Genomic DNA, 57,671 nt, shown 5'->3' on the forward strand with positions numbered 1-57,671 from the left:
TTTTCATTTCTCGCTTTGCTTTCGCTTGACGAGGTTTGGTTCGGTTGCTGTCGTTTCATATTGGTCGCTATGGACCATTCACGACTGCGTTCGTTTTACATCTCTTTGCACTGTTTAGTTTTCAAGGACCTGTGCATCGTCGCTCATCAGCAACGTTTTATATTATACTGTTTAATAAAATCCATGTCAACACTTAATTTATTACTTTGTTATTAACAACAACTTTTTTATCATATCACTTACAGAATAAAAATACAATATATAAATTATGTAACTATTACCAATAAATCTTTAATAATATAGCATAACCATTATTCTTCTGTCAACCTAATACTAAATAAATGCGGGAAAGATTAATCTTCCCCGCTTAATACCTTAGCAACTGCAACTACTTGATCACCTTCACCCAGTTTCATTAACATCACTCCCTGGGTACTCCTTCCAAACAAAGATATATCACTAGCTTTAATTCTTATCATTATACCATCTGCACTAATCATTAATACTTCATCATCAGGTCTAACAACCTGCAACGATACAACAAGGCCGTTACGCTCAGTACATTTAATGTTTATTATGCCTTTTCCGCCCCGTGCTTGAGTTCTGTATTCATCAATTTTAGTTCGTTTACCGTATCCTTTACTAGTTACCACCAGTAATTCTGAATCTTCTCGTACTAAATCCATGGAAACAACTTTGTCTTTTTCATTTAAAGTAATCCCTTTTACCCCTCTAGTAGCTCTACCTGTAGAACGTATATCAGCTTCTGAAAATCTTATCGCTAAACCATTTTGAGTACCTATAATAACTTCAACTGTACCATCGGTGAGTAAAGCATTAACAAGTGCATCCCCTTCATCCAGATTAAGAGCTTTTATACCATCCCGCTTGGTATGTATATATTCACTCAACGGTGTTTTTTTAATAATCCCATGCCTTGTACCCATAAGCAAGTAGTATTCATTATCAAAATCTCTAATTGGTATGACTGTTGTAATATATTCATCCTGGTCTATATAAAGCAGGTTAACAATTGCAGTACCCCGAGCTTGTCGTCCTGCCTCAGGGATTTCGTATCCCTTTAATTTATATACCTTGCCTTTATTAGTGAAAAATAAAAAATAATGATGTGTAGTAGCTATAAATAAATGACGTAAAAAATCATCTTCTTTGGTACCCATAGCATTAATGCCCCGACCGCCCCTTCGCTGACTGTGGTAGGTATCTAGTGGCATTCTTTTTATATAACCTTGGTTGGTAATAGCAATTACTACATCCTCTTCGGAAATTAGGTCATCATCTTCAAAATCAGTGCTATCTTTAGAAATAACAGTCCGGCGTTGGTCTCCGTATTTATTTTTTATAGCTAATACTTCTTCTTTGATGATGGCTAAGACCATTCTCTCATCTGCTAAAATAGAACGATAATATTCTATCTTTTGAATCAACTCTTTGTACTCAGCCTCTAACTTCTCCCTTTCTAACCCTGTTAAACGATGTAAGCGCATATCCAAGATTGCCTGAGCTTGATTTTCCGATAGTGCAAACCTGGTTATTAATCCTTCCCGGGCTGCCTCAGCATTTTTGGAACCACGGATAATTTTAATTACCTCATCAATATTAGCCTGTGCTATGCGTAATCCCTCTACGATGTGCGCCCTTTCTTCTGCCTTTCGTAAATTAAACTTAGTACGGCGTATAATAATATCTTTCTGATATTCAAGATAATGAAATAATATATCCTTCAAGTTTAAAATCTTAGGTTCACCATTAACAAGGGCTAACATAATAATGCCAAAAGTATCTTGCATTTGTGTATGCTTATATAATTGGTTTAATATCACCTTATGATTAGCATCCCGGCGTAATTCAATGACAATACGCATTCCTTGTCGGTCGGATTCGTCTCTTAAGTCAGATATACCATCAATTTTTTTATCTTTTACTAGCTCAGCAATCTTTTCTATTAAACGGGCCTTATTAACTTGGTAGGGTAACTCCGAAACAATGATACTGGTTTTTCTACCATTTTCCTCTAAATCAACCTTAGCTCTAACTTTAACTGCGCCCCTACCGGTTTTATAGGCCGAGCGTATACCTTCCTTGCCCATTATAATAGCACCAGTAGGAAAATCAGGCCCATTAATATATTTCATTAAGTCAGAGATATCGATTTGTGGATTATCTATGAGCATTACTAAACCATCAATAACCTCAGTTAGATTATGGGGTGGAATATTAGTAGCCATACCTACAGCAATACCGGCTGAACCATTGACAAGTAAATTAGGAAATCGAGAAGGAAGAACAACCGGTTCTTTACCACTTTCATCATAATTAGGCATAAAATCAATTGTTTCTTTATCTATATCAGCCAACATTTCGGTGGTAATTTTATTTAAACGAGCTTCAGTGTAACGCATAGCAGCTGGTACGTCCCCATCTACTGATCCAAAGTTACCGTGCCCATCGATCAGTGGATAGCGGCAAGAAAAATCTTGAGCTAATCTTACTAGGGCGTCATAAATAGACGAGTCACCATGAGGGTGATATTTAGCCATTACTTCACCCACTATATATGCCGACTTGCGGTGTGGTTTATCAGGAGTAACACCAAGTGTATGCATTGCGTACAGAATTCTTCGGTGTACAGGTTTTAATCCATCTCTTACATCAGGTAAGGCCCTGCCAACAATAACGCTCATAGCGTAATCTAAATAAGAATGTTTCATTTCTTCATTAATATCAATAGGAATGATTTTTCCGGTCAAAGCAGGCAATATTATTCACCTCAAATAATATTTAGATTAAATATTATTATATAAATACTATAAATATAATAATTTTAGTAATAATTCTCTCTTTTTTTGTTATTTGTAAAAAGCGGGTATCAAGTCCCGCTTTTTATAAATAAACAATTTATATATCAAGATTTCTAACTGCCCTGGCGTTTTCTTGAATAAATTCCCGGCGTGGTTCAACTCTGTCACCCATTAGCATGGAGAAAATTTCATTTGCCTCAATAGCATCCTCCAATTGCACTTGCAATATTGTGCGAGTAGCAAAGTTCATGGTAGTATCCCAAAGTTGCTCTGGGTTCATCTCCCCCAAACCCTTATACCTTTGTAAAGTTATTTTATCGTGGCCAATTTTCTTAAGTAATTGCTCTAATTCTTGATCACTATAGACGTAAAATTCTTTTTTATCTTTACGTACCCGAAACAATGGTGGTTGGGCAATATAAGCGTATCCATTTTCAATTAACTGCCGCATATAACGGTAAAAAAATGTAAGTAGTAATGTACGAATATGTGCTCCGTCTACGTCAGCATCTGTCATGATTATAATTTTATGATAACGAGCTTTTTCAATATTGAAATCATCACCAATTCCTGTACCCAGTGCTGTAATTAAATTCCTTATTTCTTCGTTAGATAATATTTTATCCATCCTGGATTTCTCTACATTTAAAATTTTACCACGTAGAGGCAAAATAGCCTGGTAGCGCCTATCCCTTCCCTGCTTAGCTGAACCACCTGCAGAATCACCTTCCACAATAAACAACTCACTTAATGACGGATCACGTTCAGAACAATCAGCTAATTTTCCTGGTAAAGTAGAACTCTCTAACGCGGTTTTGCGCCTCGTCAATTCTCTTGCTTTACGAGCTGCATCCCTGGCCCTTGATGCGTTAATTGACTTTTCAAGAATTTTACGAGCAACAGAAGGGTTTTCTTCTAAGAATAGATTTAAATTCTCTGATACCATAGTATCAACTATACTACGTACTTCACTGTTACCTAGTTTGGTTTTTGTTTGTCCTTCAAACTGTGGTTCGGGTACCTTAACACTAAGTATAGATGTCAGACCTTCACGAATATCTTCGCCTATGAGATTTGTTACGCCATTTTTAAAAATGTTAAATTTTTTGCCATAATCGTTAATTACTCTGGTTAAGGCTGTTCTAAAACCTGTTTCATGTGTACCACCGTCTATAGTATGAATGTTATTTACATATGAAAATGAATTCTCCACATATCCATCGGTATATTGAAAGGCCAATTCAACTATAACCTGATCTTTAATATCTTTAAAGTATACAGGTTTATGCTGAACAGTTTTATTCTTATTTAAATACAGTACAAAATCAGTAATACCGCCATTATGCTGAAAAACACGTTGTTGTTCTGTACGTTCATCAGTATAAGTTATTTTAACCCCCCTTGTTAGGAAAGATAGTTCTCTTAAACGTTGAACTAAAGTGTCTTGACTAAATTCTAATTCCTCAAATATTTCCCGATCTGGTTTAAAGGTTATTTTAGTGCCTGTATTACTAGCTTTACCTATCGTCTTTAAACTTGTTACAGGAACCCCTTTTTCAAAGCGTTGAAAATAAATAAATCCATCCCTGCTAACCTCTACTTCTAGATACTCCGATAGGGCATTAACTACCGATAAACCTACACCATGTAGACCACCACTTACTTTATAGCCGCCACCGCCAAACTTTCCGCCAGCATGTAACACAGTTAAAACCACCTCAACAGCTGGTAAACCCATTTGAGGTTGGATATCTACGGGAATGCCTCGCCCATTGTCTACCACTGTTACTGAATTATCACGGTGGACAATGATGTCAATTTTATCGCAATAACCCGCCATGGCCTCATCAATACTATTGTCTACTACTTCATAGACCAGGTGATGCAAACCCCTGGCGCTGGTACTGCCAATGTACATGCTAGGTCTGCGACGAACGGCTTCTAACCCTTCCAGTACTTGGATTTCTTCTGCGCCATACTTGGCATTATTATCCAAAAAAATATCCTCCGTTTCTATTTCCTTATAATACTTTATAATGACCTTTTCTTAAGTGTAGGGCAAGAAATTGGTGAAAGATAAATTTTGTTATCAGTGATAACATAAGTTTTTTCTTTACCTGGTTCTGATATATTTACGATAAAATCTTCCTCTAATGCCATATCTAAAAATTCACGGGTAATAGCAGAAGATTGTGATCTAATATCTAGAATTGCAACTATATCCTTTTTAGGAACAATAACATCTCTACCAAGATGTAAAAACAATCATACAACCTCCCTTATTTTACCGTTATTAATTAAGTATACCCTATTTACATAATTGCTATTTTTACCCATCTGTGTTGTTGTTATGAATGATTGCACATGGTTACTTATTAATTTAAATAAGTATTGCTGTCGTTGGTCATCTAGTTCCATAAGCACATCATCTAATAATAAAATAGGATATTCACCATTCTCATTATAAAACAACGTTATTTGGGCAGTTTTTAAGGCTAAAACAATAGATCTTATTTGTCCTTGGGAAGCGTAATAACGGGCATCCTTATTATTCACTAAGAAAATAATATCGTCCCGGTGTGGACCAAATGTAGTTTGTTTTTTGTATAATTCTTCTTTTTGCCTTGTTTTCCCTTCAGACTTGAATTGTTGGATAATTTGTTCGATATTTGTATTACTCGTAATTTTTAATGTAGATAAATATTTCATTTCTAATTCTTCATTTCCACCAGTAATTAATGCGTATGTTTTTTGTACTAATGGTATATATTTTTGCAAAAGTTTAATTCTTCCTGATAATACCTTTGAACCATATTGATAAAACGATTCACTCCAAACATGAAATGAATCGTTATTTCTAATCCCATTACGTAATAAATAATTTCTTTGTTCAACTACTCTGCGATATTGCATAAGATCTCGTAAATATACAGGTTCAAGCATACCAATATCACGGTCTATAAAATCACGTTTTATCGAAGGAGGGCCTTTAATTATTTGTAGATCATCAGGCTTAAATAAAACTATACCAAACCGTCCAGGTAAGAATTTACGCTTTTCTTCAGAACCGTTTATTAATAGTTTTTTTTCATCATGATTTATGTGTAGAGATATATCCATATTAATATTATTTAGTTGATAAACTGCTTTAATAGAAGCATTCTTACTTTGCCAATTAATAACGTCACTAGCTTTTTTGCGAAATGAATAACCAAGTCCACTATAATATATTGCCTCCAACAAATTAGTTTTTCCTTGAGCATTTAATCCGGTAATTAAGTTAATACCTGGATGTGGTTCCCAATGCAGAGTTTTATAATTACGAAAGCTATTAATATTTAAATTCTTTAAGATCAATCATAAGTCCTCCGTTCGAGAAACAACCAGAAATGATCCAATGTTTTCTATATCTACCAGGTCACCGTTTTTTAATTTGCGAGACCTACGATTTTCAGATATTTTATTTACTCGCACCATATTATTTAAAATATAATACTTGCTTTGTCCCCCTGTTGTAGCAACACGGCACCATTTTAAAAACTGATCTAGTCTGATTTCGTTTTTAATTAATATTTTATTATCCATAAAAATATCATCCTTGAGATACGGCCGGAACAAGTATAGAAAAATATCTATCTTCATCAACAGGTTTAATCAGAGCTGGACTATCCTGGCCGCTTAATTTAATAATTACTTCGTCGCTATCAATTGATTTTAATACTTCTATAAAAATACGTACATTAAAACCAACATCCAAAGGTTCTCCTGTAAAGTATGCTTCAAGTTCTTCTCTTATTCGCCCGGTTTCAGTATAGAAATAAATCATTATTTTATTAGGTTTGAAAATTATATTAAAAACATTTCTCTTTGTATTCACTAATAAGGATGCTCTCTCTGCAGCATCTAATAATTGACTTACAGATGTTTTAACTTCACAAATATAATTTTTAGGAACAACTATTCTATAATCAGGATACTGACCGGCAATAAGACGTGACATTATACAAATATTATCAATTGTAAAAAATACTTTGTTTTCTGTTACATATAAAATTAGGTCATTATCTGTTAAATCCAAAATTTTAAAAAGCTCATTAAGAGTTTTACCAGGAATGATAATATTTATTGGTTGTATGGGTGGTGTTTCTAACTCTTCTACACATAAAGCCAACCTTCGTGTATCTGTGGCAACCATGGAAATTGTTCCGTCTTGGTTAACTTGAATGTTAACTCCAGTAAAAACAGGTCGGTGTTCTTCATTTGATACAGCATAAATAACATGTTTGAGCATATTTTTAAGTTTATCTTGTTTCATTATTAAAGTGGGTTTATCTGGTAATGAGGGGAACATTGGAAATTCATCGGCCGGATAACCGTTTAAAATGACCTCTGATTCGCCGTATGAAAATTTAGTAGTATTATTGGAAATATCGCATTTGATGTTGATATCAATATCAGGTAAGCGAGTAAATAGACTTGTAACATATTTAGCTGGTATAGCAGTTGTTCCACTAATGATAGTAGTTACAGGCATTGTACAACGAATACCGAATTCGAGATCAGTAGAAGATAAATATAACATATTATCTTCACTTTCAAAATGTAAACAAGTTAGTAACGGCATAGGACTTCTTTGTGAAACAGCTTTTTGAGTAATCTGAACAAGGGTATTTAATTTTTCTCTTGGTGCAATAAATTGCATATCAATCACCTTAATATAATAAAATAATAAGTAAAAGTTATAGTAGTCTTTGTGAATAAGTGGATAAGTGTTATAAAGCTAATAGTGGCATAATTTTATTTATTTAATAAGGTTGTTATTAAAGTTAATTCTGTTTAATGTTTTCAATTATATTGTTAATTGTTTGGGAAAGAGTGGAATCACTTGAAATTTCTGTAGCAATTTTTTCATGGGCGTGTAATACTGTTGTATGATCCTTTCCACCAAAATAATTACCTATTTTGGGTAATGATTCCGTGGTTAATTCACGACATAAGTACATAGCTATTTGACGTGGATATGCAATAGCCCTGGTTCTTTTTTTTGATTTCATGTCATCAAGCTTTATATTAAAGTAACCAGCAACTTTTTGTTGTATTAGTTCGATAGTTATTTTAGTCGGTTTTTTGTCCGGCAACAGGTCTTTTAGTATTTCAGCGGCCTTATCCCTATCTATTAATTCGTTGTTTAATGAGCTGTAAGCAGTTACCCTTATTAAAGCGCCTTCTAATTCACGTATGTTAGATTGAATACGGTCCGCAATAAAGCTTATTACTTCATCAGATACAGTAAGATTTTCCAATTGAGCTTTTTTTTGTAATATAGCAATTCTTGTTTCGTAATCAGGTGGTTGAATATCTGTTATTAGACCCCACTCGAAGCGGGAGCGCAGTCTATCCTCAAGAGTAGGTATATCTTTTGGCGGACGATCGCTGGATATAACAATTTGTTTATTTGCTTCATATAAAGTATTAAAGGTGTGAAAAAACTCTTCTTGTGTTGCTTCCTTACCAGCTAAAAATTGGATATCATCAATAAGTAGAATGTCAATGTTACGATAAATATTTTTAAATTCAACTGTCTTTTCTTCACGAATGGCTCTAATTAAATTATTAGTGAATTTCTCTGAAGTAACATACGCAACAATATAATTGCTATTGTTATTTTGTCTTGCATAGTGACCTATGGCGTGCATTAAATGTGTTTTACCTAAACCAACACCACCATAGATAAATAAGGGATTATAACCTTTTGCGGGTGATTCAGCGACTGCTAAGCACGCGGCATGAGCAAACCTGTTATTGTTTCCTACTACATAATTTTCAAAATTATATCTAGGATTTAGAATGGAATATTTCAGATTTAGTAACTCTTCAACTAGACCACTACTGTGCCCGTTAAATTGATGTATTTCATCTTCCATGATGAATTGAACTGTAGTTATAGAATTACTAATATCTGAGATAACTTCTTTAAATAAAAGAGCATAATTATTGTTAAGCCAATCTTTCGAAAATTGGTCTGGTACTCCAACATAAAAAGTGTTATTTTTTATTGAAATAGGTTGCATAGTATTTATCCATGTTGAGTAAGACTGGGGGGTCAATCTGTTTTTTAGCTGATTAATCGTTTTTTTCCAAATTGAATTCACATTATTAACAGTCAATGTCATGTCCCCCTAAAGCTATATAAATTTGTAATAATAATAATTTACACACAGACTTATCCACAGGTTGTGAATAAGTCTGTGTGTCGTAAGCTTATGAAAATGATATCAAAACTTCACAATCTATTCAATAATAATTAAAGTAAACTGTAAATAAGGTAATCTATTTAATTTATTTTTTTCACAATTTGCACAAGATGTTATTAACAAACTGTGTATTATATTATATACTGAAATGAGGTATCCTGCAAAAGCATTGCTTGACTGTGATTAAGGGTGTATTATATAATGATAACGTACATCTATTATTTTCCATATTTTTGGTAATAAACAAGAAATAAAGGGGGATACTCTATTTAATGAAGAGAACATATCAGCCAAAAAAAAGTAAGAGAAAAAAGATTCATGGCTTTTTAAAAAGAATGTCAACCAAAGCTGGTCAAAATGTTATCAAGAGAAGAAGGTTAAAAGGGAGAAGAAAACTTACCGCATAAGGTCGCTTGATAAAGTGGCCTTTTCCTAATGTATAAGGATTTAATGTATGCAAAAAAAATACTTAATTAAAAAAAATATTGATTATCGCAAGGTATATAATTCTGGAATATCTTTAACAAATCGTTATGTGGTAATTTTTGTATCTAAAAATAACCAAAGTAACAAAAGATTTGGTTTTTCAGTTAGTAAGAAGATTGGTAAGGCTGTTAAAAGAAATTATATACGTAGAAGATTAAAGGAAATTTGCCGATTAAATGAAAATTGGTTTCAAAATGGATATGATTATATATTTATTGCACGTAAAGGAATAGATGAAGTGAGTTATAATATTCTGGTTGGTAGTTTAGAAAAATTGGTATATCGAATAAGTAAGTTGATATCAGGGAAATTTAAAACATGAAGAAAATAATAATTTTTTCCATACGTCTGTACCAGAAGTATATTTCCCCACTTAAAGTTCCCAGTTGTAGGTTTTATCCTTCTTGTTCGGAATATGCTATACAAGCGATACTAAGGTATGGCGTATGGAAAGGAATTATGAAAGCTATAATTAGGATATTAAAGTGCCATCCTTTTCATCCTGGTGGATATGATCCGATTAAATGATTTGTAGTTTTAGGAGGAGATGGTTTGGGGGAATTATTTCAGTCTCTGGTTAATGCAATAACCTCATTAACACACTGGTTATATGGGCTTACAAGTAGTATAGGTGTACCAAGTTATGCTTTAGCTATAATAATATTAACTCTACTAATAAAATTAGTATTATTTCCATTAAACCAAAAACAAATGTTATCGATGAAACGCATGCAAGAAATACAACCGAAAATAAAAGAAATACAAGAAAAATATAAAAATAAAGATCCGCAAAAAATGCAGCAAAAGATTATGGAAATATATAAAGAACATAATGTTAATCCAATGGCCGGTTGTTTACCTATGTTGGTGCAAATGCCAATATTAATTGCTTTGTATCGTTCCTTGCTGCACATACAATTTATTAATACAGATCATGCAGGTTTTTTTTGGATAAACACCTTATCGGATAAGGATCCTTTATATATTTTGCCACTACTAGCAGGATTAACTACTTATATGCTGACGAAATTAACATCATCAACTACAGATCAAACACAACGAATGCTGCTTTACATGATGCCTGTATTTATCGCCTGGATAAGTTTTACATTACCATCAGGTCTAGTTTTATACTGGGTTACATTTAATATATTGGGTTTTGCACAACAATTTTTTGTAAACAGGCAAGTTGCGCAAGCAAGGGAGGGAGCTCCTTCGAAGTGAATTACGTCGAAAAAATTGGCAAAACTATAGATGAAGCTGTTGAAAATGGTTTGGTTGAATTAAATGTATCGAGAGATGATGTTCTAATAGAAGTTCTTGAAGAGCCAAATAAAGGTTTGTTTGGAATTATAGGGGTTAAGCCTGCACGGGTAAGGATAAAAGTAAAGAAAACTGTTGTTAGTCAGGCTCAAGAATTTTTAAGTAAAATAATGAATATCATGAATCTTGATGTAAAAATAGAATTAATTGAAAAAGAAGAAAAAGTACTTATCAACATAAACGGTCCTGATTTGGGTATATTAATAGGTAAACGTGGAGAAACCTTAGATGCAATACAATATTTAGCAAACTTATCTGCTAATAAAAATATGGAAAAAAGAAAAAGAATTTTTATCGACATTGAAGGATATCGTAAACGTCGTGAAGATACATTAAAAAAATTAGCTTATAGATTAGCAGATAAAGCGTGTCAGAGAGGGCGAAATGTTATATTAGAACCGATGAATTCAATGGAGAGAAGGATAATTCACACTGCTCTTCAGGGTAGAAATGATATATACACATTTAGCGAGGGTGAAGAACCTTATCGCAAAATAATTATTGCACCTAAAAAATAATAATGATAAAAAACCCAGCACGGACAATCCGGGCTGGGTTTTTTCAAACGGAGGTAGTTTAATGATTGGCGACACTATTGCAGCTATTTCAACACCACCGGGTGAAGGCGGAATAGGAATAGTCAGAATTAGTGGACCAGAAGCTATTGATATTACTAATAAAATATTTAAACCGGCCAAAAACAAAAGATGGTATAAGCAAAATTATAAGCTTAATTATGGCTATATTCATGATCCTGATAATAGTCAAATTATTGATGAAGTTTTAGTTGGTATAATGCGAGCACCTTTCTCTTATACCAAAGAAGATGTTATAGAGATTAATTGTCATGGTGGAATGTTACCATTGCGTAAAACATTGGAACTGGTTTTAAAAAAGGGCGCCCGCCTGGCAGAGCCTGGCGAATTTACAAAACGTGCTTTTTTGAATGGTAGACTGGATTTGATCCAAGCCGAATCTATTATTGATATTATCAGAGCTAATACTGAAGATTCCATGCGTCTGGCAATTGGGCAGTTATCAGGAGGATTATCAAAAAAAATTAATGAAATACAACAGCAATTATTATTGATTATCTCTATTATTGAAGCTAATATCGATTTCCCGGAAGATGATGTCGATCAATATAATTTAATTGAAATCAAGCAACGTGTTGAATTGTTAGAACAGGAAATAAATAATCTATTAGATTATGCTGAAACAGGTAGGATATATCGCGAAGGTTTACGTACTGTTATTATTGGTAAGCCAAATGTAGGTAAATCATCATTGTTAAATGTTTTATCCAAAGTAAACAGGGCTATTGTTACTAATATACCAGGAACTACCAGGGATTTAATAGAAGAAGTAATTAATATTGGAGGTGTACCGATAAAAATTATTGATACTGCTGGTATTCGTGAGACTGAAGATATTATTGAAAAGATAGGCGTTCAAAAAACAAAAGAAAGTATTCAGAATGCTGATTTAGTTATATTAGTATTTGATGCCCAGGTAGGTTTTGATTTTATTGATAACCAAATTGTTGAACTAGTAAAACACAAAAAAGGGATTAAAGTTATAAATAAAATTGATGTTATTAAAAATAAAAATGAATTTAATACAAAACAAAAAGTAAGAAATTTATTGCCTCATTGGCCATTGATTGATATATCTGCCCTTGAAGAAAAGGGCATTGATAAATTAAAGAATGAAATAGTATCTATTATAACGGGGGGTAAGGTTATTCCTCAGGATAATATTATGATTAGTAATATTAGACACAAAAACCAGTTAGTAAAGGCTGTTAATTATTTAAAGGATGTGCAAAATGGTATTCTTCAAGGTATAGCTATTGACGTATTAGCTATAGATATACGTGGTGCTTGGGAAGCCGTGGGTGAAATAACTGGTACAGCTGTTAATGAAAACATTATAGATAAAATTTTTTCGGAGTTTTGTATTGGAAAGTGAGGAGTAAAATGGAATATTTAGCCGGTTATTATGATGTGGTAGTTATTGGGGCCGGACATGCTGGATGCGAAGCTGCATTGGCAGCAGCCCGTTTGGGCATGAAAACACTAGTTCTTACTATAAATATGGATAATATTGCTATGATGCCGTGTAATCCGGCTATGGGCGGTCCGGCTAAGGGACAGTTGATTAGGGAAGTTGATGCTTTGGGTGGTGAAATAGGACTCAATACTGACCGTTCAGCAATTCAAATGCGTATGTTAAACACAGCAAAAGGACCGGCTGTACAAGCATTACGAGCGCAAGCTGATAAAAATTATTATCATTTAAATATGTTATATGTGCTGGAAAACCAGATAAATTTAGACGTAAAACAAGTAATGGTTGAAAAAATATTGGTCAAAGGTGGATGTGTTACTGGTGTTGTTGGTCAGTCAGGCGCAGTTTTTAAAGCTCGTTCAGTAATTATCGCAACAGGTACTTTTTTAAATGCTCGTATTATTATAGGTGATTTAGCTTATTCAGGTGGTCCTAATGGTAATTTTCCATCAATTAAGCTTTCTGATAGTTTAAAAGAATTAGGATTCAATTTAGGACGTTTTAAAACAGGAACCCCGGCCAGAGTAGATAGGCGTAGTATAAATTTTGATAAAATGAATATTCAACCTGGCGATGAAAGATTATTAAATTTTTCTTTTATATCTGATATTTATAGTAGGGAACAAGTTCCATGTTGGCTTACCTATAGTAATGAAGAAACACATAAGATTATTAAAGAAAACTTACATCGCTCCCCGCTGTACAGTGGTCTTATTGAAGGTGTGGGGCCGCGCTATTGCCCGTCTATAGAAACAAAGGTAGTCAGATTTTCAGATAAGGCAGCTCATCAAGTTTTCATTGAGCCTGAGGGAAAAAAAACAAATGAAATGTATGTCCAAGGTATGTCTACTAGTTTACCTGAAGATGTTCAACTGGCTATGTTAAGGACAATACCAGGTTTAGAGAAAGTGGAAATAATACGCACTGGGTATGCTATCGAGTATGATTATATTGTACCCAGCCAGTTAAAATTGAATTTAGAGACCAAAGATATTGACGGTCTGTTTACAGCTGGTCAAATTAATGGTACCTCCGGTTATGAGGAGGCAGCTGCACAGGGTATAATTGCTGGTATTAATGCTGCTAGATACGTAAAAAACGAGGAACCTTTTGTTGTTTCTAGAACTGAAGGTTATATTGGGGTATTGATCGATGACCTTGTTACTAAAGGAGTTACAGAACCTTATCGTTTATTAACATCTCGAGCTGAATATCGTTTAATGTTGCGTCAAGATAATGCAGATTTAAGGCTTACGGAAAAAGGGTATCAAATTGGTTTAGTTACGCCAGAACGCTATTCACGATTTATCTATAAAAAGAAAGCTGTAGAGGAGGAAATAAAAAGACTTAACCGCACATTTGTGGTGGCAGGTCCTGATGTACAAGCTATACTTGAAAAGAAAAAATCTTCATTATTTCAGGGTAGTATAAACTTAGCAAATTTATTAAAGAGACCGGAGATAGAGTACCGGGATATTGAAAATTTGACAAATGAATATTCACCTTTAGAAGATGAGATTAAAGAAGTAGTAGAAATACAAATAAAATATGAGGGTTATATAAAAAAACAAGCTGCACAAGTTAAGAAATTTGAAAAAATTGAACAAATGAAGCTACCATCTAATATTAATTATCTTAATATAAAAGGTTTGGCTACAGAAGCTGCACAGAAATTAGAGGAGATTAGGCCATTATCTATCGGACAAGCTTCTCGTATTTCAGGCGTTAATCCGGCTGATATTTCTGTTTTGTTAATTTATCTAGAACTAATAAGGCGTGAAGCTAATAGTAAGGATAATGCTAATGTGGGGATAGACAACCAATGAATGATTTATTTAGACATACAATTCAACATGATTGTGAAAAACTTGGTATAATCATAAACAATGATATTATTGATAAATTTGAATTATATTATCAAATGTTATATAAAAAAAATAAAGAGATTAACTTAACTACCATTACTACCCCGGAGGAAGCAGCTGAAAAACATTTCATTGATTCACTATCCTTGAATCATGAAATAAAATTATTATCTGCTAATAATATAGTAGATATAGGTAGTGGTGCTGGTTTTCCAGGCTTACCGTTAAAAATTTATAACAATGATCTTGATATGACTTTAGTTGATGCGGTTGGTAAAAAGGTCAAGTTCATGCAGCAGGTTATTCAAGAACTAAAATTGCAAAATGTAAATGCAATTAAGACCAGAATTGAGGATTTAGCCTCGATTTGCAGGGAAAAATATTTTGTAGCGGTCAGTAGGGCAGTTGCTGATTTAAGGGTTTTAGTTGAATATGCCTTACCAATAGTACGGGTCAGCGGTTATGTTATTGCTACCAAGGGTCCAAATATTAATGAGGAAATTATTTTAGCCGATCGGGCTATAAAAATACTTGGTGGAGAAGTAGTAAATATTCGACATTTAACTTTACCTATAAGTCAAGAAAACAGAGCAATAATAACCATAAAAAAAATTAAGCCAACTCCAGTTAAATACCCTAGAAAAGCTGGAATTCCAAAAAAAAGACCTTTATAGTAATAAAAAAACAGGAATATTGAATCCTGTTTTTTTATTACTATAAAGTGGGAAGGAAGTAAGGTAGTATATGAAGAATTAAATCAATTATCTTGTTATAAGAAGCATCTAAGGGGTGCATATTTTTGGGACAAATAATTGCTATTACTAATCAAAAAGGGGGAGTGGGTAAAACCACTACAGCTGTAAACCTTTCCGCATGGTTATCTATATTAGGATGTAAAGTAATGCTTGTTGATATAGATCCACAGGGTAATGCAACTAGCGGTATTGGTGTTGATAAGGATAGTCTTAAATATTCCATTTATGATTTACTTTTAGGTAATGCTGAAATTGAGGATATAAAAAAGAAAAATATATTAGAAAGACTTGATTTAATACCTTCTTCAATCGAATTAGCCGGTGCCGAGATAGAAATGGTAGGTATAAAAGACAGGGAGTTTTTATTAAAAAATATTTTAGATATAGAAATCAGCAAATACGATTACATTATAATTGATTGTCCGCCTTCACTTGGATTATTAACTATCAATGCTCTAGTAGCAGCTAATTCGATAATTGTACCGTTGCAATGTGAATATTATGCTTTAGAAGGTCTTGGCCAGTTAATGAATACTATTAAACTTGTGCAGCAAAGTATAAACAGGAATTTAATAATTAAAGGCGTTGTATTAACAATGTTTGATGGCAGAACCAATTTATCTATACAAGTTGTTGATGAGGTAAAGAAGTTTTTTAAAGATAAGGTGTATAGAAGTATTATCCCTCGTAATGTGAGATTAAGTGAGGCTCCAAGTCATGGAAAACCGGTTATGTTATATGACAAGCGTTCAAAGGGTTCAGAGCTTTACCGTGAGTTAGCATGTGAGGTGATGGGAGGTGAATAGAAAAGGTTTAGGTAGAGGGCTTTCGGCTTTAATACCTGTCGATGATGAAATAAATTGCGGCAGTGATGAAATGAAAGAAGTAGATATAAATAAAATCTATCCAAACCCAAGTCAACCCAGACAAAAATTTGATGAAACCAGTTTAAATGAACTTATTGAGTCCATAAGAACACACGGACTAATCCAACCGATTATTGTAAGACCAGGAAAAGATGAAGGTTATGAGATTATTGCTGGTGAAAGGCGTTGGTTGGCATGTAAGAAGTTAGGTTTAAATCAAGTGCCAGTAATAATTAAAACCTATAATGATTTAGAAGCATCTGCAGCTGCACTTATTGAAAATATTCAAAGAGAAGATTTAAATGCAGTCGATGAAGCCAATGCTTATCGAAAATTAATGGATAATTACGGGTTGACTCAAGAAGAATTGTCAATAAAAATTGGTAAAAGCCGATCCTTTATTGGTAATATGGTTAGAATACTGGCTTTACCAGATGCAATAAAAGATATGTTATTGGAGGGTATTATAACTGCTGGTCATGCGCGTGCATTATTACCAATTACTAATAGTGAAATACAATTGAAAATTGCATTAAAGATTATAAAACAGCATCTTAGTGTACGTAAAACTGAAGAAATTGTGAAGAGGTATATTGAAAAAGAAAAAGAGAATAAAACAGATAAAGTAACGTCAAATATGGAAATATTGGAATGGGAAAGACAACTTATAAAAGATTTTGGGAAAAGAGTAAAAATTAAAAGCAATTCAAATGGAAGTGGTCAGCTTATTATTAAGTATGATAATAGCAACGAATTGATTACATTAATAAATAAAATTAAAAAAAATTAAAATGTTTCACGTGAAACAAAGAGCCAGGAGTTATAAACAACTCCTGGCTCTTTGTTGTTCACATTCTTGAGCTACTTTAGCTAATCCCTTAACGATGATATCAGCCATTTTCATGACCAGATTAAGCCTGGTATTTTGCAATACCAAATACTCCATAAATCCTCCCACATTTACTATTCCGGTAATATAAATATGCCCAACAGAAGGTAAGGATTTGTTAACACCTGCTCCCGGTTGCAGAGAGCCATCTCCAATGGTGATTTGACCAACATGCTCTATACTGCCTAAACATGCATCTAAAGCAATAATAAAAGGATTAGTGTGTTTTTGCTGGATAAGGTTCAGATACTCTTGCAAATTTCCTGCATGCACAGGTTGTTCTAGATTTCCATATAACTCAAAAAAGTTATTATGTTGACAATATAATTTAGTACCTACCAATGGTCCAAGACAATCGCCTGTTGAACGATCAGTGCCAATACATATGATTACCACAGGTCTGTGTTGATAAACATTATATTGGGCAAATTTATCCATTACAGCAATAAATATTTTTTCTGCAGCCTGTGGGTCTTCAATACTTACCCTGCTCTTTAAAGGATTATTTAAGGCTTGATTTGCTATAGCCACAATATCACCCCTAATATAAAACAAACAACTAATATATTTATTTCCATGATGGTTGATATTTATTCTTTTTTTAGTAAAAAGATAATTAATTAATGCATAAACTCAACTTATAGGGGTGGGAGGTGATAGTCCTTTAATGAATAAACAAATTTCCACTATGAAAATAGCTGCTATGTATATGGGATCTATAATAGGTGCCGGTTTTGCGTCAGGCCAGGAAATAATGCAATTTATTACTGTTCATGAACGAGACGGAATTAAAGAAGTGTTTTTAATTACTTTTTTATTTTGTTATCTTGGGGCAGTAATCCTGTATTTATCTAATAAGTTTAAAACTGATAATTATTTAGTTATAATTAATTATCTTGTTGGTAAGAAAACTACTATCTTGCTTGATATAATAAGCTTATTAATGCTTGCAGGTGGATTAGGTGTCATGCTATCGGGTGGTGGAGCAGTATTTAATGAATATTTAAATATGCCTGCTTGGTATGGAATCTTGATTTTAGCCTTAATTAATTGCCTTGTTTTATTCTGTGGATTACAGGGAGTTGTTTGGGTAAATGCTATATTGGTTCCGTTAAAAATAACGGCTATATTATTAATATCGTTATTATTAATTAAGATGCAAAATTCATCCACAGGACTAAATATTGCTATCGAACCACCAGAAAATATATACAGGAACTGGGTAATATCCGGGTTTTTGTATGTTTCCTATAATATGATTGTGGTGGTTGCGGTATTATCTACTATCGGAAAAAACATCAACACGAAAAAAGCAATTAGCGGTGGATTATTAGGTGGAATAGGCCTTGGTATTACAGCTGGAGTTATGTATTGGGCCGAACTAACAATATATCCTGAAATTATAAACTTTAAAGTACCTATGTTATATATGGCCGGGTTAATAAGTGACGGTATGAAAAGTATTATGGGTATATTAATTTGGGTGGCTATTCTAACTACGACGGTAGCCAATGCACATGGCTTTGCAGCCCGGTTGTCAGAAGTAAACAGTAATATGTATAAACTAGTTGGTATTGGTGTAACCATGCTGTCTATACCCATAGCAAGGTTTGACTTTGATCAATTAGTTGGAATTATATATCCTCTTTTTGGTTATGCAGGCTTATTATTAATTATTATTTTAATATTTGGTCCACCTCTAAAATATTTACGGTTGATTATAATAAGAGTAAAAAATGTCTGGGGGGGAAAATATTGAACTGGTTGGACTGGGTATTTATTTTAATCATAATATTTTCTACCATTAGAGGACTTAGTACAGGTTTTATTGTTGGGGTATCTAGTTTTGCAGGGTTAGTTTTAGGTATTACATCTGCTATTATAGGTTACCGGTCATTGGCTGTTTATCTTGATAACCAATGGGGATGGGGGAATAGTATTTCCGAATTGATTTTAAATTATTTACCTCCAACCTCATTACAGGATTTAATAAATAAAATATCTATAGTTAATTTTCAGCTAAATAACCAAAATAAGCTAATGTCGGAAAGTTTAAATAACGTAGCAGACCAATTAGCAATTAATATTCTATATTTTATATCATTTTTCCTAATACTAATATTTGTATCTTTATTTGTGAAGGTTGCTTTGGGATTTTTCTCCGGCGCCGTGACTCATACCTTTCTTAGACCATTAGATTATTTGGGTGGGTTAATATTAGGATTAGTTCGTGGTTTGATTATTGTTTTAGTTGTAGCATTCTTTTTGGAGCCTATATCAGCAGCTAGTGTGATAGCTAGCCAAGAAAAAACTGGCTTTATTTATCTGGCTACAAACCGCTCTTTAATTATTCCATATGCTTTGGAGTTGCTGAACATGTTTAACCTACATTTACCTTAATAACCTTTTGGAATTACTTAAAGTAACTGGATATTTGAATTTAGATATAAATAATCAGGTCATAATAAAAACATTAATACGTCGGGAGGATATCTATGACTGAAAAAAGTAGGTTTGCTTACAGTAAAAAAATTGTATGGGATTATTTAAATAATCAGGAAAAGGAAGAAGTATTCCATATAGGTGAAGATTATAAGCGATATATAAAGATGGCCAAAACGGAAAGAGAAACAATAAAAATTACAAAAGAGTTTGCCGAAAATAATGGTTATGAACCAATAGAAAAAATAACCGGTCCGTTACAGCCTGGAACTCGTATATACCAAGAAGTTAAGGGAAAAGCAATAGTAATGGTTACTATAGGCAATAGTCCCCTTACAGAAGGGGTAAACATTATCGGTGCCCATGTGGATAGTCCTCGTTTAGACCTAAAGGTTAGTCCTTTATATGAAAATAATAATTTAGCTTTAATAAAAACTCATTATTACGGAGGAATTAAAAAATATCATTGGCTTTCGTTGCCACTGGCTTTACATGGGGTAATTATAAGAAGTGATGGAATAAAGATTAATATTTGTTTGGGAGAAGATGATAGTGATCCTGTTTTTACTATTACAGATTTATTACCTCATCTAGCGAAGGATCAGTTGGATAAAAAAGTATCGGATGCTTTTCCAGGTGAGAGCTTAAATGCTCTATGTGGCAGCTTACCTATTAAAGATAATCATATCACGGATAGGGTAAAGGAGTTTGTATTAGAGTTATTAAATAAGCATTACGGTATTATTGAGGAAGATTTGTTTAGCGCTGAATTAGAGTTAGTTCCTGCATTATCTCCTAGAGACGTTGGTTTGGATCGAGCTTTAGTAGGTGCTTACGGTCAGGATGACCGTGTTTGTGCGTATGGTTTATTAAAGGCTATGGTTGGGGTTGAACGTCCGGTTAATACTGCTGTAGCTGTTTTTGCTGATAAGGAGGAAATTGGGAGTGCTGGTAATACCGGAATGCAATCCAGTTTCTTTCTTGATTTTATGGCTGAACTGCTGGAAAAGAGTACCGGTAATTATAATGAATTGCTATTGCGCCGGTCTATGAGGTTATCGCGGGCGTTGTCTGCAGATGTTAACGCAGCGATTGATCCTAATTTTGAAGAAGTTATGGAGAAAAACAACGCTACTCGATTGGGTAGTGGTCTTACTATTACTAAATATACAGGTTCGGGTGGTAAAAAAAATGCAAATGATGCTCACGCTGAATATCTAGCCCGGGTGAGGAAAATATTAAATGATCACAATGTAATCTGGCAAACAGGTGAGTTAGGAAAAGTAGATCAGGGCGGCGGCGGCACAATAGCCTATATGTTAGCAAACCTAGGTATTGATGTAGTTGATTGCGGTGTCGCCTTATTAGGCATGCACTCGCCTTATGAAATTTGTCATAAAGCTGATATTTACATGATGTACAAGGGTTATCAGGCTTTTTTTAACTCCTAACAAATTTAATTTAGGCTAGGTGGTTGGCTATGTTGATTAAATATAATGTAGGAGATATAGTAAAAACTCGTAAACCACATCCTTGTGGTGGTGACGAGTGGGAAGTAATGCGTACGGGGGTTGATTTTCGTCTAAGATGCATTAAATGTGGTAGGGTACTGATGCTCCCAAGGCCAAAGTTTGAAAAAAGCGTTAAAAAAATTATTTTTTCAAAGGTAAGCCAAAATGGTAGTGATTAGTTATTAGCTTGCCCAATCTAAATATCTATGTTATAATACTAAAGCCAAAAATGGCAAAAAATTATATTCTATGGACCTACCCTGCTCTACTGCATAGATAAATTGTTGAAACAGTGATTTTGGCACAGACGCTGTTATAAATGATAATATCTATGTTTCAGTAGGGCCTTATGTCCACAGGGAGGAGGTGAAGATCGTGCGTCAGTATGAATTAGTATTTATTGTTAGGACGGATCTAGATGAAGAGACTACCGATGCTTTAATAACTAAAGTTAGGGGTATCGCGGAAATCAATGGCGCCGAGGTTACTAAGCTTGAGAAGTGGGGTAAGCGCAGGCTAGCCTATGAAATCAAGAATTCACGCGAAGGGTTTTACGTCATAATGAATTTCAAAGGTGAAGCAGCGGTAGCTGCTGAGTTGGACCGTATACTAAAGATAACCGAGAATATATTGCGGCATATGATCGTTCGTGAAGATGAAAAATAAATAGCCTTTATATAGAGATTTAAGCACATCAAGGCGGTGATTTTTTATGCTAAATAAAGTTATTTTAATTGGTAGACTGACCCAAAATCCTGAACTTCGTTATACACCCAGTGGAATGCAGGTTGCTACATTCACCTTAGCTTTGAATCGCATCTACAACAACCGGCAGGGAGAAAAGGTTGAGGATACTACTTTTATTGATATTGTTGTGTGGCAAAAGATTGCTGAGAGTTGTGCCAAGTATTTGAGCAAGGGGAGTTTGGTAGCAGTAGATGGGAGATTGCAATCTCGCTCTTATGACGATAAGCAGGGTATACGCCGTAAAGTAGTCGAAGTAGTGGCTAATGACGTGCGTTTTTTGAATTCTGCCAAGGATAGTCGTGGCTCGGTCGCCAGTGGTAATAAAATCGCCGAAGATGAGCATTTTGCAAGTGAAATTAGCTTTAACGAGGAGGATATTCCGTTTTAGGAGGGAATTATATGAGGCGTGAACGTGGGCGAAGGGGTAAAAAACGTATTTGCAGTTTTTGCGTCGATAAAATGGAAAATGTTGATTATAAAGATGTACCGCGTTTAAAAAAATATATTACTGAAAGAGGTAAAATTTTACCTCGTCGTATATCAGGTAATTGTGCTCGCCACCAGCGCATGCTGACTTTGGCTATTAAAAGAGCCAGGAATATAGCAATTTTACCATTTACAGCAGAATAAATTGGAGTATATATGGGGGACATTGATGTTCCCCTTTATTTATTTTTAAGGACTGGAATGTTGATCAATAAATAACAGCAGTGTACCCGGCACTACTATGAAGGAAAAACTATATATGTGCAGAACTCTTATTAAATTGTGTGAAAGTGCTTAAAAAATTAATAGGGGTGGGTTTTTGCATTTGATTGAGAAGTATTCAGGTGCAATGGAAGTGATATTGGCGGCCACCGTTATGGCATTATTGGGATTACTGGGTTTGTTTATTGGACCGTTTTATTTTTTTGCAATGCTTTTTTTACCTTTGCCCCTGGTTTATCTTATATTAAAGAGAGATTTATTATATGGCCTATATTCAGTGATATTGACTGCTCTTATATTATTAATTGCTTTTAATAATTTTAAGTCGGCTGGTTTATTGATTTTGCAGTTTGTTCCTCTTGGTTTATTAATTGGCTTAATGTTTAAAAATAAGCTCACGGTGTATAAAAGTATGACGGTGCTCTTTTTTTTGGCACTGCTAATAGCTGCACTAAATTTGTTGTTCAGTTTTGTGCTCAGCGGTACGGGTATCTCACAGGTTACCGAGGAGTTTAGAGTCATTATGGAACAAATGGCTCAGTTTTATAATCAAAATGGTTTGCTGGATGAAGCGAATAGGCAGCAATATTTAGATTTTACAGAGCAAATTATATATCTTGTACAAACTTTATTACCAGGAAACGTGGCAGTATGGAATATTATAATGGCGATGCTCACGTATTTTATTGCTAAACATTGGATGCAAAAGTTGGGTCTCATAGTAGCCGATAATTTCCGTTTTACCAAGTTGCAAATACCTTGGTATTCTATATGGTTGATAATAATTGGATTGGTGTTTACTCTGCTTGGCGATGAATTATCCTGGCAACTTATGGATGTAACTGGAAAAAACATTTTGTATATTGCAGCCTTTATTTTTTTTGTATTAGGTTTAGCAGTTATATTATATTATGTTCAGTTATGGAGAATTTCTAAAGTAGTGAAGTTTTTTCTTATGGTTTGCTTATTGCTCTACTTGCCATTTACAGCAGCAATAGCAATAACCATTGGTATGATTGATTCTGTAGTTGATTTGCGGCGTCAGCAAATTGAAGATGATGGAATTAAAGGAGACTGATTATGCAAGTTATTTTGTTGGAAAATGTTAAAAAACTTGGTATAAAAGGGCAAGTGGTAAAAGTTGCCGAAGGTTATGCCCGTAATTATCTTATACCCAAAGGCCTGGCAGTAGAAGCATCAAAGGGAAAATTAAAAGACTTGGAAAAACAAAGTCAGGTACAAGAAGCAAACAGGAAAAAATTAGAAGATGAAGCCAGGAAACTTGGTCAGCAATTGGAAAACCTGAAATTGGTCATGCAAACCAAAGTGGGTGATGCTGGTAAATTGTTTGGGGCTATTAATAATAAGGATATTGCAGAATTTTTGTATAATAACTATGGCTTTTCAGTGGATAAGAAAAAAATCATATTAAAAGATCCCATTAAAGCGTTGGGTGAATACACTATTATCATAAAACTTCACCCAGCGGTTCAGGCCCAAATTAATGTGGAAGTAGTTCCGGAGGCTTAACACTGACAGTAAGGAGACTTGACAGCAATGAAAAGCATTCTTGAAAAAATTAAAGGTAAAAATGATTTGAGCGCCAAGTTCAGAGAACAGGAACAATTGCGGCGGCAAGTTAATTCATTATTTAATTTGCTTACCGATTTGTACGGCTCGGATAAAATTGTTTTGCGGGCTGGAAAATTAAATGTTTTGCAAATGATGCGTTCTGATATATTGCCTGAACAGGTGCTTGCCTTACAGAAAATTGTCTTTGAAGATCCTACTATTGAAATTGTACCGGAATTTGAAGATATACCTGGTATACTGGATGAAATTGAAAATGAAATTGCCGATATAATTGCTCGTCGCACTTTGGAAGATGAGTTAGAAAAAAAAATCAACGAACGTTTACAGCAACGGCACGAAGAATACGTTAGTGAGATAAAAATGCAAATAATTAAGGAAAATGCCGGTCCCGAGAATGCCCAGACATTGAAAAAGTTTGCTGTTTTAGAAAAACTTGAACAGAAGCATTTGGTTAGATCTGTGCTAGATGTGTTGAGGCCTTCTGGTTTTGATGAAGTTATAGGCCAGGAGCGCCCGGTCAGAGCGTTGCTTTCCAAACTGACATCACCATTCCCTCAACATATATTACTTTATGGACCACCAGGGGTAGGTAAAACAACTGCGGCAAGATTGGCTCTTGCAGCAGCCCGGGGCTTAAAGCATAGTCCCTTTGAGCAAGATGCATCTTTTGTAGAAGTAAATGGGACAACATTGCGCTGGGATCCGCGGGAGGTAACTAATCCTTTGCTGGGTTCTGTACATGACCCTATTTACCAAGGGGCAAGACGTGATTTGGCAGACAGTGGTGTACCTGAACCCAAACCCGGTTTGGTAACGGACGCTCATGGTGGTGTATTGTTCATTGATGAAATAGGCGAGTTAGATATTATTCTACAAAACAAGTTATTAAAGGTGTTGGAGGATAAACGTGTATTTTTTGAATCTTCCTATTACGACCCTTCTGATAGTAATATTCCGAAATATATAAAGAAACTATTTGAAGAAGGTGCTCCGGCAGATTTTATATTAATAGGCGCGACTACTCGAGGGCCGGAGGAAATAAATCCTGCTTTACGTAGTCGTTGCGCTGAAATATTTTTTGAACCTCTAACTCCTTCTGATATTTATAAAATTGTACAGCAGGCTGCTCAAAAGTTAAATGTAACTATAGATGACCATGTAGCTGATATTATAGCAGAATACACTATTGAAGGCCGCAAGGCGACGAATATTTTGGCGGATGCTTATGCACTGGCATCTAACAGGTCGTTAGAAGATCAAAACTTAGTAATTAAAGCAAGTGATGTTTACGAAGTGATTCAGGTAAGTCGTCTAACACCTTATGTTATAAGGCGGGCTTCCGAAAAAAAAGAGGTAGGCAGGATTTTCGGACTTGGTGTGGCCGGGTTTGTTGGTTCGGCTCTGGAAATTGAAGCGGTAGCTTTTCCAGCTCGGCGCCAGGAAGGAGGATTAATTCGTTTTAATGAAACAGCGGGCAGTATGGCCAGGGATTCTGTATTTAATGCAGCCTCAGTACTACGCAAGTTAACTGGTCGTGATATATATGATTATGACGTACATGTTAACGTTGTTGGCGGTGGGCGTATTGATGGACCTTCAGCCGGCGTAGCTATATCGCTAGCTATTTATAGCGCTTTGGAAAACTTACCGGTTCCTCAAAATATTGCCGTTACTGGTGAACTATCCATTCAGGGCATGATCAGGGCGGTTGGCGGTGTGCCGGAAAAAATATATGGTGCTAAGCAGTGTGGTATTGATACCGTATTTATACCTTTGGAAAATGAGAAAGATATTCCTTTGGATGCTAAGGGGATTAAAGTTAAAACGGTACAGACATTTGAAGAATTAATTAATCATGTATTTCCTTTAGCTAACTAAACAAGTAATTGACCTTTGACGATTAGGTGATGATGGCTATGTGGGAAAAAGTGCCCCCCCATAATATAGATGCCGAGCAAGCTGTGTTGGGCGCACTTTTTTTGGATAACAACGCGATTGCAATAGTAACACGTTTTTTACATCCGGAAGATTTTTATGTGGAAGCCCACCGAGTTATTTATCAAACTATCCTTGATTTAGAGGAAAATGGTCAGGCTGCTGATCTGGTGACAGTGACTGACCAATTGCGCCGTCGAGGTGATTTAGAAAAGGTGGGCGGAGCCACCTATGTGGCAACGCTAAGTAATATTTCCCCAACTGCTGCTAATGCTGAACATTACGCCCGCATTGTAGAGGAAAAAGCTCTTTTGCGCAATTTAATTAACTTAGCAACCAGAATTGCTGGCATGGGATATGAGGGCAGTGAGGATGCCGAAAGGTTAATGGAAGAGGCCGAAAAAATGCTGGTAGAGCTAGGCTCACGGCGTACTTCGGTATTGTTTATTGAAATCAAGGATATACTAATGGAAACCTTTAAACACCTGGAACACCTAGCTAAACATAAGGATGAAATACATGGGGTGCCCACAGGTTTTATTGATTTAGATCGTCTTTGCCAGGGATTGCAGCCGGGGGATCTTGTGATTGTGGCTGGACGTCCTTCTATGGGTAAAACCAGTTTTGGGATGGGTATAGCTTATAACGCAGCGGAACGAATTAACAAACCAGTGGCTGTATTTAGTTTGGAAATGTCCAAGGAGCAACTGGTGCAAAGAATGCTTTGTGCTGAAGCCATGGTTGACCAGCATAAAATACGCACAGGTTCAATTGGTGATGAGGACTGGGATAAGTTAACCCAAAAAGCTCGGGAAATTGCTAAACTTCCTATTTTTATTGATGATTCTGGTATACTTACCGCTCGTCAACTCAGGTCAAAAGCTCGTCGTTTACACATGGAAAAGGGCTTGGGTTTGATAGTTATCGATTATTTACAGTTAATGCAAGGTAGTGGTCGTACAGAGAATAGACAACAAGAAATTGCCAACATATCCCGTTCATTAAAGGCTTTAGCTAAAGAGCTTAGCGTGCCTATTCTGGCATTAGCTCAGTTAAGCCGTTCTGTAGAACAGCGACAGGATAAAAAACCAATAATGTCTGATTTACGAGAAAGTGGCAGCCTTGAGCAGGACGCTGACGTAGTAATGTTTATCTACCGGGATGAATACTATAACCCTGACACTGAAAAAATAGGCATTGCAGATATAATTGTGGCTAAGCAAAGGAACGGCCCCACCGGAGTGGTAGAACTTGCTTTTTTAAAAGAATATACCAAGTTTATGACAATGACCCGGCGCAATGAATGGGAATAATAAGAATATTGGTTAATTTATCTTGACATAAAAAATATGATTTGATAATATTCTATTGTTGTGCGCTAGTATACCGTTAATAATACTCGTAATAAAGCATGTAATTGACTAACTCAAACACAGCACTTGTTTGGGTTATTTTTATGTAGATGTGTACAAAATATTTAAAGGAAAAACGGGGGGTTGACCAGTGACACAACACTATGACGTGATTATTGTTGGTGCAGGTCCAGCTGGCATTTTTGCTGCTTTGGAGATATCTGCAAAAAAAAGTGATTTACGGGTATTAATCTTAGAAAAAGGTCGCGATATCAACCAGCGAAATTGCCTCTCCCGGGAGAAAGGCGGAAGTTGCTTTAATTGCAATCCTTGTTCGACCGTTTGCGGTTGGGGAGGTGCTGGTGCTTTCAGTGATGGTAAGCTAACCCTTTCATCGGAGATTGGTGGCAGCCTAGATCAATACCTGGGCGAAGAAAAACTTAACGAAATGATTAAGGAAGTTGATCAGACATATCTGCAATTTGGTGCTCCTAAACATGTCTATGGAGTGGAACATCAAGATGAGATACATGAATTTCAGCGTCAGGCTATAATTGCTAACTTAAAACTAGTACCTGTAGCGATTCGACATCTAGGCACAGGACGTTGTCAGGAAATCTTGAAGAATATGTATGAATACCTAATAAATAAAAATATTGAAGTTCGAACTCAAGTAGCTGTTGAGCAAATCATTACTGAAAAATCCTTTGTAAAGGGTATTCGCACTGCTGATGGTGAAGAATTCACTAGTGACTATGTGATATTAGCACCGGGGCGGGAAGGTTCTGAATGGCTAGCTCAGGAAGCCAATCGTTTGGAACTGCAAACTGGAAATAATCCGGTTGATATCGGGGTGCGTGTGGAAGTACCGGCTGCTATCATGGAGCAATTAACCAGGGTTTTTTATGAATCCAAACTGATTTATTATTCCCAGACGTTTGACGACCGGGTGCGTACATTTTGCATGAATCCAAATGGTCAAGTCGTAATAGAGAACAACGATGGTTTGTTAACTGTAAACGGACATAGTCATGCTTTTAACAAAACGGATAACACAAACTTTGCTGTCCTAGTCAGCAAGACGTTCACTGAGCCATTTAGGGAACCTATTACCTATGGTAAGTATATAGCTAGCCTGGCTAACATGTTGGGCGGTGGTGTAATTGTACAGCGGTTAGGCGATTTACTGGATGGACGGAGATCTAATGTGGATCGTATTAAAAAATGTCTTGTGCTACCTACCCTTAAAGAGGCCACTCCGGGGGATCTAAGCCTGGTATTTCCTTACCGGCACTTGGTGGCCATTGTGGAGATGCTCAAAGCACTGGATATTATTGCTCCTGGGGTATATTCCCGCCATACATTATTATACGGCGTGGAGGTTAAGTTTTACTCATCCAGGTTAGCTCTAAGTAATAGTCTTGAAACACGGATTAAAAACTTATTTGCGGCAGGTGATGGTGCTGGTGTCACAAGGGGTTTGGCTCAGGCTTCGGTGGCGGGCATGGTAGCTGCCAGGGAAATTCTTAGCAGATTATAAGGGGGATACCTGATGTCTACGGTGGTGTTAATTGGAGCGCAATGGGGAGATGAAGGCAAAGGTAAAATTACTGACTTTTTGGCTGAGCAGGCCGAAATGGTCGTACGTTACCAAGGTGGTAATAATGCTGGACATACTGTAGTTGCCGATGGCCAAACATATAAATTGCACCTTATTCCTTCGGGAATTTTATATGCAAATAAACACTGTCTTATTGGCAACGGGGTAGTAATTGATCCCGGTGTATTGATAGAGGAATTAGATACTTTAGAAAAACAAGGGATTAGTACTTCAAATTTGCGTATTAGCCCCCGGGCACATGTAATTTTCCCTTACCATAGGAGCATTGATATTGCCGAAGAGGAAAGCAAAGGTAGCCGTAAAATCGGTACTACCAGCAGGGGTATTGGTCCAGCTTATGCCGATAAGGCCTCCCGGGTGGGTATTCGTATTGTAGAGCTTATTGACCAGGATGAGTTGGCTGAAAATTTACAAAATACTTTAGTAGCTAAAAACAAAGTACTATCCCGTCTTTACGGGGTAGAGGATATGTTTGATTATTATGCAATGATGGAAGAGTATAGAGAATATGCCGACCGTTTAAAACAATACGTAGCGGATGTTTCTGTGCTGGTAAATGAGGCTATCGACCGCGGTGACAAAGTGTTATTTGAAGGTGCCCAGGGTACTCTATTGGATCTTGACCACGGAACTTATCCCTATGTTACCTCCAGCCATCCAGTTGCTGCTGCAGCTTGTCTGGGTGCTGGTCTTGGGCCTACCAAGATAAATACCGTGATAGGAGTAGCTAAGGCTTATATTACCCGGGTGGGTGAAGGTCCATTTCCCACAGAACTGCATAATGAACTAGGTGATATCATCCGGGACCGGGGCTTTGAGTTTGGTACCACCACCGGTCGTCCACGACGCTGTGGGTGGTATGATGCGATAATAGCCCGCTATGCAACTAGGATTAATGGACTGACTTACCTTGCCATTACTAAACTGGACGTTTTGTCTGGTCTCGAAAAGATAAAAATATGCACAGCTTACCGCTATAAAGGTGAGATTATTAAAGAGTTTCCGGCTAGCTTAAAATTTCTGGCTCAGTGCGAACCAGTGTATCAAGAGTTTTCTGGTTGGCAGGAGGATATTTCAGGGGTAACTAATTTTAATGAACTACCTCAGGCGGCCAAAGATTATCTTAAATGCATTGAGGAATTATCTGGTGTTCCAGTGGCTATTGTAAGTGTCGGTCCTGAAAGGGCACAAACATTGGTATTAAAAGAAATATTCTAGCTTAATAATTTAAAATGCAAATACATTTAGTTACTTGAAGCGGTAGTTATTCTGGTATACTCCTATATAGTATGACATGTAATAATTTCGTGAGAAGGGAAATATCTAACCCACAGGTAAAAAAATAAATAATGATTGTGATAATAAAAATTATTGACACCTTAGTTAATATGCTGTAATATATACAACTGTAAGACAAAAAGTGAGCCATTAGCTCAGTCGGTAGAGCACCTGACTTTTAATCAGGGTGTCCCGCGTTCGAGTCGCGGATGGCTCACCACAAAACACGGCCCCATGGTCAAGAGGCCTAAGACACCGCCCTTTCACGGCGGTAACCCGGGTTCGAATCCCGGTGGGGTCACCACTAGTAAGCCACCTTCCTAGTAATAGGTAGGTGGCTTTTTTTTTAAGTAAGCAATGGAATCTATTGCAGTTCAAGTAAGACCGTTTTATCTACTCAAACTACACTATCCTTTAAACTTAAACCTGCACAACTTGTTATCCTCACTTCTACAATATCCAACATAAATAAAACGCCTACGACACACAGCCATCAATATTTGCATATATTAGTACATGGTTTTAGCCTTTAATGGTGAAGTCCTACTTCGCTGGTAGCTTGAACCTAAATTAAGACATACCAAATTTTTGTATAATCTTAGCATTTAGAAATTATTTATTTGGGGGTGGTATCGTAGTACCTGTTTTAATGAGCAACTTTATGATGCAGATATAAATTATGTAAATTAATTAACCAGTTATCGGTGGTGACATTATTGCTGTTACCGGCACTGTTAGCTACGCTTTGCGGGCATTTTTTTACGGAATGTACTTTGCAAAAAACAAGAGAAGGAGTTTTTGGGGGCTTATTCTCCATGCCTTTTTTTGGGCTTTAGCCCTGTGCCAGGTCTTTGTCTGCTTGGTTTGTTTGCTCCATGGAAAGCATCATTTCTTTTTGTTACTCACGCCGTAATAGATTTTGTAAAAATGAGCCAAACCCATGACAATCTGAAGTTATTTCATGTTGCAAATATCATTGACCAACTACTTCATTTCCTAACGGTTGTTATCGTCTTCATAGCATAAAATATTATGTATTTTATGGAAAAGACTATTAATTGATTACTACTAGCCTAAACGAAAAAACTGATATGGCAGCACATTCTTCCTCTAGCTACAATAATATACTTTAAAGCACCTTATAACCTATGAAAAGAGAGTGACGAAACTTGTCTATAAGAAAAAAACGAGTACTAATAGTTGGTGCGGGCTTAGCTGGTGGTATTGTAGCAGAGGTGTTAAAGCAGAAAGAAGATAGCGATTTGGAACCAATTGCATTTGTAGATGATGACCCTGCTAAGCAAAATACAGTAATACATGATCTCCTTGTTTTAGGAAACAGGCAAAATATTATAAATATCGTTGAAAAGTTAAATATTGAACACATAATTATTGCTATGCCATCAGCACCTGGTGAAGAAATCAGCAAAATAGTAGACATTTGTCAAAAAACCAAAATTCAGATAAAAATCCTACCGGCTATTTATGATCTGATTACTGGAAAAATTAAAGTTAGCGATTTACGAGACGTTGAGATCGAAGATCTGTTGGGTCGTCCTGCAGCATTATTAAATATTAATGAGATAGCCGGTTATTTACGAAATCAGGTTATATTAATCACTGGCGCAGGTGGCTCTATTGGATCCGAAATATGCCGCCAGGTAGCTCTATTAAGGCCAAGATTGATTATACTTCTGGGTCATGGTGAAAATAGTATCTATGAAATTGAACAAGAATTAAAGACAAAATTTAGTAATATACCGATTATTTCGATAATTGCAGATATTCGTGATTACCATCGTATTAACGAGATTTTCACTATGTATCATCCAACAGTGGTTTTTCATGCTGCGGCACATAAACACGTATCTTTTATGGAAAAAAACAAGGCCGAAGCTATAAAAAACAACGTATTAGGAACAAAAATATTAGCTGAAGCAGCTAGTTTAAATAATACAAAGATCTTTATACTTATTTCCACTGATAAGGCTGTTAATCCAACTAGTATTATGGGGGCTACCAAAAAAATAGCCGAAATGATACTTCAGGGTATGAATGAAACTAGTCCTACAAAATTTACTGCTGTAAGATTTGGCAATGTACTTGGGAGTAGAGGCAGTGTGATACCGCTGTTTAAAAAACAAATTGCCCTGGGAGGTCCGGTTACAGTAACCCATCCGGATATGAAACGTTATTTTATGACTATATCCGAAGCTGTACAACTGGTGATTCAGGCTGGAGCTTTAGCGCAGGGAGGAGAAATTTTTGTCTTGGATATGGGTAAGCCTATATATATCGTGGAGTTGGCTAAAAAGTTAATTAGTTTATCAGGATTTGAGCCGGATAAGGATATCGCCATAAATTATACTGGTATTCGCCCGGGAGAAAAATATGTTGAAGCTCTTTATTCTGATCAAGAACAGGTCCTACCAACAAAACATGAGCGCATTTTTAAGGTAACTCCGCAACAGGTGAATTTCACTGAACTAAATAACATTATAGAAATATTAGATAAAAACGAATTTACTTATTCTGAACAGGAGATAAGTAAATTCTTGATTAATTTTGCAGGCTTAAAGCAAGACCTGTAACTTTTTTGGGGCGAATAATATCTGTTAATCCTATGTGGTTTAGCCAGGCCGGTAATCGGTATAGATTTAAGTAAATAAAACAACTCGATAACCGGAGAAAGTAATTCATAAGAAAGTTAGTGCTAGAAGGTGGTCTCTTACGATGATTGAACGTTTAAATAATCGCGCTTATGAGTTGATCTTATATATTGTACTAGGCATGTTAGCCTGTCTTTTGGTGTTTGATAAAATGGTTATTTTTTCAGTAGTAGCGCTTATAGCATTAATAGTATTTATATTAGCTGATGGTTATCGTATTCCTCCTGAGGATCGTTCAATACTATTAAAATTGGCTCTAGGAGCTTTATTAATAAGAATTGCCTTTATTATTGTTACCCAGATAGCTGATAACCCATTTTTAAGAGCGGATGGTATTACTTATGCGCGTATAGGTAATGAAATAGCTCAAACTTGGAACGCCGGCGATAATTATATAATTGAAAAGCTTAACTATGGTTATTACTACTTTAACGCTTTTATATTCTATGCCACCGGCTATTATCCGGATGTTGTGCGTATAATTAACAGCATTATAGCTATTGGTGCAGCATTGAACCTTTATTTTATTTCCCTGAAATTAAGTGGTAATAAAGCAGCTAAACTCACCTTTGCGTTAACGGCTTTTTTCCCTTCTTTTATTGTATGGTCAGCTCTTAACTTGAAAGAAAGCCTTTGTGTTTTTTTAATCACCTATATTGCTAAAAAAATTATTGAACTTATAGAAAATTTTAGTTTTTATAAGTTAATTGCTATAGCATTAGCGCTGTTGCCCTTAATTACCTTGCGGTTTTATGTAGGCATATTAGTAGGTGTTGTTATTACTGTCGCTTATATTTTTACAGCGATAAATTTTAAATTGAATATAAGAATTGCCTATACCTTGCTAATACTTTTAGTAATGGGTTTTGCTTTGTCACAAATGGGTTATGGTTTTCTAGGGATAGACTATCTGATGAGTCAAAACCTTGACACTATTGCAGAACAACACAATGCAGGAGCGATAGGTGGTTCAGCCTATTCTCAGGAGGTTGATTTTAGTTCACCTTTGAAGGCTTTATTGTATCTACCACTGGGGTTGTTTTACTTTATCTTTGGTCCTTTACCCTGGCAGTCAATTGGGTTATTACAGATAATAAGTTTGCCGGAAATGTTTATGCTTTATATTTTGTATCTGTTTGCAGTGCCGGGCATTATTAATTTATGGCAGCAAAGGCGGGGTGAGTGCCTCTTCCTATTAATCCTTATAACTAGCTTCACTTTGATTTACGCTCTAGGTGGATCGAATATGGGTGGAATTTATCGAGTTCGTTTTCAGGTGTTATCTCTGCTGTTTATTTTTATTAGTCATGGTATTTGTGGTTATCGCCCTCAATTAACTCATACACCTGTGAAATTGGGAGGAGATTAACTTGAAGGTCCTAATTTTCTTATCGTCCTCAGAAAGAGGAGGAAGGGAATTAAATACTATTCGGTTGATACCATATTTGCGTGAACGAGGAATAAAAGTTGAGGTGGTTGTTTTAGATTGCGGAGGATATGTCACTAAATGGTGCTCAGATAATGAAATAAACTGTCAACCTCTCGGCTGTTGGCCAAACAAGTTGAATTTATTAGCAGTTATATGGCGGTTTTTCCTATTATTAAAAATAACTAAATTTGATTTAATTCAAGTTTATGGCTTTACAGGGAGTATGGTCTGTCGCTTTGTTGCTTGCCCATTCAGGATTAGGGTTGTGGTTGGCATAGTGGGGTCCGGGCATTTTACCGGTTTGAGACCACTATTTGAACAAATAACTAAAAGACTAGTAAATTGCTACGTGGCTAATTCAATAGCGGGGAAAAACAAATTATTGGAAATTCTTGGAACTAATATTCCAAGGGTTGAAGTAATTCATAATGGGGTGCCTGAAATAGAAGTCTTAAGCCCTGATGTGGCAAAGAATTGCTTCACGGTAGGTACAGTTGCTAATTTAAGGCCTGAAAAAGGCTACGATATCATGCTTGGCGCGCTGTCTAAAATTAAATCAGATCTGGGTGATCAACTTGATATTACATATCTTATAGTTGGCGATGGTGCGTTAAGAAAAGATTTGACAAAACAAATTCAAAAATTAGGATTGGCAGACCAGGTTTGTTTATTGGGTATGGTTGAGAATGTTGCTGAGGTGCTATGTAAATTAGACCTGTTTGTGCTACCTTCCTATTCGGAAGGGCTGCCTAATGCCCTGCTGGAAGCCATGATGGCTGGTAGATGTGTGATTGCAACGAAAGTTGGAGGTGTACCGGAGATTATTGAAGATGGATATAATGGTTTGCTGGTGGAACCTGGTAACCCTGAAGAGTTATCACAAGCTATTCAGAAGGTTATTTTAAATTCCCAATTACAAAAAAGTATGGCGTTACGAGGTAGGGAATTGGTTTGTAAAAATTATACTCTGTCACATCAGGCTGAGTCGACCATAAAAGTCTGGAAAGCGGTATGCTGTCAGTATAAGGAGGCGAGCTAGTGAAGGCTCTAATATTATCCGGGGGAAAAGGAACACGCCTGCGTCCTCTTACCCACACCACAGCAAAGCAGTTAATACCGGTGGCCAATAAACCGATTATTTTTTTTGTCATTGAACAAATAATAGATGCAGGTATAACCGATATTGGGGTAATTATTTCTCCTGAAACGGGAGATAAAGTACGTCAGTTAGTTGGTAATGGTAAGCGATGGGGGGCCAATATAACTTATATTTTACAAAGCGAACCTTTAGGTTTGGCCCATGCAGTTAAAACAGCCCGTGGTTTTTTGGGGCAGGAACCATTTCTTATGTTCTTAGGTGATAACTTAGTTCAGGGTGGAGTAAAACACCTGGTTAATAACTTTATTCAAACTAATATCGATGCAATCATCCAGCTCAAAGAGGTTGAGCATCCTCAACAATTTGGTGTTGCTGTATTAGGTGAAGATGATCAAATTATTAAATTAGTTGAAAAACCAAAAACTCCACTGTCTAATCTTGCTTTAATCGGGGTTTACTTATTCAAATCCAGTATATTTACAGCTATTGACCAGATAAACCCCTCGTGGAGAAATGAACTTGAAATTACCGATGCGATACAAAAGTTAATTGACCTGGGATACCGGGTAGAAGCTCGTCGATTAGAGGGGTGGTGGTTGGATACTGGTAAAAAAGATGACATATTAGAAGCCAATCGCGTGGTTTTGGATGAATATATACGGCGGGAAAACAAAGGTTCCGCTGATCATATGAGTAAAATCTTTGGGCGAGTTGAAGTTGGAATTAATTCGCAAATAACTAACAGTACAATTCGCGGGCCGGTATGCATTGACGAAGGTGTAATAATTAAAGATTCATTTATTGGCCCATTTACTACTATTGGAAAAAATTGCATCTGTGAAAAGATAGGGGTTGAGCATTCAGTGATTTTAGACAATTGCCACCTGTATAACGTAGAGCGAATCGAAGATAGCCTAATCGGTTATAACGCACAGGTAAAAAAAGGTGGTGCGCAAGGGCAAGCAGTACGCCTCTTTGTGGGTGACGATTCACAAGTTATGGTTTAAGTTCGTAAAGGGGGCTATGTGGTGAACTATATAGAAGGAGTAATGGTAAAGCAGTTAAATTTGATACCCGATGAGCGTGGTTACCTTATGGAAATGCTGCGGCGTGATTGGCCTGAATTTATGACCTTTGGGCAGGTCTATGTTACGGCGTCTTATCCGGGTGTAATTAAGGCATGGCATTATCATAAACTGCAGTGGGATCATTTTGTTTGTGTAAGTGGTATGGCCCGGGTGGTGTTATATGATTCACGCCAAAACAGTGCTACTCATGGCGAGGTGAATGTCTTTCACATAGGTTGTCTAAACCCAGTGTTGCTAAAGATTCCTCCCGAAGTGTATCACGGTTTTACTGCAGAGGGCACTGAGACGGCATTAATTGTAAATTTACCTACAGAAGTATATAACTACGAACAGCCGGATGAATACAGGCTGCCCTATAATGACCCATCTATTCCATATAACTGGGAGGTATTGCATAGGTGACAATATTAGTAACTGGTGCCTCAGGCATGTTGGGTCAGGATGTGGTTGCAGAATTCCGGTCTCGCAATGCTAAGGTAATTGCTAAAGATCACCTAAGCCTGGATATAACCAAATTAGAACATGTTACTCAAGTAATTAGCAGGTGTAAACCAGCAATTGTAATAAATTGTGCTGCCTATACAGATGTAGATGGGGCTGAATCGGAACCTCAAAAAGCTTATTTGATTAATGGTTTAGGTCCACGGAACTTAGCTTTAGCATGCCGTAAGATACAGGCAGTTATGGTACAAATTAGTACGGATTATGTGTTTGACGGTAAACAAAAACATCCTTATGGAATTTACGAGCCAACTAATCCTTTAAATATTTATGGTAAAAGTAAGCTCTGGGGTGAAAGATCTGTTCAGGATATTCTGAAGTCTGTATATATAATTCGAACTAGTTGGCTATTTGGTCTAGGTGGTAAGAATTTTGTCGAGACCATGCTCGGATTGGGTAACAAGGATAAGTCAATTCAAGTAGTCGATGATCAGTTCGGCTGTCCTACCTTTACTGAGGATTTAGCCCAGGCGGTGGCTGATTTGGTTCAGACTGATTGTTATGGAATCTACCATATTACTAACCAAAATCCGACTAGCTGGTTTAAGTTTGCTGAAACCATATTTCGTAAGTGCAATGCCCAAAATAAAATCATTCCATGTCAAACAAAAGAAATGGACCGCCCGGCTAAAAGGCCTGGCTTTACAGTGTTGGATCCCTTTCCCATGCGAGAAACAATAGGCTACCTGTTACCCGGGTGGGATAATGCATTATCCAGATACCTGGCTAAAAGGGGGAAGTTATAAAGATGAAGATATTGGTTACTGGTGGCGCCGGTTTTATTGGCACTAATTTTATTAAATACATTATTGAAAAACAACCGGCGTGGGAAGTTATTAACGTTGATAAATTAACCTACGCCGGTAATTTGGAAAACTTGGCAGATTTGAATGATCAAGCAAAATATAATTTTTATCGGGGTGACATCTCGGACAAAAAATTTATGGAGCCTTTTTTTAAGCAAGGCTTAGATGCTGTAATTAATTTTGCCGCAGAGTCACATGTTGACCGTAGTATTCAGGATGCGGAACCCTTTATAAAAACTAATATCATGGGCACGCATGTTTTATTGGAATTGGCCAAAAGTTATGGACTGAATAAGTTTATTCAAGTATCCACTGATGAAGTTTATGGCTCTTTGGGAGCTAAAGGCAGTTTTAATGAGGAATCGCCCCTTAGTCCCAACAGTCCATACTCAGCCAGTAAGGCTTCGGCGGATTTGTTATGCCGCTCTTATTATACAACCTACAATCTACCGGTATTAATAACCCGGTGTTCCAATAATTTTGGCCCCTACCAATTTCCAGAAAAGCTTATATCTCTAATCATTACCAACGCATTTGAGGACAAAATAATTCCAATTTACGGTGATGGATTGAATGTGCGCGATTGGCTTTATGTAACGGATCATTGCCGGGCTCTTGAATTTGTACTGTTAAAGGGATTGAGTGGAGAAGTATATAACATTGGAGGTCATAACGAGCACAGTAATTTGTCATTGGCCAAAAAAATATTAAACTTACTTGGCAAGCCACAGAGCCTGATTAAATTTGTTAAAGACCGTCCTGGCCATGATAGACGGTATGCAATAAATAGCACTAAGATAACCAGTGAACTAGGTTGGCAGCCTGCATACACTTTCGATGAAGCTCTAGCTTATACGGTTAGCTGGTATTTAAAACATCAGGATTGGTGGAAGCGCATTACATCAGGTGTTTACCAGGAATATTATAATCAAATGTACAACATGGTTTAGGGGGGCTAACGGTGAAAGTATTATTTCTAACCAATACCCCTATTAATGGGCCATCTGCAAGATATCGGGTCTATCAATACTTACCACTCATTGAGCAAAATAATATTCAAGTCGCCACTCATAGTGCTTTGACCCCTTTTCTTTTCAGCAAATTCTCTCCAGCAAAAGGAAACTTAAATAAGTTTATTTATTTTTTTTTATCAGCTCTTTCGAGAATAATTGCTCTTTTTAGGCTGCCTTTTTATAATGTAATATTCATTCAAAAGCTTGTGCTGCCCCATGTTTTTCCATTACCTGAATTTTTGCTTTGTAAATTAAGTAAAAGGTTATGTAAAAAGGTTATATTTGATTTTGACGATGCAATATATACTGTATCAGAAGTTCGGGAAGAAACATTAATCGAGAAATTTACTTACCCAAGGCGGGTACAAAAAATCATAAGCCTTTGTGATAGCATAGTAGTTGGCAACGAATATCTTGGTCAGTTTGCAAGCAATTATAATAAAAAAGTTTATGTCGTGCCGACTTCAATTGATCTTACGAAATATCCTATGCGGCTATCCGATAAGCAAAAAAGATCTCCTGTTATCATTGGCTGGATAGGCACACCTAGCACTGCTCCATATTTGAATTTAATATCATCAGCTTTAAAGGAAATAGCTACGCAAAACGATATTATTTTCAGGGTTATCGGTGGAAGTTCTATCGAATGTCCGGGTGTAAAAGTTGAACAATTGCCCTGGTCTTTGAAAAGTGAAGTAGAAGATATCTGCTCGTTGGATATCGGGGTAATGCCACTGACCGATGATCCATGGACTCGAGGTAAATGTGGACTTAAATTATTGCAATATATGGCTGCAGGAGTACCGGCAGTAGCTTCTCCAGTTGGGGTAAATAACAAGATAATTTCGGACGGGATAAATGGTTATCTGGCAAAAAATAATGAAGAATGGGTGGCTAAAATTAAAAATTTAATATGTTTTCCAAATGAACATTTTGAAATGATTGAACTTGCCCGTAAGACTGTTGAAGACGAATATTCTATTGAAGTAAACGTAAAAAAGTTAATAGATATATTTACAAGGTAATATATCTATTGATACCAATTAAATTGGATAACTATGGTGGTACCGCTAGACTGGATTTGCAATGGCTTAAGCCCACATCGTTTTTACCAAGAACGATAGAGGCTGCTATACAACAAACAATTAGCTTGTTGAATAGCAGCCTCTTTTGCCACTATCGTTTAGTAGTTTCCTTTAACAAGGGGCTTATGCGCAGCCCAGTACAAGTAAAATCCATCATATACCTTAACATTAGGATACCCTAGCAACCTATCTAAAACAAAATAGATAAATGATGCTCTTTGGGCGTTATTGGAATATACAATCACTTGCTTATCTGGAGTAATTCCTTTATCATGAAATAGTTTTGTTAATTCTGATGCGTTCTTAAAAGTCATGTCTTCGTTAATTAAGTGATCCCAGGTTATATTTATTGCTCCTGCTATATGGCCCTTACCGCTATATTCTTCGGCTGAGCGCGCATCAATGACAGTAACTTTATCCGGTTGTTGTAAAGCGTTTGCTACATTTGCAGTTTCAATAGTGGGATAGATTTTTTGTTGTTCATTTGATAAATTAAATTTTCCTAAATAACCTCTTCTTACCCTTCCTGTATCCAATGCGTAACCCTGTGCTTGCCATTGCTCCAACCCACCGTTTAAGATCTGAACATTTAGCCCATACATATTCAAAAAGAACCATAAGGCTGCATGGTTGTAATTATCACTGTAAACTACGATATGATCTGTGCTGCTTACTCCATATTCCCTAATTGTTAAACTAAGTAACTTGGGGGAAGTAAATTTGCCCCGCCGGTTCGGGTCATTAAGTGCTTTGACGTTAAAGCAAATTGCTCCAGGTATGTGACCTTGTTCGTAAATATCCCTGGGTCTGGTGTCTATAATGGTTAAATTGGGCTGGTTCATTATTCTATATAGTTGCTGTGCACTGATTAAGGCTTCCGGGTGGGTATAAGGTGTGGTATTTAAGTTGACTTTTGATTGGCTTAATGCATTTGAGTCAGAGTTTTTACTGCAGCCAAAGAGTAAACTTGTAAGCAAGACTAAGATTAAACCCCAGATTATAGTACTTTTAACCTTCAATAGATCCCCTCCTTATTCAAAAGAGTAAAAATTTTCTATAGTCACCTCCCGAGTTTATTTAACATGTTATTAAAGAACGTTGTCTTATAGTATGTTATAAATTTAATATTGCTACTTACAATAAATAACTACTTTGGTAACTATTAAATAAAATAAATATATACCTGTCACTCGCATAGCGTTATTTAGTCAGGCTCTAATATTAAGCTTTATTTGACAATCATGTAATAAAAGTAAGCTTGTTCTACATATAAATAATATTAATTAACTTACCATTTGGTAAATAATTGAGGGGTGATGAAGCTGAGAAGGGGTATTTTGATTTTAATAATGACTTTTTTTTGCGTTTTCATGTTTGTTTTCACGGTTTCTGCTAAGCCACTGAGCGATATATCCGGACATTGGGCAGAGGATTATATTAATCAACTGGCGGGTAGTTCAATAATGGGGGGGTATCCTGACGGAAGTTTTCGCCCTGATGCTAATGTAACACGGGAAGAATTTGTTAAATGTCTTATCGTAGCGTTAAACATTCCCATAAATAGTTCAGCAAAATCCTCATACGCCGACGTTTACAGAACATCATGGTCCTATCCATATATTGAAACTGCAGTTGCAGCGGGTATATTGGTACCGGAGGAAGCTGTCAACGGTATGTTGCGGCCACAAGAACCGATTCCCAGGGTAGAAGTTGCCAAGTTGGCTGTACGGGCACTTGGCCTGCCAATAAAATCAAATTATGCGGGTTATGACGATGGTATCAATATTCCGTCATCATACCGTGGGTATGTTGGTGTCGTAAAAGAGCGCCATTTAATGTCCGGGTATCCTGATGGAACATTTCGAGCCTGGAATCCAGTTACCAGAGCCGAAGCTTGTGTAATTTTGATACGGCTGATATATGACGCAGGAAAAGGTGCTGGACTTGTAACTATATGTTATGATCACAACCAAGCTTCAATATTCGATAACGCTTATCCATTGCATCAAAAATATGGGTACCCAGGGGTCAACTATGTCATACCTCCTCGAGTGGGCGATCGTGGAATGATGACTCTGGAACAATTACGGGAACTGGAACGGGCAGGGTGGGAGACCGGCTCTCACTCAAAAAACCACCTGGATTTTAGAGTTTTAAAAGAACGTGAAATTAGGCAGCAATTATATTTATCAAAGGATTGGCTGCAGGAAAATGGTTTGCAGTATGCTAGCTTTGCATATCCATTTTGGTTTGATACAGACCCTTACCCGGTAGTTGGTGAATATTACAAATCTGCTGTAACATGCTTTGGAAAAAGCATTAATACAGCACCAATCAACCGTTATAAGCTGGAAAGGTTTATGCTGGATGAAGGGTTGTCAAATGATGAAATGACAGATCTACTGGATCAGGCGGTTATTACGGGGGGATGGGTGATTTTTTACACCCATTCTGTTGAAGTAGCGAATCAAATCCCTGCCAATCATGGAACTAACCAGCAGAGGTTGGAGTATTTATTTCAAGAAATTAAAAAACGTGGCTTAACTGTCGTGACTATTAGTGAAGGAGTTAAATTGAAATGTAATGAATGACAGTAAGTTTTTAATATTAAATTATTCAAATAAGGGACACCCTCTGTGGGAGGGTGTCCCTTATTCGTTTAACAGTACTTACTCTATTTGGCACACTTAAAAAATATTAAACATAGAATATCAAGAATAGAGAATGTCACACGGGGAGCCTAAAGAGAGATTATATGATCAATAACAAAGAGGATGATGCTAAAAAAACTTCATTAACAGTGGCCCGCAATGGTGGAATAGCAATTGTTAGTTCGTTACTAAGCAACGTTATTAGGTTTCTTACGCAGGTTTTACTGGTTAGACTACTTGGTTCTGAAAAGTATGGTTTATATACTATAGGTTTTAGCATTTTTACCATAGGCAGTCAAATTTCACAAGTAGGCTTGTCAGAGGGCATTGTAAAGTTTGGCAGTGTGGCTAGTAAAGAAAAAGATCAGCTTCGATTAAATGGTTTAATGAGGCTGTCGATTGTGCTTACAGTTACTGTTTCCATTTTGATAGCGGTAGCTATATTTATAGCATCGCCGCATATTGCCAAATATATTTTTCATAAAGCTGAACTTGAGCCGGTGTTAAGATTTTTTGCCGTTTCTATGCCTTTTTTTGTATTCTCCGCTGCTGTAGCTGCTTTATTTAGGGCCACGCAACGTATCTTCTACTATTCTGTGTTTCAATTCATATTAGACCCGCTTATTTATCTGTTTATTGTTTCTATATTTTGTGTGATTGGCTTGACTCTTGCTAGTGTGCTTGAAGCTTTCGTTTTAGCCTGGTTTTTGGTCGCTGTGTTTGGCGCAATAGTTGTTGCTAAAGTCTACCAAGTTTTTTCTCCTAAAAGCAAAGCTATCTATGAGCCTAAGAAAATATTCCGTTTCACAATACCCGTGTATGTATCTAAGTTTTTACCCCTTATAATGAACCATTTTGATAAGGTCATCTTAGGTAATATGGTGTTAGCCAGTGATGTTGGGATATATAGCGCAGGAGGTAAAATTGCAGCTCAGGTTGTGATTTTTATGCAAGCATTCAACCTAATATTTTCCCCGATAATTGCTGAATATTTTCATGATAATAAAATCAAAGAATTGAATCAGCTATTTAAAACAGTAACAAGATGGACGCTTATTTTGACCATACCGTTTATTTCATTCATTGTGATTAACGCTGAATTAATTATGAATATGTTTGGTTTAGAGAGTGCTATCGGTATAGATGTATTAATTTTATGTTGTCTTGCGCAATTTGTTAGTGTTTGCACCGGTCCCCTTGAATATATACTGATCATGGGTAAGCAAGATTTAGATTTAATTAACAATTGTTTTTTTGTTGTTATGAATATTACTTTAAATATTTTTTTTGTGGGTAATTATGGTATTTGGGGTGCAGCCATATCTCTTGGTTTGTCTATGATAATTATTAACCTGGTTCGTTTAATAGAAATATATGTTTTATACAAATTATGGCCTTATTCATTAACCACTTGTAAATGTTTTTTGGCTGCATTTATAGCCTATAGTCTTGCAATAGTATTAAATACATTAACATTTTGGGGTAGTTATTACTGGCTAATCAGCTTATTTCCGCTTTTTGGGGTTTACGCGGGACTGCTTTATTTAATGGGTTTTAATGTTGAAGACCGTGCAGTTTTAGCTTTAATCAAGAGAAAGGTTGGTGGTATTTTGATGAGTCGTAATACCCCTTAATGAAGGTTGTTAGTTTTGCCAAGTAAATTTGGATGATGCAAAAGATTGCTTAGATAGGTTTATAAAAGGAGAGGGTTGTAAATGTGGTCTTGGCTGATTATCCTATTAATTACTTTGTGCTGTTTTTTTTGCTTTTTAAGTGCTGTGCAGCTGGAATTAAAAAGACCGAAAGCTAAGATATGGATAATATTAACCTGTCTGATGATTTTTGCAGTGGTAGGGACCTTATTAAGTGTCCCCTCTCCAGTTTCAAAAGAATATTCTTATGAACCCAAACCAGCCAAAATCGAATTAAAATATTTAGAACCTATTGAAGAAGAATTACCGGAACAGGACGAACCACAAAACCAAACTATTGATGGTAAAAAAGATATAGATAGTATTGATTATTTAACTGAAGCGATCACAGACACACAAGCTGAGGAAACTCCTAGTCAAGAAAAAAGAGTGTCTGTTATGGTTAGCGAGCTAAATGTTCGGTTAAGACCACAATACAATGCTTATATTATAGGAAACGTCCAGCATGGCCAAATTTTAACAATTTTGGAGGATTCGGATAGTTCGGACTGGGTAAAAGTAAGAATTAGTGATGGCCTAACTGGTTGGGTGGCGAAAAAGTATGTTAATTACTTAAGTGATTAACTCTAATTTACAGTATGTTGAGGAGGTAATCTTTTGAGGGCTCAGGGATTTTTAAAGGCACTTAATGAATTGAAATTCGCAGTGGTGTTAGTGCCCGTTTTGGCTATAATATTTAGCGCTGTGATGAGTTTTTTTGTGTTAACACCCGTATATAGGTCTTCTACTACTTTAATGGTTTTTAAACAACCCACTGCTGCTGAACCATATGAGGTTAGGATTGGAGCTATTACCTTAAATCAAAAGCTGGTTAAAACTTATAGTGAGTTGGCTCAAAGTACGGTTGTTTATGAGGAAGTAATTAAGCAAAACAACTTGAATATGACTGTTGAAGAGCTAATAAGTAAAATTACTGTTGAGGTATTAGGTGAAACAGAATTATTAAGAATATCGGCAAATAGTACTAATCCAACACTATCTGCAATGTTGGCCAATGAAATTGCGAGGATATTATTGGAAAAGGTAGCGGAGTTTATGGTTTTAGACAACATTCAGATTATAAATACTGCTTCACCTCCTAACAAGCCTGTATGGCCAAATCATACATTGAATATGATACTCGCAGGAGTAATTGGCTTGCTACTGGTGGTTGGTGTGGCATTATTAAGAACGAATATTAGAAATTCCCGGGAAAATAATGATTCAGAATTAATTATGCAAGCTGCTAATCAAGGAGAGGAATTTCATTTAAAATCGGAAATAGACTTAGATGGGCACAAAAATTAATAAAAAAAATGGAGTGGCATTAGAAAATGTAAAGTCCGAGCCTGTTGGTAGAAATGACTCAGGTTCGGACTTTATCTTATTTTAGGAAATTGCTAATTCAGGTTAAAGTACTCCAAAAGCGCGCGCTTAAGGGAACGAAAAATGGGCGCGCTTTTCTTGTTTTTACAGCTGGAAAGCTGACCTGCTTAGTAACACTATTTGGCTGCAAACCATATGATAACGTAATAAATGGTTGCAGGGGGAGTGCTAATGAGGTCATACTCCGCAGAAGAGGAGGTAATGGGTACAGGTTTTTTGATGAACAGTACTAGGGTTCCGCGGGTAATTCATGTCACCACTATAGGTATTACCTCTTATCGGGCTTTACTGGCTCAATGTCAGCTATTTCGGGAAAAAGGTATGGAAATAGGGTTTGTATTTAGTCCTTCTCCTGAAAAAAATCTGTTACAGAGCCTTAGGTTTCCTGTAAAAGAGATATACATGGACAGGAACATTAAACCCTTATCCGATGCTAAGGCTATTTTGAAAATGTTTCATTATTTTAAGGCCGTAAAACCGGATATTGTACACACTCATACTTCCAAAGCCGGTGTAGTGGGCAGAATAGCAGCCAAAATGGCAAAGGTTAATTATATTGTGCATACTGTGCACGGATTTCCATTTCATCAAGGAATGCCCAAGTTAAAATTTTTTGTTTATAAGCAGATTGAAAAAAGTATGGCTCGTATTACCGACATTATGCTATCTCAGAGCCAGGAAGACATTATTAATGCCCGGGAGCTTGGAATTAAACCCCGTTCTGGCAATTTGATCCACATTGGCAACGGTGTTAATCTTGATGAGTTTTGCCCCGCTCGATATTCGCTTGACCGGCGGCAGCAAATCCGAGAAAGCCTTGCGATAAAGGAATATAACCCGGTGATCACGATGATTGGCCGTGTTAACCGCGAGAAAGGATATCACGATTTAGTGGAAGCATTGCGGCAGATAAATGATATGCCCTGGCAAGCACTGTTTATTGGTCCTGATGAGGGATTTCTAACCAATCTAAAAAAACAAATTGACGATGCTGGATTACAGCAACGGATTTTATTGCTTGGTCAACGTAGTGATATCAGTGATTTACTGGCAATCACAGATGTATATGTGCTGCCTTCCTACCGGGAAGGACTGCCTCGTTCTTTAATTGAGGCACAGTCCATGGGGATACCTTGTGTGGCTACTGATATTAGGGGTTGTCGAGAAGTCATTTTAGCAGGCAGCACAGGGTACCTGATTAAGCCGGGCGATAGCAGGTCTCTGAGTGAGGTGCTGCGCAAGTTGTTGTTGGATGACAGACTCCGCTTGAAAATGGGAAGTGCGGGCAGAACTCGTATGCAACTGTATTTTAGTGAAACGGAAGTAGCTCGAAAAGTTATGGCGGTTTATGAGCGGTTATTAGGGGCTGACAATGCTTTAGAAGAGCAAATTTTTCAATAATGTATTGGAACCTGGGTGGTGTTATGGTGGGAGATTATTATGTATTGGGCCTAAAGGAACGTAAGCAGTGGATGGAGGAGTTTAATAATTTAAATAATATCAAGCCTGACTTGCATTATAAACCCGAATACTTACAATTATTTGTCGGCGAGGGCGAGGCCCGGTTGTTTATATATAAGGAAGGAAAGGAAATTATTTTTTACCCTTTTTTGTTAAGAAAAGTTAATTCTATTCCCGGACTAACAGATAAACTTTCGATGAATTTATACGACATTACCAGCCCTTACGGTTATGGAGGACCACTTGTTACAACGACTGCCGGGGATAGTGTGGTAAAAAACTTTTACCGGTGTTTTGCCGAATATTGCTCAAGTAGCAACATTATTACGGAATTTATCAGATTTCACCCTGTATTAGGTAACCACAACTTGGTTAAAAACTATGTAGCAGTCGAAAGAGTATCATCGGTGGTTTGTGTTGATCTTACGGTCTCTAGTGAAGAAATATGGTCGGGTTATAAACGCAACAATCGTAAAAACATAAAAAAAGCCTATCGAGAAGGTTTAAAGGTATGCATAGAGGAAGCACCGGTGGGGTTTGAAAATTTCTTAGATATTTATTACCATACTCTTTCAAGAAACCAAGCTAAAAGTTTTTATTACTTCAACACCGAATTTTTTGAGCGATTACACAGAAAGTTAAAAGGTAATTTTTTATATGCCCATACACTATTTAATGGACAAATAATATCCACAGAGCTGCTATTGTATAACGAAATATTTATTCATTCATTTCTTGGCGGAACATTAGAACAATATTATGAATACCGACCAAATAATATTTTGAAGCATGAAGTAATTAAATGGGCAAAAAACAAAGGGATAAAATACTTTTTACTTGGCGGTGGTTACCAAGAAGATGACGGTATTTTCCATTATAAACGATCATTTGCTGTTAATGGAGTGTTAGATTTTTATGTTGGTAAAAAGGTGCACAATCATGCCGTTGTAAACCAGTTGGAAGAATTTATGTCTTCTAAAGCTCCCAGGGAAAACATTAATTATTTTCCCAGTTACAGGAGGTTCTAAATATGGCTATAAATAACACAAATCAAGCTTTAAAGAGAATCTTTGATGTAATATGTTCGTTGCTTGTATTGCTGCTGTTTAGCCCTATATTTTTAGTTATTTCGTTGATTATAAAGATTACTTCTCCTGATGATGTTTTTTTTAAGCAACAGCGTTTGGGTTTAAACGGGCAGGTTTTTTGGATGTATAAGTTCCGCAGCATGGTGCCTAACGCAGTAAATATGGGGGCCGGGATGTTCGTTGAAAAAGATGATCCCCGAATTACAGCCATTGGAAGGTTTCTCAGGGCAACTAGTCTTGACGAGCTTCCCCAGTTGTTTAATATCTTACGCGGCGAAATGAGTTTTGTTGGTCCCAGGCCTGCCCCGTTACATCATTTTAAAATATATGATGAAAGGCAAATAAAAAGATTAAGTGTGAAACCGGGTATAACCGGATGGGCCCAAGTTGAGGGACGGTTGGCTCTTTACTGGCCTCAACGTATCGAGCTAGATCTCTGGTATATCGAAAACTATTCATTATGGTTGGATCTTAAAATCCTGTTCAAGACAATTTTTGTTATATTACTGCGCCGTGGTGATACCGCGCAAGCAGACCGCAAAGAGAAGGACCCGTTTATGAAATTATAATTATATCATTACATGGCATAGAAGACATATTTCGACTGGTTAAAAGAATAAGATATATTATGTAAGTTATAAAGATCCGGGAGGATGATGAATTGAAGATATTAATTATTATTGTAGGTATTATATTTCTCCTGGGCTGGTTATTCCTATATAAAAAATATTTCAGCCGGCAAGAGAAAAGTGTAGAAAAGCTGATGCCAACACCTGGCGACAAAGAGGGTAAAATATTCTCTGTAGCACCGTGGGGCGACGACAGTAATGATGGCTGCCAGACTAATCCATGGAAAACGTTACAATACGGTGTTAGTAATTTAGTACCGGGTGACCGGTTGCTAGTGCGCGGGGGCATATACAACGAATATATATCGTTTAAAAAATCCGGCAGTAAAGAAAACCCCATCATAGTCAGTGCTTCACCAGGTGAGGAAGTAGTACTTGATGGAGGGGGCATAGGCTGGAAGTATGGTATTAATTTTGAGCACGGAGTAGCTTTCGTAAATATTTCGGGCTTTAAAGTTAAAAATTTCCACGGTGCAGGAGTTGCACTTTGGGGAGATAATAACTCTGTAAAGTGTCATGATTTAGAGGTATTTGGTTGTGGCTCGGGGGCGCAGGTTATATCGGCTTCAGATTTATTTATTGAGGATTGTTATTTTCGTAATAATAGTGGTCCTGGCTTTGTGGTTTCCCCGGGGCCTTTAATAACAGCAAAAATTATTAAAACCCGTTCATCTAATAACGATAGTCCTAAGCTACCGGATGGTTTTACCTTGGATAGTGGCGAAAATATTATGCTGGAAAAGTGCACAGTTGAATATAATAGTGGAAATGGTTTTAGCTGTTCAACTTCAAATACCACTTTTAACTCGTGTATAATTCGAGATAACGGAATCCATGGCATAAAGTGCTCAGGCAATAGTTACCGGGTAATAAATTGTATAATTGATAGTAATGGAATGGCCGGCATTGCTTTGCATGGTGGAGAAGATATTAATTTATGCAACAACCTTATTGTCAATTGCGGGATAAAGGGCGATTATGGACTGATCGCTGCTCCCCTCTCTGCCGCGATATCCACCAGGTTAACGATAATCAATAATATTTTTGCTTTTAACTACGGTGGTGTTCATTTTGGCAATGCAGCGCTTGTGGAAAAAGAGGATAATAATATTTACTGGAGTCGTCCAGACGCAGAAATATCGACAAGTAATCGCAAATATTCCAGAGATGAAATAAATGGGCGTATATGGTTCAAAGAAACAGACCGCGGGGAGTATAGTTTTTGTAAAGATCCATTATTTATTGACATTATAAGCCGGGATTATCGCTTGGCTAAAAATAGCCCTGCTATAGACCGTGGTACAAAAAACTGTGCACCGGAGGACGATATTAACGGTCATATTCGACCCCAGGGACAGTATTATGATATCGGACCATATGAAGCGGCAGAAGGCAGCATTATTCCACCAACCGCTAAAGTTGTATATTGCCCTACCTATTCTACAGATACATCCAGTTCTTTATATTTTACTGTTAGGTGGGATGCCGATAATGAAGTTAACGAGGTTGGAGGATTTAATGTGCAAGTTAGGGAGGGAGCCTGGGGAGGATGGCAAAATTGGCTCACTGAAACTGGTGCAAGGGAAAGTAATTATTTAGGTGTTTGCGGTCAAGTATATTACTTCCGTGTGCGTGCAAAAGATGATCTTGGTAACTGGGGAAAATGGTCCGATAATGCGTCGACCGTAATTCCTCTTGACGACCAAAGTCCGTTAATTAAATATGATGGCACTTGGGAAGTGGTTAATGATGAAGGCGCTTTTTTAAATACACTGCATTACTCTTCAGTTGTCGGAACTACGGCTTCTTTTAGATTTACAGGTAAAGAAATAGCCTGGATTTCTAATCTGGGGCCGGACCGGGGGCAAGCTCTGGTTTATATAGACGATATCCTTCGGGAAACGGTGGACCTCTTTAGTCCGGACTGCCAAATGCGCAGGTCTGTATTTAAGACCTTTAGTGATGGCAACCCACATACAATACGCATTGAAGTGGCCAATACTAAGAACGCTCAATCATCGGGATATCGAGTAGATATCGACGGTATTGCTGTAAAATTATAGTTTTGATAGATAGCCAAAAAACAAGACCCAGGTGCATAAGAAGCCTGGGCTTTGTTTTTTGTACTTTAGGAGATTATCTAAGTACTTAAAAAGTGCGCTTTCTTGCTTGGTTTTTAGATAAGGGCTAATAGTTTATGAGCAAGATTGGGTATAAAAAATTGCTCCATAACCAATTCATGAGCTTTGGAGCCCATTTCAGCGCATTTCCCTGCCGGAAGCGTAGCGAGTTGCATAATTTGTTTCGCCATAGATGTACTATCCTCAGGGGCTGAAACTAAACCACACCCGTATTGCTTCACCATCCTCGCTACATCACCGGGTGCAGCGCATAAAACCGGCAAACCTGTAGCAAGATAATCAATAAATTTATTCGGGCTAACTGCATTATAAAATGCCCGAGCATCCTTTAAAGTGATAATTCCGGCGTCGGCGGCATGGAGTAGGTCGGGGATTTCATTTTTCGGAACAGGATCTAAAAAACGCAAATTATTAAGCTTTAATCTGTGAGCTTGGGCTTGCAGACAAGGTTTTAATGGTCCATCTCCAACTAAAATAAACTCAATTCCCGGTTCCCCTTTTAACTGGTTAGCTGCATCAAGGATTGTATATAGTGCGTTGGCCGGGCCATGTGCGCCCGTATAAAGTAATGTAAAGCCATTAAATCCATGTAATTGCCTAACCTCTTGGCGTGTTCTCCGGGGGACGAAGTGATCTGGATGCACACCATTGGGTATATAAGTTATGCGATTTGCGGAAACCCCTTTTTCTTGTAAATAAGAAATGGCTCCCTGAGCTAGAACGATAATGTGGTCGGCGTGGTGATAAAGGTACTGTTCTACACAGCGCATAATCCAAATTATTGGGTGTTGGGGGTGGATTTCCTTCATATCGATGAGAGCCTGTGGCCATAAATCACGTACCTCTAAGATAAAACGGCAGCCCAACTGCCTGGCCAGGTAGTATCCCGCCAATGCTGCAAATGGCTGTGGGGATGAGCCAATAATTAAATCAGGGAGAACACCTCGCTGAAGACCGGCGCGGTAAACATTATAGCTAAAATTTAACATACCAATCCCCCGGCGCCAACCATTGCGTTGGTGGAGACTTGTTTTGATCCACACAAAGGAGATACCGTTTACCAGCTCCTCTAACCATAACTTGCCTTTCAAATTACGTATATGCCGGCGTAAAGCCAGGTTTACATTGGAAGCGAATATACGTACGGTATGCCCTGATTTAACTAATTCAACGCTCAGGTCGTAATGTCGCGTTCCGCCAGGTAGGTCCGGGGTAATGGCATACTGGTTAATAAACCATATTTCACTCATTAATCTACCTCCCATGCAGCCAACTGAAGCAAGTTCTTGATTCAGGGGGAGATTCAACTCCCCCTGAATTTTAGAACTGCAAATGCATGACTTAGTTGGCGTTGTATGCCCACTTTTTGAAGTGGTAGACTTTCGCCAAGTTAGTCAGGTAAAAGCCACATGCCTCTTGTATCAACTACAACTTTCTTTTTGAGTATATTTTCTTCAATATTCTTAAAGGTATCATGAGCAACCAGCAGTACTACCAGGTTAGCCTGTGCTAGACCTTCTTGCAAGTCGACCAGTTTAACTCTATCGTGATTAGCTAGTGCCTTTGGCAGTGCATCAATATGTGGTTCGATGATTAAGATTTCCCCCACATTTTCATCAAGTAGTTGCTTAACTATTTTAAGTGCCGGGCTTTCTCGCAAATCATCTGTATTTGACTTATAGGTGAGTCCAAGGCAAGCGATGACCGGTTCTTGAAAAAAGGCGGCCTTACTTTTAATTTGAACAATAATTTGGTTGGGCATACAATCATTTATCTCACGCGCTGTATGAATAATTCTAGCTAATTCCGGTGCTGCATGCTTAATAAACCAGGAATCCTTGGGGAGGCAGTGTCCTCCCACGCCGGGACCGGGATCAAGTATACTCACTCGTGGATGACTATTGGCCAGTTTCAAAAGTTCCCAAACGTTGATCCCCAAATTAGCACAAATTAGCGAAAGCTCGTTGGCAAAAGCAATGTTTACATCCCGAAATGAATTCTCGGTTAATTTGGTTAATTCCGCTGTACGCGCGTTGGTTATAAATAATTCTCCGCAAACAAAATGCTTATAAAATAGGTAAGCTTTTTGTCCTGAAAGCTGGTCTATACCACCGATTACACGGCTGTTTTCTACCAGTTCTATCAAAGTACGGCCAGGTGAAACGCGTTCTGGACAATGGGCTAAAAATATCTGTTTTTCTTTGTCTATCCTTGAAATGGTTGACGTAATTGAGGGAATGATGAGGTCGCGACGTAATTGGCTTAGCCAATTGGCGATCTTCTCAGTTGTACCTACGGGAACCGTTGTTTCAATAATAACTAGGCAGCCAGGTATCAGGTAAGGTGCAATGGCGTGGATAGCCTCTTTTATATGTGTAATATCGGGTAAATGTTCTTTAGTAATTAGGCTTGGCACAGTAATAATAAAAATATCGGCGTGTACCGGCTCCAGGGAAGCCACCAGGTTACCGCTTTGAACAGTTAATTTTATTAGGTTACTTAGTCCGGGTTCGTGGATATGAGGATAACTATTATTAACGGCATCAACAACTTTTGGATTCTTATCTACACCATGAACGCTAAAGCCCTTGGCGGCTAATAGGCCGGCCGTGGGTAAACCAATGTAACCCAATCCTAAAATACATACCTTTTCCATAGAGGACTCCTTTGGCAATGGTTAAGCTTTAAATTTACTGTATGCTAAAATCACCCAAATTGTTATTTTGTTTTTCATGTTTGTAGCTAATTCCAGAGTTACGCGTAATATATCTAGATATAGTCTTTAAGGGGTGGGAAAATGAAAAAAAAGTATGCGTGATGAGTTCGGTTCACAAATGGGACGATAACAGGGTGTTTAAAGAGTCGTGCTCGCTGGCTAAGCAGTACCGGGTTGATTTATGCGCAGTGGGGGATTTTTCTTACCGCCGGGTGCAGGGGGTTGATGTTTTTGGCCTCCCTGACTTAAAAAAACGCTATTATCGTCCGGTTAACTGGTTCCGTTTGTTCCGTCATGCCATTAATGCGCAGGCTTGTGTTTATCATTTTCATGATCCGGAATTAATCCCACTGGGGTTAATCTTAAAATTGTTCGGGCGGAAAGTTATTTATGACGTACATGAAGACTACTTTGATGCGATATTACACAAGTATTGGCTACCAAAGCCGGTTAGAAGGACAATAGCAGTAGTATTTAATGCCCTGGAGAAGATGTGCAGCAAATTTTTTGATGCCATAATTTTTGCGGAAATTACTTATAGTGATAGCTTCCAGGGAACGAACAATCTTAAAACTAACATACTCAATTATCCACTTCTTACTACCCACTACGAGCCGGTAGACAAAAAAAATGGCCAATGTATCAATTTGATTTATTGCGGCGGGATTAGCGCCATCAGAGGTGCTGAGCAGATCATTGCAGCTATTGCTCTACTGGTTAGAGAAGGAATAAATGTCCATTTATTTTTAGTTGGACCTTTCTTACCGCCGGCATATGAAGCGAGTATAAAGCAACAGATAACCAACCACCGATTACAAAAACATGTCACGGTTACCGGTAGAATTTCACCCTCCGAACTGTACCACTATTACCGCCAGGCGGATATTGGTCTAGCCTTACTTCACCCTGTAGAAAACTATCTTAAATCCCAGGCTACTAAATTATTTGAATACATGGCGACCGGTATTCCTATCGTAGCGTCTGATTTTCCGCGCTGGCAAGCCTTGCTCCAGGATGTGGGGGCGGGGCTAACTGCTAACCCTTTCGAGCCGGAGGAGATAGCTGCAGAAATTAAGCGGTTGATAAATGATCCTCAATTGAGATTGTATATGGGCAGGAACGGTAAGCGGGCTTATGTAGAGAGATTTAACTGGAATAGCGAAGAAATAAAACTGTTGTCTCTATACGAGAGTTTGTTGCGGGAAGAGAACAGAGCTTAAGAGTTTAACAAGTGAGGAGTAATACAGTGAAGGAGTTTATAGTAAAATATTGGATAGAAGGAGCATTTTTATTATACATTGCTGCGCTTGTTGTCAGTGTTGCGCTAAATTCATTAATCCCGGCAATTGCGATGACAGCTCTTTTTTTAATAGCAGTTATTTTATGGCAGCCCCTATGGGGTTTTTGCCTGATGGTATTTTTTATTCCCTTGGAAAACGTAACTTTATTACTTCCAGGTTTAACATTGCACAAAGCAATTGGGGTAGTCACGTTTATTAGTTGGTTACTCCATTTAATTGTGGGTAAAAAAGCATTTAAATTAAACGGGTTCGTTGTGCTTTTGGTGCTCTATTTGTTGTGGTGTTTGCTTACTGTTGTTTGGGCCATACAACCTGAGCGAAGTCTTTCCAGAATTGTATCCTCGAGCCAATTACTGCTTATGGTTGTGCTCGGTTACAATTTAGTTGATAACAGAAAGGAACTATATTTAATCTTAGGAAGTTTTCTGCTGGGAGCATTTTTAGCATCATGTCTGGGGATTTATAATTCCTATTTAAATGGATTTGCCCTTAGGGCCGATATCGGCAGCATGACTAAGCCAAACTATTTTGCTCGAGTAGCAGGGTTAGGAGTCATTTTTAGTGCCTATTTAATTATAGCTTCGAAAAATAAATTTATCCGTCTATTCAGCTTAATTGGTTGTAATATATTAACGGTTGCCGTGCTATTATCGGGTTCCAGGGGGGCCTGGGTGGCGTTGTTGTTAGCAGCGGCGGTAGCATTGTATAGTGCTAAAAAAAATATAATAGAATTTATAAGAACACCAATTGTCTTAAAAAGCTTACTGGTGATTATTCTTTTTATTATAACGTTGGGTCCCCTAATTACAAATCACACACCGCCCGTAATTACTCAGCGTTTACAAACCGTTGCCGGCACAGCGACCCCAATAGATATTAGCGCAGGTAGGCTGGACATTTGGTTGGTCGGGCTTGAAATCGTCAAGGATAACTGGGCCTGGGGTGTTGGTTTGGATAATTTTCCTTATGCTTTTACCGAGTATCTACCTCGGGTCGATAACATACGTGCTGACATAGGTTTAAATAGGGATCCCCATAACATAATTCTAGCCAACTTGGCAGAATTGGGTTTACCCGGTTTACTGATCTTTATGGCGCTTCTGGTTTTTCTGTGGAGGCTGGGAGGGAGAACTGAAAAACTAGAAGATTCTTTATTATGTAGGGTAACAGTTGTTTTCCTGTTTATAGCCGGGCTTACCAGCACGGATCATTGTAGTAAATACTTTTGGTTTGGTATGTTAATTCCTATAATTGTATCTCAATTCTATTATTTTAAAAACAACGACCGTGACAAGAGTATGGCTAAGGTTATATTTCTAACCGCTATTTTTCCGAATCGGTTTAACCCCAATTACGGTATCTTTTCTTTGCGCCTGGTTCAACATTTAAAATCAATTGGAGTTCCTGTTACTGTTGTTGCCCCTGTTCCTTATGCTCCACCGTTTTTGTGGTTAAAAAAAAATGGATGAATATGGGACGTATTCCGCGGCAGGAATGTTTTGACGGGGTGGAAATAGTTTATCCCCGTTTTTTCTGTTTGCCTGGAGGGCGGTTGCACTACTGGAACATGCTTTTTATGTTCCTTGCTGTTTACCCGGTGATAAGAAATATTAACCATTCAGGTATGTTCAATGTTATTCATGCTTATGGTGTGCTACCGGCGGGGTTTGTCGGCCAATTAATTGCCCGAAAATTAAATGTGGTTTCAGTAGCTACTGCCATTGGATCGGATATCAATGTCTTGGCCCGGAAATCAAACAGCTTGCTCGCACGTACCAAATCGGTACTGGTCAATACCGAGCAAGTTGTGGCCGTAAGTAAAGCTTTAGCGTTAATAGCGGCTAAATTAACAGGATTAAATAGTAATATTAAGGTTATATACGAGGGCGTAGACACCGGTATGTTTGATGCCGGTTTTATGGACCGTAATCAATTGAAGCGAAAACTAGGTTTTAGCGAGGATAAACGCATTATTTTATTTACCGGCAGGTTGGTCCGCGAGAAGGGTGTTTATGAACTGCTAAAGGCTTTTTCTCATATTTGTGGTAAGTATCCGGAAACAGTTCTGGTTTTTGTAGGAACAGGCCAAGAAAAAAATAGTTTGCTTGAACTGGCAGAAAGAAAAGGCTTGCAAGAAAGAATTATTTTTGCTGGTGAAAAACCACACGCAGAATTGGTGTTTTGGTATACAGCCAGCGAGGTTGTTGTATTGTTAAGCTACAACGAAGGTGTCCCCAATGTGCTAAAGGAGGCAATGAGTTGCTGCCGACCGGTTATAGCGGCAGCTACGGGGGGCATCCCGGAACTGGTGGTTGATGGTAAATCAGGTATTTTAGTTGAACCAGGTAGCGTTGCTGAACCTGTAAGAGCATTGGAGAAATTATTGGAAAACCCTGAGCT

At 37.1% G+C, this 57,671-nt stretch carries 54 protein-coding genes and 2 tRNA genes (1 of these 56 only partly in view); 45 read left to right on the plus strand and 11 right to left on the minus strand.

The genetic code is table 11. The annotated features are described in order from the left end of the window. Window positions 1-353 precede the first annotated feature (353 nt). The 7 genes from gyrA to dnaA all read right to left on the minus strand — a co-directional run bounded on the left by gyrA (window position 354) and on the right by dnaA (window position 8,989). The gene (gene gyrA / locus SPSYN_RS03140) at window positions 354-2,780 is read right to left on the minus strand and encodes a DNA gyrase subunit A (protein ID WP_161821058.1); all 2,427 of its coding nucleotides are present in this window, start codon (window positions 2,778-2,780) and stop codon (window positions 354-356) included. 139 nt (window positions 2,781-2,919) lie between these two features. Then, window positions 2,920-4,818, minus strand: a complete 1,899-nt coding sequence (gene gyrB, locus SPSYN_RS03145; RefSeq protein WP_202623713.1) for a DNA topoisomerase (ATP-hydrolyzing) subunit B — start codon at window positions 4,816-4,818, stop codon at window positions 2,920-2,922. A 35-nt stretch (window positions 4,819-4,853) separates the two neighbouring features. After that, complete coding sequence (gene remB / locus SPSYN_RS03150; protein ID WP_161821059.1) at window positions 4,854-5,087, minus strand: extracellular matrix regulator RemB; 234 nt, start codon at window positions 5,085-5,087, stop codon at window positions 4,854-4,856. Continuing rightward, on the minus strand, window positions 5,088-6,179 hold the full coding sequence (gene recF / locus SPSYN_RS03155) for a DNA replication/repair protein RecF (RefSeq protein ID WP_161821060.1): 1,092 nt from the start codon (window positions 6,177-6,179) through the stop codon (window positions 5,088-5,090). Beyond that, the gene (locus SPSYN_RS03160) at window positions 6,180-6,407 is read right to left on the minus strand and encodes an RNA-binding S4 domain-containing protein (protein ID WP_161821061.1); all 228 of its coding nucleotides are present in this window, start codon (window positions 6,405-6,407) and stop codon (window positions 6,180-6,182) included. 7 nt (window positions 6,408-6,414) lie between these two features. Continuing rightward, entirely contained in the window at window positions 6,415-7,524 is a 1,110-nt protein-coding gene (gene dnaN / locus SPSYN_RS03165) for a DNA polymerase III subunit beta (RefSeq protein ID WP_161821062.1), read from the minus strand. Window positions 7,525-7,648: 124 nt separating this feature from the next. Beyond that, complete coding sequence (gene dnaA, locus SPSYN_RS03170) at window positions 7,649-8,989, minus strand: chromosomal replication initiator protein DnaA (RefSeq protein WP_243152888.1); 1,341 nt, start codon at window positions 8,987-8,989, stop codon at window positions 7,649-7,651. 359 nt (window positions 8,990-9,348) lie between these two features. Here dnaA and rpmH point away from each other — a divergent pair, with 359 nt between their 5' ends. From rpmH to SPSYN_RS03220, 10 genes are all read left to right on the plus strand, one after another. Beyond that, window positions 9,349-9,483 (plus strand): 50S ribosomal protein L34, encoded by a 135-nt coding sequence (gene rpmH / locus SPSYN_RS03175; protein ID WP_161821064.1) that lies wholly within the window; start codon window positions 9,349-9,351, stop codon window positions 9,481-9,483. Window positions 9,484-9,530: 47 nt separating this feature from the next. Beyond that, the gene (rnpA, locus tag SPSYN_RS03180) at window positions 9,531-9,884 is read left to right on the plus strand and encodes a ribonuclease P protein component (protein WP_161821065.1); all 354 of its coding nucleotides are present in this window, start codon (window positions 9,531-9,533) and stop codon (window positions 9,882-9,884) included. Beyond that, a complete protein-coding gene (gene yidD, locus SPSYN_RS03185; protein WP_161821066.1) occupies window positions 9,881-10,090 on the plus strand; it encodes a membrane protein insertion efficiency factor YidD in 210 nt (69 codons plus the stop codon). The genes rnpA and yidD overlap by 4 nt, the downstream gene beginning before the upstream one ends. A 24-nt stretch (window positions 10,091-10,114) precedes the next feature. Then, window positions 10,115-10,786, plus strand: coding sequence for a YidC/Oxa1 family membrane protein insertase (locus tag SPSYN_RS03190; RefSeq protein WP_161821067.1), 672 nt, complete (start codon window positions 10,115-10,117; stop codon window positions 10,784-10,786). Further along, on the plus strand, window positions 10,783-11,403 hold the full coding sequence (gene jag / locus SPSYN_RS03195) for an RNA-binding cell elongation regulator Jag/EloR (RefSeq protein WP_161821068.1): 621 nt from the start codon (window positions 10,783-10,785) through the stop codon (window positions 11,401-11,403). Before SPSYN_RS03190 ends, jag begins: the two co-directional genes overlap by 4 nt. Before the next feature lie 61 nt (window positions 11,404-11,464). Then, window positions 11,465-12,856, plus strand: a complete 1,392-nt coding sequence (mnmE, locus tag SPSYN_RS03200; RefSeq protein WP_161821069.1) for a tRNA uridine-5-carboxymethylaminomethyl(34) synthesis GTPase MnmE — start codon at window positions 11,465-11,467, stop codon at window positions 12,854-12,856. An 8-nt stretch (window positions 12,857-12,864) separates the two neighbouring features. Further along, a complete protein-coding gene (mnmG, locus tag SPSYN_RS03205; RefSeq protein WP_161821070.1) occupies window positions 12,865-14,781 on the plus strand; it encodes a tRNA uridine-5-carboxymethylaminomethyl(34) synthesis enzyme MnmG in 1,917 nt (638 codons plus the stop codon). Continuing rightward, entirely contained in the window at window positions 14,778-15,494 is a 717-nt protein-coding gene (gene rsmG / locus SPSYN_RS03210) for a 16S rRNA (guanine(527)-N(7))-methyltransferase RsmG (RefSeq protein ID WP_161821071.1), read from the plus strand. The genes mnmG and rsmG overlap by 4 nt, the downstream gene beginning before the upstream one ends. Before the next feature lie 125 nt (window positions 15,495-15,619). Then, complete coding sequence (locus tag SPSYN_RS03215) at window positions 15,620-16,381, plus strand: ParA family protein (RefSeq protein WP_161821072.1); 762 nt, start codon at window positions 15,620-15,622, stop codon at window positions 16,379-16,381. Beyond that, complete coding sequence (locus SPSYN_RS03220; RefSeq protein WP_161821073.1) at window positions 16,374-17,231, plus strand: ParB/RepB/Spo0J family partition protein; 858 nt, start codon at window positions 16,374-16,376, stop codon at window positions 17,229-17,231. The genes SPSYN_RS03215 and SPSYN_RS03220 overlap by 8 nt, the downstream gene beginning before the upstream one ends. Before the next feature lie 30 nt (window positions 17,232-17,261). Here the strand turns inward: SPSYN_RS03220 and yyaC are convergent, their stop codons facing one another. Continuing rightward, window positions 17,262-17,861, minus strand: a complete 600-nt coding sequence (gene yyaC, locus SPSYN_RS03225; RefSeq protein WP_202623714.1) for a spore protease YyaC — start codon at window positions 17,859-17,861, stop codon at window positions 17,262-17,264. Between the two features lie 136 nt (window positions 17,862-17,997). Here yyaC and SPSYN_RS03230 point away from each other — a divergent pair, with 136 nt between their 5' ends. The 24 genes from SPSYN_RS03230 (at window position 17,998) to SPSYN_RS03345 (ending at window position 40,147) form a co-directional block, all read left to right on the plus strand. Next, the gene (locus SPSYN_RS03230) at window positions 17,998-19,089 is read left to right on the plus strand and encodes a YkvI family membrane protein (RefSeq protein WP_161821074.1); all 1,092 of its coding nucleotides are present in this window, start codon (window positions 17,998-18,000) and stop codon (window positions 19,087-19,089) included. Then, window positions 19,086-19,730: a CvpA family protein gene (locus tag SPSYN_RS03235; protein ID WP_161821075.1), complete on the plus strand. Its 645-nt coding sequence runs from the start codon at window positions 19,086-19,088 to the stop codon at window positions 19,728-19,730. The genes SPSYN_RS03230 and SPSYN_RS03235 overlap by 4 nt, the downstream gene beginning before the upstream one ends. A gap of 95 nt (window positions 19,731-19,825) precedes the next feature. After that, window positions 19,826-21,223, plus strand: a complete 1,398-nt coding sequence (locus SPSYN_RS03240; RefSeq protein WP_161821076.1) for an aminopeptidase — start codon at window positions 19,826-19,828, stop codon at window positions 21,221-21,223. Window positions 21,224-21,252: 29 nt separating this feature from the next. Then, the gene (locus SPSYN_RS03245; protein WP_423828275.1) at window positions 21,253-21,462 is read left to right on the plus strand and encodes a DUF951 domain-containing protein; all 210 of its coding nucleotides are present in this window, start codon (window positions 21,253-21,255) and stop codon (window positions 21,460-21,462) included. Window positions 21,463-21,658: 196 nt separating this feature from the next. Next, a complete protein-coding gene (gene rpsF / locus SPSYN_RS03250; RefSeq protein WP_161821404.1) occupies window positions 21,659-21,949 on the plus strand; it encodes a 30S ribosomal protein S6 in 291 nt (96 codons plus the stop codon). Window positions 21,950-21,995: 46 nt separating this feature from the next. Next, window positions 21,996-22,418, plus strand: coding sequence for a single-stranded DNA-binding protein (locus tag SPSYN_RS03255; protein WP_161821077.1), 423 nt, complete (start codon window positions 21,996-21,998; stop codon window positions 22,416-22,418). Window positions 22,419-22,429: 11 nt separating this feature from the next. After that, entirely contained in the window at window positions 22,430-22,660 is a 231-nt protein-coding gene (gene rpsR, locus SPSYN_RS03260; protein WP_161821078.1) for a 30S ribosomal protein S18, read from the plus strand. 181 nt (window positions 22,661-22,841) lie between these two features. Beyond that, window positions 22,842-23,816, plus strand: a complete 975-nt coding sequence (locus tag SPSYN_RS03265) for a DUF2232 domain-containing protein (protein WP_161821079.1) — start codon at window positions 22,842-22,844, stop codon at window positions 23,814-23,816. A gap of 2 nt (window positions 23,817-23,818) precedes the next feature. Next, window positions 23,819-24,268: a 50S ribosomal protein L9 gene (gene rplI / locus SPSYN_RS03270; RefSeq protein WP_161821080.1), complete on the plus strand. Its 450-nt coding sequence runs from the start codon at window positions 23,819-23,821 to the stop codon at window positions 24,266-24,268. A 27-nt stretch (window positions 24,269-24,295) separates the two neighbouring features. Further along, window positions 24,296-26,209 carry a Lon family ATP-dependent protease gene (lonC, locus tag SPSYN_RS03275; RefSeq protein ID WP_161821081.1) on the plus strand — a complete coding sequence of 638 codons (1,914 nt, stop codon included), beginning with the start codon at window positions 24,296-24,298 and terminating at the stop codon, window positions 26,207-26,209. Between the two features lie 38 nt (window positions 26,210-26,247). After that, window positions 26,248-27,579, plus strand: a complete 1,332-nt coding sequence (gene dnaB, locus SPSYN_RS03280; protein WP_161821082.1) for a replicative DNA helicase — start codon at window positions 26,248-26,250, stop codon at window positions 27,577-27,579. 190 nt (window positions 27,580-27,769) lie between these two features. Continuing rightward, entirely contained in the window at window positions 27,770-29,158 is a 1,389-nt protein-coding gene (locus SPSYN_RS03285; RefSeq protein WP_161821083.1) for an NAD(P)/FAD-dependent oxidoreductase, read from the plus strand. A gap of 12 nt (window positions 29,159-29,170) precedes the next feature. Next, window positions 29,171-30,457 carry an adenylosuccinate synthase gene (locus SPSYN_RS03290; protein ID WP_161821084.1) on the plus strand — a complete coding sequence of 429 codons (1,287 nt, stop codon included), beginning with the start codon at window positions 29,171-29,173 and terminating at the stop codon, window positions 30,455-30,457. A gap of 204 nt (window positions 30,458-30,661) precedes the next feature. After that, window positions 30,662-30,737, plus strand: a tRNA-Lys gene (locus tag SPSYN_RS03295). Window positions 30,738-30,745: 8 nt separating this feature from the next. Then, window positions 30,746-30,821, plus strand: a tRNA-Glu gene (locus tag SPSYN_RS03300). Between the two features lie 536 nt (window positions 30,822-31,357). Continuing rightward, window positions 31,358-31,543, plus strand: a complete 186-nt coding sequence (locus SPSYN_RS16410) for a DUF3307 domain-containing protein (protein WP_423828277.1) — start codon at window positions 31,358-31,360, stop codon at window positions 31,541-31,543. Window positions 31,544-31,686: 143 nt separating this feature from the next. After that, window positions 31,687-33,108 carry a polysaccharide biosynthesis protein gene (locus SPSYN_RS03310; RefSeq protein WP_161821086.1) on the plus strand — a complete coding sequence of 474 codons (1,422 nt, stop codon included), beginning with the start codon at window positions 31,687-31,689 and terminating at the stop codon, window positions 33,106-33,108. Between the two features lie 142 nt (window positions 33,109-33,250). Then, window positions 33,251-34,555: a hypothetical protein gene (locus tag SPSYN_RS03315; protein ID WP_161821087.1), complete on the plus strand. Its 1,305-nt coding sequence runs from the start codon at window positions 33,251-33,253 to the stop codon at window positions 34,553-34,555. A gap of 1 nt (window position 34,556) precedes the next feature. Next, window positions 34,557-35,654: a glycosyltransferase family 4 protein gene (locus SPSYN_RS16145; protein ID WP_161821088.1), complete on the plus strand. Its 1,098-nt coding sequence runs from the start codon at window positions 34,557-34,559 to the stop codon at window positions 35,652-35,654. Then, window positions 35,654-36,721: a glucose-1-phosphate thymidylyltransferase gene (locus SPSYN_RS03325; protein ID WP_161821089.1), complete on the plus strand. Its 1,068-nt coding sequence runs from the start codon at window positions 35,654-35,656 to the stop codon at window positions 36,719-36,721. The genes SPSYN_RS16145 and SPSYN_RS03325 overlap by 1 nt, the downstream gene beginning before the upstream one ends. 21 nt (window positions 36,722-36,742) lie before the next feature. Beyond that, window positions 36,743-37,204 carry a dTDP-4-dehydrorhamnose 3,5-epimerase family protein gene (locus SPSYN_RS03330; RefSeq protein ID WP_161821090.1) on the plus strand — a complete coding sequence of 154 codons (462 nt, stop codon included), beginning with the start codon at window positions 36,743-36,745 and terminating at the stop codon, window positions 37,202-37,204. Further along, entirely contained in the window at window positions 37,201-38,049 is an 849-nt protein-coding gene (rfbD, locus tag SPSYN_RS03335) for a dTDP-4-dehydrorhamnose reductase (RefSeq protein WP_161821091.1), read from the plus strand. The genes SPSYN_RS03330 and rfbD overlap by 4 nt, the downstream gene beginning before the upstream one ends. Window positions 38,050-38,051: 2 nt before the next feature. Beyond that, a complete protein-coding gene (rfbB, locus tag SPSYN_RS03340; protein ID WP_161821092.1) occupies window positions 38,052-39,059 on the plus strand; it encodes a dTDP-glucose 4,6-dehydratase in 1,008 nt (335 codons plus the stop codon). Window positions 39,060-39,070: 11 nt separating this feature from the next. Continuing rightward, complete coding sequence (locus SPSYN_RS03345; protein WP_161821093.1) at window positions 39,071-40,147, plus strand: glycosyltransferase family 4 protein; 1,077 nt, start codon at window positions 39,071-39,073, stop codon at window positions 40,145-40,147. A 158-nt stretch (window positions 40,148-40,305) separates the two neighbouring features. Here the strand turns inward: SPSYN_RS03345 and SPSYN_RS03350 are convergent, their stop codons facing one another. Beyond that, window positions 40,306-41,226 carry a sulfurtransferase gene (locus tag SPSYN_RS03350; protein ID WP_161821094.1) on the minus strand — a complete coding sequence of 307 codons (921 nt, stop codon included), beginning with the start codon at window positions 41,224-41,226 and terminating at the stop codon, window positions 40,306-40,308. 318 nt (window positions 41,227-41,544) lie between these two features. Here SPSYN_RS03350 and SPSYN_RS03355 point away from each other — a divergent pair, with 318 nt between their 5' ends. From SPSYN_RS03355 to SPSYN_RS03390, 8 genes are all read left to right on the plus strand, one after another. After that, window positions 41,545-42,798: an S-layer homology domain-containing protein gene (locus tag SPSYN_RS03355; RefSeq protein ID WP_161821095.1), complete on the plus strand. Its 1,254-nt coding sequence runs from the start codon at window positions 41,545-41,547 to the stop codon at window positions 42,796-42,798. A gap of 164 nt (window positions 42,799-42,962) precedes the next feature. Continuing rightward, window positions 42,963-44,492, plus strand: a complete 1,530-nt coding sequence (locus SPSYN_RS03360) for a flippase (protein WP_161821096.1) — start codon at window positions 42,963-42,965, stop codon at window positions 44,490-44,492. A gap of 81 nt (window positions 44,493-44,573) precedes the next feature. After that, complete coding sequence (locus SPSYN_RS03365; RefSeq protein WP_161821097.1) at window positions 44,574-45,134, plus strand: SH3 domain-containing protein; 561 nt, start codon at window positions 44,574-44,576, stop codon at window positions 45,132-45,134. A gap of 33 nt (window positions 45,135-45,167) precedes the next feature. Continuing rightward, window positions 45,168-45,857 carry a YveK family protein gene (locus SPSYN_RS03370; protein WP_161821098.1) on the plus strand — a complete coding sequence of 230 codons (690 nt, stop codon included), beginning with the start codon at window positions 45,168-45,170 and terminating at the stop codon, window positions 45,855-45,857. A gap of 249 nt (window positions 45,858-46,106) precedes the next feature. After that, window positions 46,107-47,336: a glycosyltransferase family 4 protein gene (locus SPSYN_RS03375; protein ID WP_243152890.1), complete on the plus strand. Its 1,230-nt coding sequence runs from the start codon at window positions 46,107-46,109 to the stop codon at window positions 47,334-47,336. 71 nt (window positions 47,337-47,407) lie between these two features. Beyond that, the gene (locus SPSYN_RS03380; RefSeq protein ID WP_243152891.1) at window positions 47,408-48,424 is read left to right on the plus strand and encodes a GNAT family N-acetyltransferase; all 1,017 of its coding nucleotides are present in this window, start codon (window positions 47,408-47,410) and stop codon (window positions 48,422-48,424) included. 2 nt (window positions 48,425-48,426) lie between these two features. Next, window positions 48,427-49,053: a sugar transferase gene (locus tag SPSYN_RS03385; protein WP_161821099.1), complete on the plus strand. Its 627-nt coding sequence runs from the start codon at window positions 48,427-48,429 to the stop codon at window positions 49,051-49,053. Between the two features lie 92 nt (window positions 49,054-49,145). Beyond that, the gene (locus SPSYN_RS03390; RefSeq protein WP_161821100.1) at window positions 49,146-51,176 is read left to right on the plus strand and encodes a right-handed parallel beta-helix repeat-containing protein; all 2,031 of its coding nucleotides are present in this window, start codon (window positions 49,146-49,148) and stop codon (window positions 51,174-51,176) included. Between the two features lie 113 nt (window positions 51,177-51,289). Here the strand turns inward: SPSYN_RS03390 and SPSYN_RS03395 are convergent, their stop codons facing one another. Beyond that, entirely contained in the window at window positions 51,290-52,504 is a 1,215-nt protein-coding gene (locus SPSYN_RS03395; RefSeq protein ID WP_161821101.1) for a glycosyltransferase family 4 protein, read from the minus strand. A 140-nt stretch (window positions 52,505-52,644) separates the two neighbouring features. Beyond that, on the minus strand, window positions 52,645-53,910 hold the full coding sequence (gene wecC, locus SPSYN_RS03400; protein WP_161821102.1) for a UDP-N-acetyl-D-mannosamine dehydrogenase: 1,266 nt from the start codon (window positions 53,908-53,910) through the stop codon (window positions 52,645-52,647). A 194-nt stretch (window positions 53,911-54,104) separates the two neighbouring features. Here wecC and SPSYN_RS03405 point away from each other — a divergent pair, with 194 nt between their 5' ends. The 3 genes in view from SPSYN_RS03405 to SPSYN_RS03415 are tightly spaced (at most 26 nt apart) and all read left to right on the plus strand, a layout consistent with a single transcriptional unit that may run on beyond the window. After that, window positions 54,105-55,190 (plus strand): glycosyltransferase, encoded by a 1,086-nt coding sequence (locus tag SPSYN_RS03405; RefSeq protein ID WP_161821103.1) that lies wholly within the window; start codon window positions 54,105-54,107, stop codon window positions 55,188-55,190. A gap of 26 nt (window positions 55,191-55,216) precedes the next feature. Further along, entirely contained in the window at window positions 55,217-56,740 is a 1,524-nt protein-coding gene (locus tag SPSYN_RS03410) for an O-antigen ligase family protein (protein WP_161821104.1), read from the plus strand. A 2-nt stretch (window positions 56,741-56,742) separates the two neighbouring features. Next, window positions 56,743-57,671, plus strand: the 5' portion of a protein-coding gene (locus SPSYN_RS03415) for a glycosyltransferase (RefSeq protein WP_161821105.1). Its footprint extends 127 nt past the window's final position; only the first 929 of its 1,056 coding nucleotides appear in the window; the start codon lies at window positions 56,743-56,745; its stop codon lies off the right edge, out of view.

Origin of the sequence: Sporotomaculum syntrophicum (assembly GCF_009932395.1) — a bacterium.
GTDB classification, from domain to species: domain Bacteria; phylum Bacillota; class Desulfotomaculia; order Desulfotomaculales; family Desulfallaceae; genus Sporotomaculum; species Sporotomaculum syntrophicum.

Coding starts and splice junctions, on each gene's coding strand:
- SPSYN_RS03375 (WP_243152890.1), top strand. CDS start 46,107: ATGAGGTCATACTCCGCAGAAGAGGAGGTAATGGGTACAGGTTTTTTG.
- SPSYN_RS03245 (WP_423828275.1), top strand. CDS start 21,253: ATGTTGATTAAATATAATGTAGGAGATATAGTAAAAACTCGTAAACCA.
- SPSYN_RS03290 (WP_161821084.1), top strand. CDS start 29,171: ATGTCTACGGTGGTGTTAATTGGAGCGCAATGGGGAGATGAAGGCAAA.
- rpmH (WP_161821064.1), top strand. CDS start 9,349: ATGAAGAGAACATATCAGCCAAAAAAAAGTAAGAGAAAAAAGATTCAT.
- mnmE (WP_161821069.1), top strand. CDS start 11,465: ATGATTGGCGACACTATTGCAGCTATTTCAACACCACCGGGTGAAGGC.
- rplI (WP_161821080.1), top strand. CDS start 23,819: ATGCAAGTTATTTTGTTGGAAAATGTTAAAAAACTTGGTATAAAAGGG.
- wecC (WP_161821102.1), bottom strand. CDS start 53,910: ATGGAAAAGGTATGTATTTTAGGATTGGGTTACATTGGTTTACCCACG.
- SPSYN_RS03230 (WP_161821074.1), top strand. CDS start 17,998: ATGAATAAACAAATTTCCACTATGAAAATAGCTGCTATGTATATGGGA.
- SPSYN_RS03240 (WP_161821076.1), top strand. CDS start 19,826: ATGACTGAAAAAAGTAGGTTTGCTTACAGTAAAAAAATTGTATGGGAT.
- dnaN (WP_161821062.1), bottom strand. CDS start 7,524: ATGCAATTTATTGCACCAAGAGAAAAATTAAATACCCTTGTTCAGATT.
- SPSYN_RS03365 (WP_161821097.1), top strand. CDS start 44,574: ATGTGGTCTTGGCTGATTATCCTATTAATTACTTTGTGCTGTTTTTTT.
- lonC (WP_161821081.1), top strand. CDS start 24,296: ATGAAAAGCATTCTTGAAAAAATTAAAGGTAAAAATGATTTGAGCGCC.
- rsmG (WP_161821071.1), top strand. CDS start 14,778: ATGAATGATTTATTTAGACATACAATTCAACATGATTGTGAAAAACTT.
- mnmG (WP_161821070.1), top strand. CDS start 12,865: ATGGAATATTTAGCCGGTTATTATGATGTGGTAGTTATTGGGGCCGGA.
- yidD (WP_161821066.1), top strand. CDS start 9,881: ATGAAGAAAATAATAATTTTTTCCATACGTCTGTACCAGAAGTATATT.
- SPSYN_RS03360 (WP_161821096.1), top strand. CDS start 42,963: ATGATCAATAACAAAGAGGATGATGCTAAAAAAACTTCATTAACAGTG.
- rpsR (WP_161821078.1), top strand. CDS start 22,430: ATGAGGCGTGAACGTGGGCGAAGGGGTAAAAAACGTATTTGCAGTTTT.
- SPSYN_RS03160 (WP_161821061.1), bottom strand. CDS start 6,407: ATGGATAATAAAATATTAATTAAAAACGAAATCAGACTAGATCAGTTT.
- SPSYN_RS03255 (WP_161821077.1), top strand. CDS start 21,996: ATGCTAAATAAAGTTATTTTAATTGGTAGACTGACCCAAAATCCTGAA.
- SPSYN_RS03380 (WP_243152891.1), top strand. CDS start 47,408: ATGGAGGAGTTTAATAATTTAAATAATATCAAGCCTGACTTGCATTAT.
- SPSYN_RS03385 (WP_161821099.1), top strand. CDS start 48,427: ATGGCTATAAATAACACAAATCAAGCTTTAAAGAGAATCTTTGATGTA.
- rfbB (WP_161821092.1), top strand. CDS start 38,052: ATGAAGATATTGGTTACTGGTGGCGCCGGTTTTATTGGCACTAATTTT.
- SPSYN_RS03315 (WP_161821087.1), top strand. CDS start 33,251: ATGATTGAACGTTTAAATAATCGCGCTTATGAGTTGATCTTATATATT.
- rnpA (WP_161821065.1), top strand. CDS start 9,531: ATGCAAAAAAAATACTTAATTAAAAAAAATATTGATTATCGCAAGGTA.
- dnaB (WP_161821082.1), top strand. CDS start 26,248: ATGTGGGAAAAAGTGCCCCCCCATAATATAGATGCCGAGCAAGCTGTG.
- SPSYN_RS03395 (WP_161821101.1), bottom strand. CDS start 52,504: ATGAGTGAAATATGGTTTATTAACCAGTATGCCATTACCCCGGACCTA.